Source organism: Providencia sp. PROV188, assembly GCF_027595165.1.
Lineage (GTDB): Bacteria > Pseudomonadota > Gammaproteobacteria > Enterobacterales > Enterobacteriaceae > Providencia > Providencia lanzhouensis.
This window is the reverse complement of the sequence record NZ_CP097291.1, coordinates 1,441,787-1,499,457: the sequence shown is the minus strand read 5'-3', so window position 1 is coordinate 1,499,457 and position 57,671 is coordinate 1,441,787. Positions and strand designations below refer to the sequence as shown.

The 57,671-nt window shown below is 42.9% G+C and carries 50 protein-coding genes and 4 tRNA genes (2 of these 54 running past the window's edge); 17 read left to right on the top strand and 37 right to left on the bottom strand.

Annotated features, from left to right (window positions below; genetic code table 11):
* On the bottom strand, positions 1–195 hold the beginning of the coding sequence (locus M5X66_RS06670) for a bestrophin-like domain (RefSeq protein ID WP_036953694.1). 612 nt of this gene lie to the left of the window's left edge; only the first 195 of its 807 coding nucleotides appear in the window; it begins with the start codon at positions 193–195; the stop codon falls past the left edge of the window.
* A gap of 253 nt (positions 196–448) precedes the next feature.
* Positions 449–1,219 carry a type I methionyl aminopeptidase gene (gene map / locus M5X66_RS06665; RefSeq protein WP_036953699.1) on the bottom strand — a complete coding sequence of 257 codons (771 nt, stop codon included), beginning with the start codon at positions 1,217–1,219 and terminating at the stop codon, positions 449–451.
* Between the two features lie 300 nt (positions 1,220–1,519).
* Between map and M5X66_RS06660 the strand changes: the two genes are divergently transcribed.
* Positions 1,520–1,939 (top strand): hypothetical protein, encoded by a 420-nt coding sequence (locus M5X66_RS06660; protein ID WP_108479039.1) that lies wholly within the window; start codon positions 1,520–1,522, stop codon positions 1,937–1,939.
* Between the two features lie 68 nt (positions 1,940–2,007).
* Here the strand turns inward: M5X66_RS06660 and M5X66_RS06655 are convergent, their stop codons facing one another.
* The 16 genes from M5X66_RS06655 to M5X66_RS06580 all read right to left on the bottom strand — a co-directional run bounded on the left by M5X66_RS06655 (position 2,008) and on the right by M5X66_RS06580 (position 17,472).
* Positions 2,008–3,210, bottom strand: coding sequence for a nicotinamide mononucleotide deamidase-related protein YfaY (locus tag M5X66_RS06655; protein ID WP_154634757.1), 1,203 nt, complete (start codon positions 3,208–3,210; stop codon positions 2,008–2,010).
* Positions 3,211–3,341: 131 nt separating this feature from the next.
* Positions 3,342–4,541, bottom strand: a complete 1,200-nt coding sequence (fabV, locus tag M5X66_RS06650) for an enoyl-ACP reductase FabV (protein ID WP_036953705.1) — start codon at positions 4,539–4,541, stop codon at positions 3,342–3,344.
* Between the two features lie 98 nt (positions 4,542–4,639).
* A complete protein-coding gene (locus M5X66_RS06645; protein ID WP_036953708.1) occupies positions 4,640–4,798 on the bottom strand; it encodes a hypothetical protein in 159 nt (52 codons plus the stop codon).
* Between the two features lie 242 nt (positions 4,799–5,040).
* Positions 5,041–5,127: transfer RNA gene (locus M5X66_RS06640), tRNA-Leu, on the bottom strand.
* Between the two features lie 105 nt (positions 5,128–5,232).
* Positions 5,233–5,319 (bottom strand) — tRNA-Leu (locus M5X66_RS06635).
* A gap of 7 nt (positions 5,320–5,326) precedes the next feature.
* Positions 5,327–5,400 (bottom strand) — tRNA-Cys (locus tag M5X66_RS06630).
* Positions 5,401–5,425: 25 nt separating this feature from the next.
* Positions 5,426–5,501 (bottom strand) — tRNA-Gly (locus M5X66_RS06625).
* A 164-nt stretch (positions 5,502–5,665) separates the two neighbouring features.
* Positions 5,666–6,214 (bottom strand): CDP-diacylglycerol--glycerol-3-phosphate 3-phosphatidyltransferase, encoded by a 549-nt coding sequence (pgsA, locus tag M5X66_RS06620; RefSeq protein ID WP_006657588.1) that lies wholly within the window; start codon positions 6,212–6,214, stop codon positions 5,666–5,668.
* A gap of 56 nt (positions 6,215–6,270) precedes the next feature.
* Positions 6,271–8,103, bottom strand: coding sequence for an excinuclease ABC subunit UvrC (uvrC, locus tag M5X66_RS06615; protein ID WP_036951260.1), 1,833 nt, complete (start codon positions 8,101–8,103; stop codon positions 6,271–6,273).
* A complete protein-coding gene (locus M5X66_RS06610) occupies positions 8,070–8,756 on the bottom strand; it encodes a LuxR C-terminal-related transcriptional regulator (protein WP_270103956.1) in 687 nt (228 codons plus the stop codon). Before M5X66_RS06610 ends, uvrC begins: the two co-directional genes overlap by 34 nt.
* A 229-nt stretch (positions 8,757–8,985) precedes the next feature.
* Complete coding sequence (pepT, locus tag M5X66_RS06605; protein WP_154600274.1) at positions 8,986–10,218, bottom strand: peptidase T; 1,233 nt, start codon at positions 10,216–10,218, stop codon at positions 8,986–8,988.
* Positions 10,219–10,234: 16 nt separating this feature from the next.
* Positions 10,235–11,788, bottom strand: a complete 1,554-nt coding sequence (locus M5X66_RS06600) for an AbgT family transporter (RefSeq protein WP_036951266.1) — start codon at positions 11,786–11,788, stop codon at positions 10,235–10,237.
* Positions 11,789–12,080: 292 nt separating this feature from the next.
* Positions 12,081–12,488: a phosphate-starvation-inducible protein PsiE gene (psiE, locus tag M5X66_RS06595; RefSeq protein ID WP_187129826.1), complete on the bottom strand. Its 408-nt coding sequence runs from the start codon at positions 12,486–12,488 to the stop codon at positions 12,081–12,083.
* A gap of 223 nt (positions 12,489–12,711) precedes the next feature.
* Positions 12,712–13,122, bottom strand: coding sequence for a GFA family protein (locus M5X66_RS06590; RefSeq protein WP_270103955.1), 411 nt, complete (start codon positions 13,120–13,122; stop codon positions 12,712–12,714).
* A 61-nt stretch (positions 13,123–13,183) separates the two neighbouring features.
* Complete coding sequence (locus M5X66_RS06585) at positions 13,184–14,713, bottom strand: DUF3999 family protein (protein ID WP_230082497.1); 1,530 nt, start codon at positions 14,711–14,713, stop codon at positions 13,184–13,186.
* A gap of 2 nt (positions 14,714–14,715) precedes the next feature.
* Positions 14,716–17,472, bottom strand: coding sequence for a DUF2339 domain-containing protein (locus tag M5X66_RS06580; protein WP_036951270.1), 2,757 nt, complete (start codon positions 17,470–17,472; stop codon positions 14,716–14,718).
* A gap of 508 nt (positions 17,473–17,980) precedes the next feature.
* Here M5X66_RS06580 and M5X66_RS06575 point away from each other — a divergent pair.
* Both M5X66_RS06575 and glpX read left to right on the top strand, forming a co-directional pair.
* A complete protein-coding gene (locus M5X66_RS06575; RefSeq protein ID WP_036951272.1) occupies positions 17,981–18,904 on the top strand; it encodes an AEC family transporter in 924 nt (307 codons plus the stop codon).
* 176 nt (positions 18,905–19,080) lie between these two features.
* Complete coding sequence (glpX, locus tag M5X66_RS06570; RefSeq protein WP_181478713.1) at positions 19,081–20,058, top strand: class II fructose-bisphosphatase; 978 nt, start codon at positions 19,081–19,083, stop codon at positions 20,056–20,058.
* A 79-nt stretch (positions 20,059–20,137) separates the two neighbouring features.
* Here the strand turns inward: glpX and dtpA are convergent, their stop codons facing one another.
* Positions 20,138–21,607 carry a dipeptide/tripeptide permease DtpA gene (gene dtpA, locus M5X66_RS06565; RefSeq protein WP_108479045.1) on the bottom strand — a complete coding sequence of 490 codons (1,470 nt, stop codon included), beginning with the start codon at positions 21,605–21,607 and terminating at the stop codon, positions 20,138–20,140.
* 1,021 nt (positions 21,608–22,628) lie between these two features.
* Between dtpA and M5X66_RS06560 the strand changes: the two genes are divergently transcribed.
* Positions 22,629–23,690 carry a tetratricopeptide repeat protein gene (locus M5X66_RS06560; RefSeq protein ID WP_270103954.1) on the top strand — a complete coding sequence of 354 codons (1,062 nt, stop codon included), beginning with the start codon at positions 22,629–22,631 and terminating at the stop codon, positions 23,688–23,690.
* A 42-nt stretch (positions 23,691–23,732) separates the two neighbouring features.
* On the opposite strand, the gene M5X66_RS06555 is transcribed toward M5X66_RS06560, so the two are convergent.
* The 7 genes from M5X66_RS06555 to dpiB form a co-directional block, all read right to left on the bottom strand.
* A complete protein-coding gene (locus M5X66_RS06555) occupies positions 23,733–24,215 on the bottom strand; it encodes a glutathione peroxidase (protein WP_154610140.1) in 483 nt (160 codons plus the stop codon).
* 24 nt (positions 24,216–24,239) lie between these two features.
* A complete protein-coding gene (locus tag M5X66_RS06550) occupies positions 24,240–24,791 on the bottom strand; it encodes a helix-turn-helix transcriptional regulator (RefSeq protein ID WP_036951284.1) in 552 nt (183 codons plus the stop codon).
* A gap of 609 nt (positions 24,792–25,400) precedes the next feature.
* Complete coding sequence (locus M5X66_RS06540; protein ID WP_195848361.1) at positions 25,401–26,405, bottom strand: Rieske 2Fe-2S domain-containing protein; 1,005 nt, start codon at positions 26,403–26,405, stop codon at positions 25,401–25,403.
* Positions 26,402–27,541, bottom strand: a complete 1,140-nt coding sequence (locus M5X66_RS06535) for a GNAT family N-acetyltransferase (protein WP_270103953.1) — start codon at positions 27,539–27,541, stop codon at positions 26,402–26,404. Before M5X66_RS06535 ends, M5X66_RS06540 begins: the two co-directional genes overlap by 4 nt.
* The gene (locus tag M5X66_RS06530; RefSeq protein ID WP_108479050.1) at positions 27,538–28,692 is read right to left on the bottom strand and encodes an ATP-grasp domain-containing protein; all 1,155 of its coding nucleotides are present in this window, start codon (positions 28,690–28,692) and stop codon (positions 27,538–27,540) included. Before M5X66_RS06530 ends, M5X66_RS06535 begins: the two co-directional genes overlap by 4 nt.
* Positions 28,693–28,756: 64 nt before the next feature.
* Positions 28,757–29,437 carry a two-component response regulator DpiA gene (gene dpiA, locus M5X66_RS06525; RefSeq protein ID WP_036951294.1) on the bottom strand — a complete coding sequence of 227 codons (681 nt, stop codon included), beginning with the start codon at positions 29,435–29,437 and terminating at the stop codon, positions 28,757–28,759.
* Positions 29,430–31,067, bottom strand: a complete 1,638-nt coding sequence (gene dpiB, locus M5X66_RS06520; protein WP_108479051.1) for a sensor histidine kinase DpiB — start codon at positions 31,065–31,067, stop codon at positions 29,430–29,432. The genes dpiA and dpiB overlap by 8 nt, the downstream gene beginning before the upstream one ends.
* A 371-nt stretch (positions 31,068–31,438) precedes the next feature.
* On the opposite strand from dpiB, the gene citC reads away from it, so the two are divergent.
* The 8 genes from citC to M5X66_RS06480 all read left to right on the top strand — a co-directional run bounded on the left by citC (position 31,439) and on the right by M5X66_RS06480 (position 39,505).
* Entirely contained in the window at positions 31,439–32,491 is a 1,053-nt protein-coding gene (gene citC, locus M5X66_RS06515) for a [citrate (pro-3S)-lyase] ligase (RefSeq protein ID WP_036951299.1), read from the top strand.
* Positions 32,492–32,509: 18 nt separating this feature from the next.
* The gene (gene citD, locus M5X66_RS18680) at positions 32,510–32,806 is read left to right on the top strand and encodes a citrate lyase acyl carrier protein (protein ID WP_036951301.1); all 297 of its coding nucleotides are present in this window, start codon (positions 32,510–32,512) and stop codon (positions 32,804–32,806) included.
* Positions 32,806–33,702, top strand: a complete 897-nt coding sequence (gene citE, locus M5X66_RS06505; protein WP_006657569.1) for a citrate (pro-3S)-lyase subunit beta — start codon at positions 32,806–32,808, stop codon at positions 33,700–33,702. Before citD ends, citE begins: the two co-directional genes overlap by 1 nt.
* Positions 33,703–33,713: 11 nt before the next feature.
* On the top strand, positions 33,714–35,240 hold the full coding sequence (citF, locus tag M5X66_RS06500; RefSeq protein WP_270103952.1) for a citrate lyase subunit alpha: 1,527 nt from the start codon (positions 33,714–33,716) through the stop codon (positions 35,238–35,240).
* Positions 35,241–35,243: 3 nt separating this feature from the next.
* Positions 35,244–35,789, top strand: coding sequence for a citrate lyase holo-[acyl-carrier protein] synthase (gene citX / locus M5X66_RS06495; protein ID WP_036951306.1), 546 nt, complete (start codon positions 35,244–35,246; stop codon positions 35,787–35,789).
* Entirely contained in the window at positions 35,770–36,663 is an 894-nt protein-coding gene (citG, locus tag M5X66_RS06490; protein ID WP_270103951.1) for a triphosphoribosyl-dephospho-CoA synthase CitG, read from the top strand. Before citX ends, citG begins: the two co-directional genes overlap by 20 nt.
* Positions 36,664–36,932: 269 nt before the next feature.
* Positions 36,933–38,366, top strand: coding sequence for an anion permease (locus M5X66_RS06485; RefSeq protein WP_036951311.1), 1,434 nt, complete (start codon positions 36,933–36,935; stop codon positions 38,364–38,366).
* 83 nt (positions 38,367–38,449) lie between these two features.
* On the top strand, positions 38,450–39,505 hold the full coding sequence (locus M5X66_RS06480) for a 4-oxalomesaconate tautomerase (RefSeq protein ID WP_154600283.1): 1,056 nt from the start codon (positions 38,450–38,452) through the stop codon (positions 39,503–39,505).
* Positions 39,506–39,553: 48 nt separating this feature from the next.
* On the opposite strand, the gene M5X66_RS06475 is transcribed toward M5X66_RS06480, so the two are convergent.
* The 4 genes from M5X66_RS06475 to M5X66_RS06460 form a co-directional block, all read right to left on the bottom strand.
* Positions 39,554–40,687, bottom strand: a complete 1,134-nt coding sequence (locus tag M5X66_RS06475) for an AAA family ATPase (RefSeq protein WP_036951316.1) — start codon at positions 40,685–40,687, stop codon at positions 39,554–39,556.
* Positions 40,684–41,394, bottom strand: coding sequence for an RNA ligase family protein (locus M5X66_RS06470; RefSeq protein ID WP_154610143.1), 711 nt, complete (start codon positions 41,392–41,394; stop codon positions 40,684–40,686). Before M5X66_RS06470 ends, M5X66_RS06475 begins: the two co-directional genes overlap by 4 nt.
* 218 nt (positions 41,395–41,612) lie before the next feature.
* Positions 41,613–42,434, bottom strand: coding sequence for a VanW family protein (locus tag M5X66_RS06465; RefSeq protein WP_270103950.1), 822 nt, complete (start codon positions 42,432–42,434; stop codon positions 41,613–41,615).
* 316 nt (positions 42,435–42,750) lie between these two features.
* Positions 42,751–44,067, bottom strand: a complete 1,317-nt coding sequence (locus M5X66_RS06460) for a CitMHS family transporter (protein WP_230085122.1) — start codon at positions 44,065–44,067, stop codon at positions 42,751–42,753.
* 608 nt (positions 44,068–44,675) lie between these two features.
* On the opposite strand from M5X66_RS06460, the gene M5X66_RS06455 reads away from it, so the two are divergent.
* Positions 44,676–45,767: an NADH:flavin oxidoreductase/NADH oxidase gene (locus M5X66_RS06455; protein ID WP_154634733.1), complete on the top strand. Its 1,092-nt coding sequence runs from the start codon at positions 44,676–44,678 to the stop codon at positions 45,765–45,767.
* 90 nt (positions 45,768–45,857) lie between these two features.
* On the opposite strand, the gene M5X66_RS06450 is transcribed toward M5X66_RS06455, so the two are convergent.
* Together M5X66_RS06450 and M5X66_RS06445 are read right to left on the bottom strand one after the other, a co-directional pair.
* Positions 45,858–46,178 carry a lipoprotein gene (locus tag M5X66_RS06450; protein WP_036951331.1) on the bottom strand — a complete coding sequence of 107 codons (321 nt, stop codon included), beginning with the start codon at positions 46,176–46,178 and terminating at the stop codon, positions 45,858–45,860.
* Between the two features lie 291 nt (positions 46,179–46,469).
* Positions 46,470–47,942 (bottom strand): anion permease, encoded by a 1,473-nt coding sequence (locus tag M5X66_RS06445; RefSeq protein ID WP_036951333.1) that lies wholly within the window; start codon positions 47,940–47,942, stop codon positions 46,470–46,472.
* Positions 47,943–48,639: 697 nt separating this feature from the next.
* Between M5X66_RS06445 and cutA the strand changes: the two genes are divergently transcribed.
* Together cutA and M5X66_RS06435 are read left to right on the top strand one after the other, a co-directional pair.
* The gene (cutA, locus tag M5X66_RS06440; RefSeq protein ID WP_036951336.1) at positions 48,640–48,987 is read left to right on the top strand and encodes a divalent-cation tolerance protein CutA; all 348 of its coding nucleotides are present in this window, start codon (positions 48,640–48,642) and stop codon (positions 48,985–48,987) included.
* Positions 48,988–49,345: 358 nt separating this feature from the next.
* On the top strand, positions 49,346–49,693 hold the full coding sequence (locus M5X66_RS06435) for a carboxymuconolactone decarboxylase family protein (RefSeq protein ID WP_036951341.1): 348 nt from the start codon (positions 49,346–49,348) through the stop codon (positions 49,691–49,693).
* A gap of 45 nt (positions 49,694–49,738) precedes the next feature.
* Here the strand turns inward: M5X66_RS06435 and betA are convergent, their stop codons facing one another.
* From betA to betI, 3 genes are read right to left on the bottom strand one after another with little or no spacing between them, the layout of a single operon-like run.
* On the bottom strand, positions 49,739–51,406 hold the full coding sequence (gene betA, locus M5X66_RS06430; RefSeq protein WP_154600286.1) for a choline dehydrogenase: 1,668 nt from the start codon (positions 51,404–51,406) through the stop codon (positions 49,739–49,741).
* 33 nt (positions 51,407–51,439) lie between these two features.
* Positions 51,440–52,918: a betaine-aldehyde dehydrogenase gene (gene betB, locus M5X66_RS06425; RefSeq protein ID WP_270103949.1), complete on the bottom strand. Its 1,479-nt coding sequence runs from the start codon at positions 52,916–52,918 to the stop codon at positions 51,440–51,442.
* Positions 52,919–52,939: 21 nt separating this feature from the next.
* Positions 52,940–53,542 carry a transcriptional regulator BetI gene (betI, locus tag M5X66_RS06420; RefSeq protein WP_036951954.1) on the bottom strand — a complete coding sequence of 201 codons (603 nt, stop codon included), beginning with the start codon at positions 53,540–53,542 and terminating at the stop codon, positions 52,940–52,942.
* 209 nt (positions 53,543–53,751) lie between these two features.
* On the opposite strand from betI, the gene M5X66_RS06415 reads away from it, so the two are divergent.
* A complete protein-coding gene (locus tag M5X66_RS06415) occupies positions 53,752–55,794 on the top strand; it encodes a choline transporter (RefSeq protein ID WP_270103948.1) in 2,043 nt (680 codons plus the stop codon).
* Positions 55,795–55,868: 74 nt separating this feature from the next.
* On the opposite strand, the gene M5X66_RS18675 is transcribed toward M5X66_RS06415, so the two are convergent.
* Entirely contained in the window at positions 55,869–56,231 is a 363-nt protein-coding gene (locus M5X66_RS18675) for a hypothetical protein (protein ID WP_230083176.1), read from the bottom strand.
* A 304-nt stretch (positions 56,232–56,535) separates the two neighbouring features.
* Between M5X66_RS18675 and M5X66_RS06405 the strand changes: the two genes are divergently transcribed.
* Positions 56,536–56,976: a GNAT family N-acetyltransferase gene (locus tag M5X66_RS06405; RefSeq protein ID WP_036951356.1), complete on the top strand. Its 441-nt coding sequence runs from the start codon at positions 56,536–56,538 to the stop codon at positions 56,974–56,976.
* A gap of 264 nt (positions 56,977–57,240) precedes the next feature.
* Here the strand turns inward: M5X66_RS06405 and M5X66_RS06400 are convergent, their stop codons facing one another.
* Positions 57,241–57,671, bottom strand: the 3' portion of a protein-coding gene (locus M5X66_RS06400) for an RNA polymerase sigma factor FliA (RefSeq protein WP_132494683.1). 286 nt of this gene lie beyond the right edge of the window; the window shows 431 of its 717 coding nt (coding positions 287–717); the start codon falls outside the window, past its right edge; it ends in the stop codon at positions 57,241–57,243.

Below are 57,671 nucleotides of genomic sequence, written 5' to 3'. Positions count from 1 at the left end.
CAACAGACCCAATAACGACAAAATCGCGCCTAAAATAATTTTTGCCTCATCATCCGCTAGCTCTTCATGAGCACTGCGGCGTTTAAAAATATATTTTCCAATATACGCAGAAATAATTAATAAAACGAAGGTGACAATAAATAAAAGAATAGAATCAATGGGCGTATCGTTAATTAACTCAGAGAGGTTAAACATGCGTGGCACCAAAAAAGTTTATTTGCCGATATATAACACGATCAAATGCGGAATATCTATGTAAATTACCTTTTTGGTGGGTATTTTAGTAATAAGCTTCAGATCTGTTACCCAATAACGATAACCCAAGTTGAAATGACATCAATAAATGAATATTTTCAGAATTTAAGTATTAAATTTAATGAAAAAAATCGCCATATTCCATTTATGGTGAATATGGCGATTTGCAAAACTGTATTAGAACTAAATCGAATTAGCGCTCTTCGTCACGCAAAGTCAGTACTTCATAACCATCTTTAGTGACCAAGATGGTGTGTTCCGACTGCGCAGAAAGCTTTTTATCTCGCGTCACGACCGTCCAACCATCTTTTTTTGTTTTTATTTTCATGCCACCTTGGTTGATCATTGGCTCTATGGTGAATGTCATACCTTCTTTTAGAACCAAACCGCGTCCACGGGTTCCATAATGTAATACTTGCGGATCCTCATGCATTTTTCGACCAATACCATGCCCACAATATTCACGAACAACGCTATAACCGTTTGATTCCGCATGATGTTGGATAGCTGATCCAATATCACCTAACGTAGCACCTGGTTTTACCTGCTTGATCCCTTCCCACATTGCATTATAGGTATCTTTCACTAATTTTCGGGCAAGTGGGGAAGCCTCTGGCATCACGTACATTTTACTTGAGTCAGCAATAAAGCCATTTTTCTCAAGGGTAATATCCACATTAATAATATCTTTTGGCTTTAAGATTTCATCGACTTTTGGCACACCATGGCACACGACTTCGTTAATTGATGTATTTAGAACATATTGATAACCATATTGGCCTTTACTAGCAGGACGTGCTTGAAGTTCATTCACAATATAGCTTTCGACTTTGTCGTTAATTTCCATTGTGGATATTCCGGGAACAATAAACTCATCCAACATTTTAAAAACGCTAGCAAGCAATCGACCAGATTCTCGCATTAATTCTATCTCTTCAACATTTTTAATCGTGATATTGTCCATTGAATTTCCTTTAAACTGCCGTTCACGTATTCAGCTTTTCGTTAAATAATGTGCTAAAAATCTGACTTAACATAAATTGGTTATGACTATAAATTGGTATGATCATAACGTATCAATTGCTCCCATTAAAGCACTCCACTATTGAAAGGCACAAAACGGCATAAAATAAATACGTGATGACTTGCTAAGCTTCAAGGATTGTCTTAGTTACAGCTAGAATCATTGCTGCTAAATTACTAAGTAGAAAATTTAAATTTCTTACATTATTCATCAGTTATTGAGACTAATTTGAGGGAGCAAATGAAAAAATATTTACTGAGTATTAGTTTAGCCGCAAATGCTGTTTTACTCGTTGCGCTGATCTCTGTCGCTGTGATGCTATTTAATTTAAAAGCGAAGGTGGATAACGCAATTCAACAAGTAAAAGATGGTGAATATATTGAGTTGGCCAAAGATAATATTTTACCTGATTCTTTAAAAAATCTGTCTAAGATTGATGTCACAGATAAACCTTGCGACTATTTTTATCAGAATGTGGATGTGTTTATCGAATATTTGAAAGATAACCCAGACATTGCAGGCGCAGATATTTATGCCAATCAAATTACCGCATTAAAACGTAAAATTGAAAATGCCCCTTCTGTTTTTCAAGATAAAGCCTGTGAAAAAGGGATCTCTGGGCTTAATTTTATGATTGAAACTATCTCACCCACTGAATAATAGATATTAGCCACCCTCTTTTCATTGAGGGTGGTTTTGCAAATAATCCTAGCGGTACATTAATTACTTTAGTTAACTTCCATCACTTGAATTTGCTCTAACCATTCATAATCCCCAATGATTGGGCGACCATCTAGCCAACGAGATAACATATCCAACATCAACATCACGCTAACCTGCTGTTTTTCCAGTTCTGAGTGATTGCGAGGTAAATAATTTACACACTGAGCATAACTGCCTGTTGGGGTGGATAATGCTAAAGATAAAGTTCCATCATAATATTCGCCAATGACTAAACCAATCTCACGCTGATTTAGCGACCGATTATTCTTTGCAGTTTGGACTAAGGCTGCCAAATCTGAATGCGTTGCTGATTTTTCAATATTTCCTTGAGTGACAGGCACTTTTGCTGCATTCAATGTCCAATAGAGTAAGCCGGCACTGAACTGTTCGTGTGTCACAACTGAAAGCTGTTGTTGTTCAAGTGATTCTCGCACTAACGCGCCAATACCTTCGGTACCTTCAAATACTTTATTGTCACCAACACCCGCTTTCACGACTTGCCAGATTTGCTCCATCGCATCGCGTTGATTTGCAGGTCCGGTCAATTTTAATTCAATGATTGGCATTGAAGAACGGTAACCCAACACACACTCTTTTGGTAGCTCAATTGGGTCAAACTGCCTTGCAAGACTGCTTTCACTGCGACCAAAACTGGTTAGACGTAAACAAATAGGTGGCTCTGGTAACGTAAGTTTTTGACGTAAACGAGGAATGATCTGTTCATTGATCATAACTTTAAACTCAGAAGGGACGCCCGGTGTAAAAAAGAACCAACAATCATTAAGATACAGCGTAAAACCACAAGCAGTTCCCACTGGATTATCAATAAGTTCGGCATTGGCGGGTAACATGGCCTGCTTACGATTAGTTGCCGGCATTTCGCGCCCTCGAGCAGTGAAATAGCTCTCCATTACCGCAATCCATTCAGGATGCTCAACAAGCGGTACACCCGCAGCCGTTGCAGCCGCTAACGCACTGAGATCATCACTCGTAGGGCCTAATCCACCATTAACAATAACCACATCGGCATGATGGCTACGCTCAATAAATGTTTCCACTAAGCTATCAAGAGAGTCACCGACCGTTGTACGGCTATGCAGCGGTAATCCTTGCTGGAACAAACAATCCGCTAGCCACGCCGCATTGGTGTCAATAATTTGCCCATGCAGCACTTCATCACCGGTACTTAACATTTCTACAATCAACATCCCTGCTCTCCCTTTTTGAGGCTCACCATGAAAAGCCAATTTGGTCATTATTATCCTAGAGCGAAAAAAATAAAACCCCGAGAACCGGTTTACCAGTGCTCGGGGTTTTCAGCGAAATAGATAGCTATCTATTAAACTAATTCTTTCACTTCAAAATTAGCTTCGCCGCTTAAGTCTGCTTCGTAATCAACGCCATCTAAGCCAAATCCGAATAAACGTAAGAATTCAGCTTTGTAGCCTTGATAATCAGTCAGTGCATTGATGTTGTCGTCGTTAAGCTGTTTCCAGATTTGACGACAAGTTTCTTGCACATCATCACGCAGTTCCCAGTCATCCAGGCGCAGACGGTTTTTCTCGTCAGTTTCTGGTGTTTCACCGCTGAATAATTTAGTTGCGAACAGACGTTGAATTTGCTCGATACAACCTTCATGAATGCCCTGCTCTTTCATGATTTTGAACACGATTGAGATATAAAGAGGCATTACAGGAATTGCTGAAGATGCTTGAGTGACCACAGATTTCAGTACAGCAACATGTGCGGAACCGCCTTTCTTCGCCATTTTTTCATTGATAGCATGGGCTGCGCGATCTAAATCTTCTTTCGCTTTACCTAATGTACCGTGCCAGTAGATTGGCCACGTTAAATCAGTACCGATATAGGAGTAAGCAACGGATTGAGCATTGTCAGCCAGAACACCAGCATCCGCTAATGCGTTCATCCACAATTCCCAATCTTGACCGCCCATCACTTTCACGGTGTCTTCGATTTCTTGCTCGTTGGCAGGTTCAACAACGGCTTCGATCAGCACATCTTTGTTGGTATCCAGCGCAACAGATTTGTACGGTTCACCAATTGGTTTTAATGCTGAACGTACAACTTCACCCGTTTCAGGCATTTTACGCACTGGAGAAGCCAGTGAATAAACCACTAAATCGATTTGACCTAAATCTTGTTTAATCAAGTCGATTACGGTTTGACGGCATTCATTGGAGAATGCATCACCGTTGATGCTTTTCGCATACAGACCCGCTTCTTTCGCTGCTTTGTCAAAACCAGCGGCGTTGTACCAGCCTGCGGAACCTGTTTTGCTCTCACTGCCCGGCTTTTCAAAGAAAACACCGATGGTCGCTGCACCGCTGCCAAAAGCCGCATTGATGCGTGAAGCCAGACCATAACCAGTGGATGCACCAATTACCAGAACCTTTTTCGGTCCATTTTTCAGTTCACCACGAGATTTCACATAGGCAATTTGCTCACGAACATGGGCTTCGCAGCCTGCTGGGTGAGCTGTAGTGCAGATAAAACCACGAATTTTAGGTTTGATAATCATAGTAATTTTTCTTGGTAGCTTACAATCGAACACTAATATACCTGATATTCATCTTATACTTAAGATGTATAGGCAAGAAACATAGTGAACAGACCAGTTTATTTAGGATTTTGACTCTTTTCGTGCTGTTCCACTTGAGAAAAAGCGAGCGATTTCAACCAATCAGCAAGTAATGGCGTGGTCTTTATCGCATCTAACATCGCACGCTCATGCTTGGTTAAGCGGACAACCACAATTTCAGTTTTCATATTAGACATCACCCTCTCCTTTTTCTAAAACGCAGATATTGGCACAGTTCAGGGTGGGATAGGTCTGACTTACTTATTTTTACTTAGTCTTTCGGGATCTTGATAAAAATGGGAGAAAAATGACAAAAAATTGGATTCGTAAAATCCATTGAAGAGCCAATAATTATTTTTATATTCAAACGCAAAAAAGCCACCCAATGGGTGGCTTTTTCTTTTTCTAACTTACTGATTAAATTCAGTTAAGTTTTGTATGGTGCCCAGGGCGGGACTTGAACCCGCACAGCCTTACAGCCGAGGGATTTTAAATCCCTTGTGTCTACCGATTTCACCACCTGGGCCAAATTTTTAATACTGCTTTACTGCTTATCTAGTAGCTAAGTTTTATTAACTAACTAGTTTAAATCTTTAAAGTAAAATGGACCTATTGGTCCATTCACTAAATATGGTGCCCAGGGCGGGACTTGAACCCGCACAGCCTTACAGCCGAGGGATTTTAAATCCCTTGTGTCTACCGATTTCACCACCTGGGCTAGAATTTGGAGGCGCGTCCCGGAGTCGAACCGAGCTACACGGATTTGCAATCCGGTGCATAACCGCTTTGCTAACGCGCCTTACACCCTAGTCTTTTTCAAGATTTGGAGCGGGAAACGAGACTCGAACTCGCGACCCCGACCTTGGCAAGGTCGTGCTCTACCAACTGAGCTATTCCCGCTTAAGCTTCACTTTTCAGTTTCTGCTCTCAAACTGGCTGATTTACTTATTTATTTTCGTAAACCACGTTGCCGTTCGATGCGTTGCATTCTACTGATTTCACCTATCGAGTCAATACAATTATTGAAATAATTGGATCGTTCGCTGTTTTTTCAATCATTTCGATCACGCTTCGCTCAAATCGCCCCACGCAGCCTTTAAATATTGGAACATTGACCAGAAAGTCAGAATTGCAGCCACATATAAAAGTGCAATAGACAGATGTTCGATCAGCGGATTTGGACGCCATAATAAGCCCACCAGCGACATCATTTGCGCGGTAGTTTTGAACTTACCAATCCAAGAAACAGCCACACTGCTGCGCTTACCAATTTCTGCCATCCACTCTCTGAGTGAAGAGATAATGATTTCACGGGCAATCATGGTTGCTGCGGGTAACGTTACATACCAAACATCGTAACTTTCAGTCACTAAGACTAATGCTGTCGCAACCATAACCTTGTCTGCAACAGGATCGAGGAAAGCACCAAACTTGGTCGTTTGCTTCCATAGACGCGCTAAAAATCCGTCGAACCAATCCGTCACAGCGGCGATCACAAAAATCAGCGCACAAGCAAAAGGTCCCCAACTGACAGGAAGATAAAACGCTAATACAAAAAACGGTATCAGGATGACACGGAATAAGGTCAACCACGTTGGTATATTTAATTTCATCGCGCTCACTAACTCTTTGTCCAAGACGGATACCTTAGTATGTTGCCCTAAGATATCTACTGTTTCAATGCATTATAAATCTTTTCTGCCAGCGCGTATGAGATCGAGGGCACTTTTGCGATCTCTTCTATGCTCGCATTACGCAAAGGTTGTAATCCTCCCATGTACTTCAATAACATTTGGCGACGTTTTGGCCCTACGCCTTCGATAGATTCAAGCGCACTGGTATTTTTCACTTTCGCGCGGCGCTGGCGATGCCCCGTAATCGCATGGTTATGCGACTCATCACGAATATGCTGGATCACATGTAATGCTGGCGAATCAGGCGGAAGCGCAAAACCTTCACCTTCGGGTTTTAAAAACAACGTTTCCAACCCAGCTTTACGATCGCTACCTTTAGCAACCCCAATTAATAAAGGATGGTTTTTATCCCAATCCACTTCAAGTGAATCAAAGACATCCCGCGCTTGACTCAGCTGCCCTTTACCACCATCAATAAAGATAATATCGGGAACTTTGCTCTCATCCAGATGTTTACCATAACGGCGAGTCAGCACTTGGTGCATCGCCGCATAATCATCCCCAGGCGTGATCCCCGTAATATTGTATCGACGATACTCTGATTTCACAGGACCCGTTTTATCAAACACCACGCAGGAAGCCACGGTTTGCTCGCCCATCGTGTGGGAAATATCGAAACACTCCATGCGCGAAATATTTTCTATATTCACGACTTTTGACAGCGCAGCCATGCGTTGTTGAATCGTCGACTGCTGCGCCAGTTTGGTAGATAACGCGATGGATGCATTGGTTCGAGCCAGTTTTAAATAACGAGCACGGGTGCCTCGTGGCTGGCTTTGAATATTAATTTTACGACCGGCAATGCCAGACAACGATTCCGCCAGTAACTCTTTTTCCGTCAATGGGAAATCAATTAATATTTCCCCTGGCAATGTGCGATTTTCACTGCCTTGTAAATAGAACTGCCCTAAGAAGGTTTGCACTACTTCTTCTAATAAAGTCCCCGCCGGAATTTTTGGATAGTAGCTGCGACTGCCCAAAACCTTTCCTTGGCGAATAAATAGAACATGAACACAAGCTAATCCAGAATCGAATGCGACTCCGATAACGTCGAGGTCATCATCACCGCCTGACACATATTGCTCTTCTGTTACCGCACGCACGGCTTGAATTTGGTCACGAAAACGTGCAGCATCCTCAAAACGTAGCTCTTGGCTAGCTTTTTCCATGCGCTCGACTAACCCAGTTAAGACTTGCTTGTCCTTCCCCGTTAAGAACAGACGGACATAGTTGACTTGCTGATCATACTCTTCATCCGTCACTAAACCTTTCACGCAAGGTCCTAAACAACGACCAATTTGATACTGTAAACAAGGTCTTGAACGGTTTCTATAAACGCTATCTTCACACTGGCGAATGGGAAACAGCTTTTGCATAACCGCTAAGGTTTCACGTACCGCATAAGAACTTGGGAATGGGCCGAAATATTCACCTTTCCCATGTTTCGCACCTCGGTGGCTTGAAATTCTAGGATGTGTTTCGCTACTCAGAAAAATATAAGGATAAGATTTATCATCTCGTAGCAAGACGTTATAACGAGGCTGATACAGCTTTATATAGTTATGTTCCAGCAGTAGCGCCTCGGTTTCGGTATGGGTTACCGTCACATCAATAGAGGCGATATGCTTGACGAGTTGCTCTGTTTTACGGCTACCGACATTCTCACGGAAATAGCTCGATAACCTTTTTTTCAGATCTTTCGCTTTCCCAACATAAATCACGGTTCCCCCAGCGTCATACATGCGATAAACGCCGGGTTGGTTTGTGACTGTTTTTAAGAAAACTTTTGGATCAAACTGTTGTTCCACCCTGATGAACCCTGTTTTGCGGTGATTAAACCATAACCGATTGCTATATGTGTTAATTCTACATCACTACTGATATTAAGTTTACCAAACATTCGATATCGATAGGTATTTACCGTTTTAGGGCTTAAAGATAATGACTCCGCAATATGCTTAACCGAAAGCCCTCTGGTGATCATGAGCATAATTTCCAGCTCTCTTGCGGAAAGCAATTCATATATATCTAGCTGTTCACGTTGATTTAATCTTTGTAAAGCCAGTTGTTGAGCAATATCAGGAGAGATAATTCGTTGACGCGCATTCACGATTTGCAAGGCTTCAATTAGCTCTTCTTCTGCAATACTAGCGCTCAGTATGCCAAAAATGCCAATATCCAACGCTTTCACAACAAACATATCATTATGACGCACATTGAAGATAATGAGCCCTACATCAGGTTGAGTACGACGGATTGTCGTGAAGGTTTTCAATGAATCGAAATGGCAATGTTCTCGATTAATCAAAATAATATTTGCTTTATTTTGCCGGTTCCACGTGATCACCGGATCTAAAGAAGGAAACGTTGCGACAACTTTATAGCGAGTATTTCGAGTGAGTATCGCTTCAATACCTCGAATCGAAATATTACTATCATCAATAATTATTATATTAATCAAATACCTCTCCTATTACTTGCAGCCATAATGGGAGGATAATAAATGAAAAAATTAATAAGTCATATCTTCTTTTTAAATCAATATTTAAAACTATTATTCTAGTTATAATTCATTAATTAACATTTAAAACTTGAATGAGTTTCTTTCAAAAAAATAGCCGCTAAATAATTAGCAGCTATCGGTTTTAATACTCTGACTTTTAACGAGCTAAAGCTAAATCCAGTATGAACTACTTTTGCCCAACAAGGCGGCAAATAGTTTCAGACACTAAATAGCTCTTCTCGAATGAAGTTATTGGTAAAAACTCAAAGCGAGAATGGAAGTTATGCGCACCCGTAAAATAGTTTGGTGTCACAATTCCGCGAGCAGACAGCGCTGAACCGTCAGTGCCTCCACGCATTGGAATGATATTTGGCTCGATATTATGAATTTTTAACGCTTCGAGAATAATATCTACCGCTGTACGATCTTCACCGATTGAATCGCTGATATTGCTATACACATCATCAATTTTGAATTCCACTTTCGCTCGTGGATGACGAGTACGAATCAGTTCAATACTTTCAGCAATGAAACGCTTACGAGCTTCAAAACTTGGGCGGTCAAAATCACGGATCGCCATTTTGATTTTTGCTTCATTCGGGTTTGCCGCTAAATCTGTGATATAGAAGTAACCTTCACGGTGCTCAGTGTGTTCCGGCGTATCGAAACGATCGAAACAACCAATAAAATCATGTGCCACACGAATTGGGTTTAACAATACGTTTTTCGCTGACATTGGATGAGCGGTGATCCCTTTAATTTCCACTTCAATAGAAGCCGCATTAAAGGTTTCAAAAACCACCTCTCCGAGCGCACAGCAATCGATGGTGTAAGCAAAATCCACTTTGAAGCGAGAAAGATCCATGATTTTGGAGCCACGAAGACCAATTTCTTCATCTGGCACAAACGCCACATAGATATCGCCGCAATCAAAATCTGCGTTTTGCAGTTTATCCATCAGCTCCATGACAACGGTAATGGCCGCTTTATCATCCGCGCCCAGAACACTGGTGCCGTCACTGAAAATAATTTCATCGCCCACATAAGCGGCGGCTTCCGGGTGTTCCGCGGTTTTAAACCACACATCTTCCTGCACATTCAGGCATAAATCCGCACCTTCATACTTCAAGGTTTGCGGCTTGATCACCGGAGATAAACCGACATCAACAGTATCTAAGTGAGCCACAAAACCAATTTTAGGGGCATTGGGTTTATTACCTGGGCGCATTCCATATAAAATGGCATGTTCATCAACATACACATCTTTCAAGCCGTAGCTCTCTAATTCTTTCGCCAGAAGATTTGCCAGTTCACGCTGGCCTTCTGTGCTTGGTACAACAGAGCTTGCCGCATCACTTTGGCTTTCAATAGCCACATAGCGATAAAAACGTTCTTCTAATTTCTTACCTAATTCTTTCATTTCACATACCTTTTACTTATTGCGCAGGCTGCCATGTATAACCACTGTCAAAACCAATTGGAATATCAAATGCCCAGAACAGATACAGTGTCGCTGTTAAGGTAATTAATAAACCGATAGTGAATGGGATCATCATAGAACATAAAGTTCCGATACCTGCATTTTTATAATATTTCTGGCAATACATTAAAATCAGCGGATAGAACGGAAACATTGGCGTACTCACGTTCATCGCAGAATCACTCACACGGAAGGCGGCTTGGGTTAATTCTGGCGAAATTCCGACTGCCATTAACATTGGTACTAAAACTGGTGCCATAATCGCCCATTTTGAGGTCGCTGACGTGATCATGATATTTAACACGGCAGTTAATAAAATCACCCCGAATACCGTCATCCCAGATGGCATATCTAAAGTTCGCAGTAATTCCGCCCCCGATAAGGCTAATAATGTACCTAAGTTAGAATGTTGGAACGAATACAGGAATTGCGCTGCAAAGAAAGCAAACACAATAAATGGGATCAGTGACTTGGTAATATTTTCCATCGCCTTAACCACATCTTTGGTCGAGGTGAAAGATTTAGTCATATAGCCATACACTATGCCTGGCAATGCAAAGAAGATGAACAATAATGGTACAACAATCTGCATAATTGGTGCTTTCGGGCTTGTTAAGCTGCCATCTGGGCCTCTTAGTGGTGAATTTTCAGGCCATAACAGCGCAAATAACCCCACGCCTAATGCAATCACCATTAATCCCGCAACACGGAATGCGCGGTGCTCTTGCGGTGTGATTTTACCTAAATCTTGCTCAGCATCAGTATCAACGTCAGATTTGGTGATTGGAGCGTTTTTATTTAACCACGGCTCTACGATCTTTTCGGTGATAAACCAGCAAGTAAAAATAACGCCGAAGGTTCCGCCCAAGCTAAAGAAATAGTTACACAGTACATTTACACTGTAGCCTGGCGCTAACATTTGCGCGGCATCTTGCGTAAAGCTCTGCATAATCGGGTCAATAATCGATGGCGTATAACTTGCCGTGAATCCCCCTGCTAAACCAGCGAATGCCGCTGCAATTCCCGCTAAAGGATGGCGACCACTGGCATAGAACATCATTGCTGCGACTGGCATCAAAATAACGTAGGCTGAATCAGAAGCAACGTGAGAGACAATCCCGACGAAAACAACTGTTGGAGTCAACATTTTAGGTGAAATAAAAGAAAGCATTTTTTTCAGCGCGGTATTAATAAAGCCGCTGCTTTCTGCAATCCCAATACCTAAGGTTGCAACAATTGTTATTCCGAGAGGAGGGAAATTAATAAAATTTTTAACCGCTGATGTCACAAATAATATGATTTCTTCATACTGAAACATATTAATAACGGAAATTTTTTCTTTAGAAATAGGATGGTGATAACTGAAATCTACAAATGAGAGTAGATAGGATAAAAACCAACATATTACTAGGGCGTAAACAAATAGCATTGTCACATCTGGCATAACGTTACCGATGCGCTCAACGCGATTTAAAAAACCCTTTTTCTGGGGTAGTGTTTTAGTTGTCATAGTTGCAAGTTACTTATGTTATTAGAATAGAAACTTTATCACAGTAAATAACCCATTTAGAAAAGTAAAACACTTTCTTACTTTATTTTAACAGAATAAAAATCAAGTAATCCTTCTAGTTAATAATGCTTATATTATTAGTTTTATTCCAAACCCAATTGCCTGAAATTTTATTTTATCTTATGTTTAATCTCGTTTTATATTGTTTAAGTCATTTTTTTATTTATTTAAGCTCACGCTAAAAGAAATGATTATTATTCCCTTTAGCGTGATTGATAAATTAATCTAAAGATTATTCTCGTTTAAGTTTTTCTGTATTAGCAATATAAAGTGCAACAACTAAAACTAAGATAGCGCCAGCATGCAGCAACGTAGTCATCGGATCACTATGGTCGACGATAATTAGGCGGATAATTGCCGTGATACCAATATAGATAAAATAGCGTAATGGGAAATGATAACCTGACATAAAGTACTTTATAATCAAAGCAATAAACTCAAAGTATAGAAAGTAAATGACAATTCCTTCTAAAAGTTCATACGCTTTAGCCTCTTGGTTACCTCCAAACATTAATGATGCCATCGTAAATGTTTCTTTTGCTAAAAAGAAAACTAACACCGCAGCAAGCACAATTAAACCTGCGTTAAGAACCCATTGTAATACCCAAGCGATATTACTAGCATGGCGCATTCCTTTCATATTATTCATTAATCATCCCTCAGGTTACTCTCTCTACGTTTAAAATAGATAATTTATCCTTTTCTATTTACCTTAGATTAAGCATAACCTTTCAACATTATGTAAAAAAACAAAATAGAATGGCTTAATTATAATTGAAATTTCTGACGCTGACATTACAAATGAATGTTTAGATTACCTTAAGATAAATAGCAGGCAATAATACCTGCTATAAGATTGGAGTTTAGGATTTGTTGGTAAACAGGTTTAATATATCTTGCTCAGTTAGCATTGGCGTCTTTTCAACAAAATTATAATAATCCGGCTTACAATCAATATAAATCTGTGTTCCCATTTTAGCACTTTTGCTTTCTTCAAATAGTGGGGCTGAGAGGTAATACGTTGACGGTGAATGCAAATGATAAAATAGATGCGTACCACACTGCTTACAGAAAGCCCTTTCGGCCCATTTCGATGAAGCGAAACGAGTAATAAACTCTCTACCTTCAATTTCAGGTTCGCCTTCATAGCCGATGGTCATTCCAGGACCACCATTCCATTTTAGGCACATGCCACAGTGGCAAACATGAACGGTATCGATAGGCTGATTGATAGTCAGTTTGACTGATCCACATAAACACTGTCCTTTAGGCATGATCCTGTCCTCTATTGATGCTGTTAGATTCAAAAAAGGGAACCTTAGGTTCCCTTTTTAATTAAAGATCGTCTGGATTGGATTTATTTGATGACCCAACCTCTTTGAAAAGATACCAACAGAAATAAAGCAGCGCGAAAATACCGACAACAAGTAACATCCATAGTGCGATAGTCATCCAATGTAAACCTTCTTCCACTGGCTTATCTTGGGTTCTTTTTTCCAAACCACCTAATTCCAATATCTTACCTGTCGTTGTGATTTCAGGGAAATCATCCATCACGTTTTCAACGCTTTCATTTTTACCAATAAGTTGAGTGTAGTTAACATTATCTAAGGTGGCTTGTTTATTTCCCCACACAAGCAAATAAGGCGAAGCACCTTGTATATTCACAATTAGATTTACCGCATCACGCAACCCATAAATCGTAGGTGGCAGTTCATCCCAGCTACCTTTTAATGCAGTTATTCTGAGTCCCTTAATTTGCTTATCGTGGATCATTAAATTCGGATTGCTCGCTTTATCACCATCATTGATTTGGTTGAAAACCATCACATTCGCCAACAATTTCCATTCCTCATCACTATTGGCAATATATTCTACTTTCAGCGGTACTACGCGATTTGATTGTTGTAGTTTAATGCTGATTTCATTCAATGGCTGCGGCGTTGGCAAGCGATAAATCACTTGTTCTCGAGTGATTCCATCGTTTGTCACTTCAAAGAGAAAAGATTCCTGACGATGGAAAGAGTTCATCACATACTGCAATCCCGTCACAGATTTAAGAAGTGGAATTTCATGTTCTTGAGCGCTGACCGTCACTAACATTAGGTATGGTGCAATAGGCCCAGTACTTTCCCCTTTTAATAATTCAATCGTATTACTCGCCACAACGCCAGAGTCTAATCTCAGGCTCATCACAGGCTGATTCGATGCAATATTTACCCAATTTTTCTTATCCGTACTGTAATAAACAAAAACTTTGGCTTGCCAGTCCTGATTGTTCTGATCCCAACCTAAATTTAAAGTCGATAAAACACCGTTGTCCTTGAATTGATCACGCGTCAGTAAATAGGCTTGATAGTTGGTTTTATCTTTTCGTTGTAAATTCGGCAATTCAATACGGGTTGTTTTTCCTGGCTCAGCTTCGACCAGAATATATTGGCTATCAAATTGATCATCGTCGTTAGGATTCACATTATCTGCACGAGTGACTAAACGTTGAAAATTAAATTTAACATTGGTCGTTGCAATAGATTTATTAGTATCAAAAAATAACGCTGTTGGAATTTCATTTCCTGTACCATTAAAAACACGAATATCTTGCAGAGTATCTGGATACGCAGATCCCATATAAGCAGCTGCGGGCAGCTCTAACCAATAGAACGGACTGTTCCTATCCGGTGTGGTCAGTTCTTTTCCTTGATAAAAATCGTAAGGACTTGCTTGCTTAGAATCATTAGCTTTAGAGTCATTGGCTTTAGAATCGCTAGCATAGCTTCCAAATGATAATAAGCATATTAAGGAAAAGAGAGCGCCCCATGCACATAATGTTGTTATCTTTTTCACGGCTATTTTCATGCAGTTCATCACTATTTATCCTGTACCTCAATGTCCGTTTTATGCTTTGGTGGTAATGGGGAGAAATACCCCACAACCAAGATCAACACCGCCACGGCAATAAAGGAGACCGCACGGGAAATGCCATCCTGCCCATACACATCAATAAGAAATAGTTTTGCAATCACACAAGCGAAAATCGCTGCACCACCAAACCACCATGTTCGACTTTTCTTCACAGCTGCAATCACCATGCAAAATAGCGCGGCTATTGCCCAGCTAATGGAAAGAACCGTTTGAACGAGACGCGAATCAAATAAGATATTCTCATTCCAAGGAATATTCGCAAAATCAGCCGTCGCACGAAGAATGATGCCGTTATACCAGAAGATAGCTAATCCAATGATCACCATCATCAGACCTTTCACTACCCCAATTTCAATAGGCGTTATTTTTCTTAGCTTCGCGATAAAACCTTTACGCATCAATAACAGTGCTGCAATGCTAAACAGCCCTGCTTCATCTAACGGGTTAACTAATGGAACGTAACTCCAAAACGTGAGTTTGCCATCTTCAAAGTTTGACCAACATGAAAGCACCACCATTACAGCCATAAGTGGTAATAAACTATACCAATACAGCAAGCCTTTACGGCGCATTGGTACAAATTTGTTATGTTGTAACCAGTAAAGGATTAATACCACTAAGGTTATCGACATAATGTAAATGAAGTAACCCAGTTCGTGCATTCCCCACGGAAGGTTAGCCACAAACCAGTTAACTTGCGTCGCACCAAACCCAATAATTAACCATAGATTGGCAACGTGCATTCCACGTCGAATATACAGGTTTTGGGTACGATAAGCGTGCATCACATACAGAACTGAACTGCCCAAGATCACAGGCCAAATCAGCGAACCCTCACCACGCCCCATCGGATTTTCTGCATAAATAAAATCTAATGTTAAATAATAATAAGCCACTGCCCATAATGAGAACTGGCATAAAACTAATGGTATCCAATTGATTTTTTGACCGCCAAGACGCCAGCACCACGCGGAGATCAGCACTACCGCCAAAATAATTAAGCTTTCCGTTTCGCTGTTCCATGACAGCATACCAGTAAATTCAGGCACCCAGGCTAACCAGACTAATAACCCGAGGATCAAAAAAGCATAACTAAGCGCGGTAAAATAGCTCGCCTCTTTCTGGTGCACATGAAATAACCCGCCCGCAAAGAAGCAAGCGGCTATCAAGCTTGGTAGCATGTAAATAACATTATCGTTCCAATAATAATATGGATAATCGCTTAATATTATTAAAGCACTAACAGCAATGAGCAATGACGAGACCAACGCTAATTTTTTATGCCCTTGATTGAGGGCAAACCACAACATAGCAAAGCCTTGCAATGACCAAACAATCGTTGTCCATTCAAATGATAAGGCGAGTGGTACCGCCAATGTGACGAAGCTAGCCCCAATAATGATATTGCCTAGAGCCATATTCTTGCCAGCGGCATTAAAGCGTTTATGAAGCTGTAAGCTGGCAATGAGATACAGTAAGCCAATAAGTAGAGAAATAAATGCTGGCAATAATCCGATGCCATCCGAAATAGCAAATTGCAAGGTAATGCTCATTAATGGTGGGAAAAATAATAGCGTATTATCGACAACGAGCTGTTTATTATGTTCGAAACGTAAGGCGAATAGCTGAGTTAATACGTTGAATACAATCAAGTTAGCAATAATAAATAGCTGGCATGATAGATAATAATCATAATGATAATTGTCCATTCCCCATAATATTGCCACGCCATAGGTCATAAACATGCCAACTAAATTTAACGGACGCCATGCTTGCCAGAAGCTAATAACTAAAATACCTATCGACAACATTAAGTAATAGGAGAATAAAACGATATGGCTACCGCCCCCAGTGGACAGTAATATTGGCGCTAAATAACCACCTAAAGACGCTAAAATTGCTAAGCTAATCGTACGCTGTAATAATGCCAACCCGATACTTGCACAACAGATGATTAGCATCGCCACAAATGCGAACCCATAAGGGATCATGGTGTATAACTTGAAAGCGGCAAAAACGGTAATGTATAAGCAACCGATAGCGCCACCTTGTAATATCAGGCCAAATAATGCCTTTTTCGTGCGTAACCACCAACCTATACCCAATAAAACTAAACAACCTGCTGCACTGAAGACGAGCCTTAGTTCAGGTGAAATAATCTCATTTTGTACGCTGTAATTCAGTAAGTAAGCAACACCTAAAAATAATAATAAAATTCCTATCTTCGCTAGTGGATTACCTGTCACTAACCACGTGAAGAAATGTGCAAAAATGGATTTATCTTCTGCTTTATTCTGAGATGATGCAGGCTGGCTTGGCTTTGGTTTATCAAAACGGTTTGGATTAATTGCTATCGGGTTAACTGCATTAGCTTGTTTGTCGCTGGAAACTGCCATCGGTTGCGGCATAATTTGAGGTGCTTGGGGTAGAGGATCTTGGGCTGCAATTTTAAGTGCATCCACTTGATTCTCATTATGTTGGGTATCAACTTGATGGGATACTGGATTTTCTTCATTAATAGCATGTGTAGACTGATGACCATTATCACGGGTCATTTCAGCTTCTAGCGAGGCAACCTTTTGGTTTAACTGGTTAATTTGATATTGCATTCGACCAGTACGATTAATCGCAATGATAGCCAGTACAGGGGCAATTATCACAAACGCAATTAAAATGAGCCCGAGGAGTATCCATGTATCCACAAATAGGTTTCCTTCTTTAATCCAATGCCAGTAACCCAAGATTAGTTAACAGGATCTTAGAATACACAGTATCAATCGACATTATTCAATAATCATCCTAGTTTAGAGACGAATAACTAAATTGCCAACAGTGGGTAACAAACTGTTACAAAATAACTCTTTTTAAGAGTATTCACGGATTAATCTATTATATCATCTTATTATTTAACTATCATAAAATGATAGTACATTTTTAATATTTTTTAGTCTCTAAGAGCACATTTTCAAATGATTTTTTTCTCGCTACTGAATCCCCTATTACTTTATTAATAACTTATTAATTTCAATAATCCATTTTTGATACTTTCTATTTATTAGAGAAAATATGCAGATAATAGGTGTTTTTTCGTGTGATTATGTTATTAATTTATAGACAAAATCACCAATAAGTTATTTAACAAATAACGATTGTCTTTTATCGATATATTTAAAAAATATGTATTGTCCTAAATAACGCAAAGGAATACCTATGTTATTACATATAATACTTGAAGCCCTAAGCCCCATCGTACTCGGTCTTGCCGTAGGGTGGTTATCGGGTAAATATGGCTTCGTGAAACGGGAATATTCGCAAGCGTTTGCTGACTTTGTTGTCAAAATCGCCTTACCATTCGCATTATTCCTTGCTGCCGTTCAAGCCCCACCTTCAGTTTTACTGAATGTTGATTACTTGATAGCGCTCGCAGTCGGGTTAATTGCATCCTATGTCATTGGTTTTGTAGTCGGTAAAGTATTTTTCCGCCACAATAAAACCGATGCTGCGATGCAAGCATTGTCTGTTTCATTCCCGGATATGGCGTACTGTGGACCACCTGTTTTACTGGCAACTGTCGGTTCATCCGGCTTAATTGCCATGGTTCTCGGTAACTTAATTTATACCGTCATCATAATTCCATTTACCTTATTGATGATCAGTGGATCCGCGAATGGTAACGGTATTCTGAAATCTGTCGGTAAAGCCGTTATTCAACCATTAGTTTTCCTGCCTGTTTTAGGGGCAATTCTGGCAATTTGTGGCGTAAAATTACCTGAAATTCTACAAAACTCAGTCAATGAACTCGGGAAAACGGCAGGTGGTGTGGCTCTCTTCTTCCTCGGTTTATTGCTTTCAGGTATTAAACTCACAATCAATAAAGAAATTATCTTTAACGTTTTTGTGAAAAACTTTGTACAGGCGGCGCTTATTCTTGGAACCGGCCTCGCATTAGGATTACAAAGTGATTTATTAAAAGCGGCATTTATTATCGGTGTGTTACCGACGGCAACAGCTGTACCAGCGTTAGCTATCAGTAATAAAGCCTATACTGAAACCTCTGCGGGAACCGTATTACTCAGTACCATTGCGGCATTGATTTCAATTATTGGCGGGATCACCATCGTCGAAATGCTGTAATGCATCTTTGATATATCACATGGCGGGGTTCGCTCCGCCCTTTCCATCAGCTTAACTCCCCCTCTCCAAACTCAATAAAACGCCGTTTTATTCGCCAAAAAATTACCAAGTTGATCGCAAAAAACGTATCATAAGCGCGATAATTTTTTAGTCCTAGGAATCACACCAAAATGAAAATTAGCGATGAACTCGCGTCTGCTATCGCATCAGTGACGGAAGTTGCCGCCATTGCCGCGTTTGAATGGGTAGGGAAACAAGATAAGAATGCAGCGGATAACGCTGCGGTTGAAGCCATGCGAAATCGACTTAATGAGATTGATTTTCATGGAAAAATCGTAATTGGCGAAGGGGAAATTGACGAAGCCCCAATGCTGTATATTGGTGAACAAGTCGGCAAGCAATCTAGCGAACATCATTTAGATATCGCAGTCGACCCCATTGATGGCACCCGTATGGTGGCATGTAATGAGCACAATGCGATTGCCGTTTTGGCGGCAGCCCCAACAGGAACATTACTGCAAGCCCCCGATATGTATATGGAGAAAATGGTCGTCGGCGCAGCAGCAAAAGATGCCGTTCACCTAAAAAATCCATTAGAGAAGAACCTCGAATTTCTCTCTGCCGCATTGGATAAACCCATTTCCATGCTCAACATTGCCATTCTCGATAAACCTCGCCACCAGCACATTATTAAAACCATCCGTAATTTTGGCGCTAATGTCATCACTATCCCTGATGGCGATGTTCTGGCATCACTACTGACAATCTTACCTGAGCACCCTATTGATATGATGTATGGTATCGGCGGTGCACCAGAAGGCATTATTAGTGCAGCCATTGCCCGCGCATTAGGTGGCGACATGCAAGCACGCCTTGTTCCACGTAACAAAGCCAAAGAAGACACCGAACAAAATAAACTGTTAGCGGCGCAAGAAGCCATTCGTTGCCAACAGATGGGCATCGAAATTGGGGAAATTTTAACGTTGGATATGATGGTGAATACGTCCGATGTAATTTTCTCGGCAACTGCTATCACCCCAACAGTACTGATGAATGGTATCTCGAATGATCTGCATAGCCGCAGCGCGAGCACCATTTTAGTCAACGGCAATAACCGCTCCATGAAGTTAATTAGTAATCGCTATTTTAAATAGCGGATGCTTTGAATAATCATGCATTAAAAAAGGGCGATATTTTTATCGCCCTTTTCAATTTTATCACTGACAGAACAAATTAATGCTGTTCTTGCGTCATACGGTTTAATAACGGCGCGGTAAATACCATCACAATAGCAATTGCACCCGTTACCAGACCAATCTTCATAAAGACATCACTGTAGACAGCCAGTGATTCAACTTTGCTGGTGATCTCACCTTGAGGCGCTGCTGCCATAGAAGCAACATAACCCGCGATAAATGCCGCTGCAGAGTTAGTTAAGAACCATGCGCCCATGATAAAGCCCATCAGACGTTGTGGAACTAACTGTGCCACCATCGCCAGACCCAAACCTGAAATCATCAGCTCACCGATACTTTGGAAACCGTAGCAGATAACCAACCATTGAACAGAAACAATACCCGCTTCGTTCGCAAATTTTGCCCCTAATGGCAGTACTAAGAACGCCGCTGAACACAGTAACATCCCGATAGCGAATTTATGTGGCATCGGTAAGTTATCGCCCATTTTGTTATAGATTGCCGCCAAAATTGGGCTACCAATCATAATCCATAATGGGTTTAAGGCTTGATACTGAGCAGGCTCAATCGCAAAACCGAAAACTTCGTGCTCTACGTTATGCAGTGCGAAGAAGTTCAGTGAGGTTGGCATTTGGCTATACAGTACGAAGAAAACAATTGCTTCGAGCATCAGGATCAATGCGACCACCATACGGCGACGAGCAATACCTTTAAGTGCCATCATCTCTTTGATAAAGATAACTAAAATACCCAGAGAAATCACCGCCAGTGCCGCACGTGCAATACCTAAGTTGTGCAGTAACCAGTTTGAAATCGCAATCAGTGCAACCACACCGACGATAGTCATCAGTAATTTGGAGATAACAACAGGTGCAAAGTCCGGTTTTGAACCGTGGTCTGCGACCCATTTTTTGCACATGTAGAAGTTAATTAAGGTGATGATCAGACCCACTACGCTGAGGGAGAATGCGACATCCCAACCGTAATGTTTGGCTAACCATGGCGTTGCCAGCATTGAGAAGAATGAACCAATGTTAACGGACATATAGTACATGGTGAATGCACCGTCCAAACGTGGGTCATTTTTGTCATAACAGGTAGATAATAATGATGATGGGTTCGCTTTAAACAGACCGTTACCTACCGCGATGGTAGCTAGACCGAGGTAAACCATCGACACATCATGCCCAGAGTAGGCAACGAAGGCATAACCGACAATCAACACTACCGTCCCAAGGACAATCGCGCGCTTAGTCCCTAAAACTTTATCCCCTAACCAACCACCGATGGCAACGAAGCCATAAACCAGTGCAGAGAATGCCGCGAACAGCGTGATAGATTCCGCTTCCGACATGCCAAGCACTTGGCTGAGATAAATTGGGAGGATCCCCTGAAGACCGTAGTAACCAAAACGTTCCCAGAGTTCGATAGAAAAGATGAGATAGAATGAACGAGGTTGCTTAAACGCGTTAAGACTGACTTCCTCTTTGTTATTTGTTGTGGACACAAGTTACCTCTAATACAACCTGTACGTATGCAAAAAAAACCACGGGACGCTGTCTGCACCCTCGCATTGTTATGGTCTCAAGAATTCAAGCTTTAGAAGATTCACTTTTGGTAGGAGGAGTATCAATCCCTGACCTCAAAACAAACAAAACTGTGTGTAAATATTGTTTATGAATCGCGAACATAAAATTCAATGAGTTAAAGCATATTTGATTATTTATTCAGCATTACAGCGAATATATGCCAATCCAAACAGAATAATCAATTAAGCAATATATGCTATTTATGCACCAAAACTAAAGAATTAGCTAGTGTTAATTACTACATCTATGGATCGTTATCGTGATTAACTTCAATTTTTTAAAAAATCATGAAATTATTATCGCCCATTAAATAATCACTTGTTCACTATATGTTAAGCATATTGTTCTATCTTTAATCATTTTACTCGCAGAGTAACACCCTATATACACTACAAACATACCGCGCGGCACCCTGCGGATATTTCGCCTTCGTGATAATAAAAACTGAATAGAAAATGAATTTAGATAGGTGATTATTTATTGATGTCACTATTACGTGTTTATTTATCGAACGAAATAGCGGAGTGAAATAAAAATAAAGCGGTATTTGCAAGAAGAGTCATATTTTATGCAAAAAAAAAGCCCAGCGACTAAAACTGGGCATAATGCATTCTATTAAGGATCGTACTACTAATTCAAACTACACGATATAGATGCATTATTGCATTACTTCATGTAAAGAAATGAATGTTGAGGGTAAATATATGAATGTTTACACAAGCAAACAGTGATATATATGTAATTAAGACCCTTGATAGACTTAAAAGGTTCATCTTTTTTTTAATTATTTTTAATCTTTTTTATAACATCATGATTTATCTTCGTTTAATGCGTAAAAATAATTTTCAGAATAGCAAGAATGGCAATTGCACCGCTAACAGCAACCCGTTAACCTATCCACTAGGAATAAATGGCTAAAATTCATCCCAAGGAAGCTCAGTGAAACAGTTTATCTTCCCCTTCATTATCTTTTGCTCGCTTTTTATTAACATGAGCCATGCTAAAACTGTCGCCCCTGTTGCACCTTCTTCAATTGTGGATGAAAAAACACTCACGCAATTAGCCGATAGCGGGCAAGCTGAAGCTCAGTTTAATTTAGCGATGTTTTATCAATCTCACGGTCAGTTAGATAAAGCCGCCTATTGGTATAAACTTTCTGCCAGTCAAAATTTTACCAAGGCACAAATCAACCTCGCCCTGATGTACCAGCAAGGGGCTGGCATCGGTAAAAATCCCAAAGAGATGTTGCTTTGGATGGAAGCGGCAGCCAACGCAGGCGACCCTATTGGTCAAATGAATATGGCGGAATATACTCTAGAAGGTATTCCAAACCTGTTAGAGAAAAATCCACAACAAGCATTAAGCTGGCTAGAAAAAGCCGCAGCACAACAGTTACCCGCAGCGCAGCTAACTTTAGCTTATTGGTATGAAAAAGGCGTAATCGGAGATAAAGATCCCCAAAAAGCCAATCAAATCTACCTCGCACTGGCTGAGAAAAATCAGCCACAAGCGCTCTATTTATTAGGTTATCAAGCAGCAACGGGGATGTATGACAAAGTCAATTACCCCGCTGCGTTTCAGTATTTTACGCGCTCTGCGGAATTAGGTTTCTCTCCCGCACAAAATAGCTTAGGTATGCTCTACTTAGCAGGGCAAGGCACCAAACGCGATACCGCTTCCGCCATTAAGTGGTTAACCCAAGCCGCTCAGCAAGGGGAAGTGTCCGCCCAATTTAATTTAGCGTTAATTTATGCTCGAGGTGATGGCATCACCGCTGACCAAGCTAAAGCCTGCCAGTGGTTTATCAAGGCCGCCAACCAACGCAGCCGCGATGCACAGTATGCCAGCGGAGCGTGCTATCAATATGGAATGGGCGTATCGCAAGATGATACGAAAGCCTTATATTGGTATCGGCTCGCCGCGAAACAAGGCGACGAGCGCGCCCAAAAGAAAGTGATGATTATGGAAAATGAGTTACAGAATTCGGGGACAGGGAAATAGCCCTAAGATTATCTGCATGAAATAGCTAGAATGTCCGAACGCTCAAATTCCAAGTGCGGCAACTATCGCCGCTTCCATTTTTTCAGGGGTCGTAAACGGAGCGAAACGCTTTAGCGGTTTACCATCGCGTCCAATCAGGAATTTGGTGAAATTCCACATAATCCGGCCACCCAACAGCCCCGGCAACTCACTTTTTAGATAACGAAATACTGGGTGCGCTGCACTTCCATTGACGTCTATTTTCTCGAACATCGGAAAGCTCACACCGTAATTAATGTAACAGGTTTGCTCGATTTCCTCTGCGCCGCCAGGTTCCTGTTTCCCGAATTGGTTGCAAGGAAAGCCAAGCACCACCAAACCCTGATCTGAATATTTTTTGTAGAGTGCTTCAAGACCTTCGTATTGCGGTGTAAAACCACAATGGCTAGCTGTATTTACAACTAAAACCACCTTACCCGCGTAGTCCGCCATAGAAATGCGCTGCCCACCAAGGCTCGTTGCTGTTAGTTGATAAAAGTGGGTCATCGTAACGTCCTCAAAGATCAAATATTATGAAATAAGTGAATATGCGATTGATTCTACTTCTTTAATGTTTCCAAATGACCGCATTCTTAACGCAAGGTTCCACTTACTCAATATATGTGCATTACACACCAACTGTTCTCGAGCCTGAACGCCTTTACTGTCGAGGCGGCCGCTATCATTCAACCATTTAGCAACGTCTGACCAATCCCAAAGTGGTGATTGACCACTAATACGTTGGATAGGACAAGGGAAATCACCTTTACCTCGTGAGCCGTCTTTTAGTAAAGCAATGGCTTGGCGAGTTAAACCGGAAAGTTGGGCAATATCACTCAAACCAACTAGAGCCGAGTCCACCGACTCAACGACAGCCCCAATACCTGCCGTTTCAATGTCATTAATCGCTGATTTGATTGCTAAATCTAAGCTTTTCGCTTCTCTGTCAAATTCTAAATACACTGAACTACCGTAGTAGCAAATTAGCGCATCATCACAGCCGTTGGTATACAGAGCACCCGCAAGTCCCTCTGTCTCCATTTGAACACCTGATAACGTTAGGGTGAAATTGTAGAGTTCCATTCCGCTCTCCTCATCAAAAAGGCGGTTACCCGCCTTGCCTTAAACAACCGGATCAACCCTTAGGTTTCCTCGGGGTACAGCGGTCAACCATTCTACGGATTTGCTTTGCGTGCACTTCCGGATTTTTGGGTGTGCTGTTTACGCTCATCGCGTGAGTTCGTCCATGATCAGCATTTCCACATTTAACAGTACAGAAAGGATGCCCCGTCGCGTCTTCAACGATCCAGCCCTTTTCCTCTGCATAACGGAGAGCCTCACGTACTTCTTTGTTAGGGTGCTTTTTGCTCATCAGCCTCCTGGTGTGCTAATAATATACAAATCGTTGACACACGTCAACGCCATGAATAGTGTTGACGTATGAACATTCCCATACCGCGTATTTACTATCACACTGTACTGGTACGAAAATATAATAATGAGACTTATTCTCATTAAAAACTTCTGCAATTATTTCTTTTGAAACCAATGAGTAGTGCTGAGTAATACAATTGAAGGCTTATACTTGAGAAAAATGATGAGATGGGGTTGATGGCACTGAACCTATGAAAAGAGCCTTTTTATAGGCTCCAAATATGTCTGGAAAGCATATACAATATTCCTCGCTGTGACTTAAAGCCGAAAACAGAACTTCCGCTCCTCAAACATCAGCGGCTCACCATCTTCAAGTAATTGGCGAATACTTGGCCCTAGTAGATCTTGCTCACCATCGAGCGGTGTCGGTAAGGTTCCTTGAAAACGCAATTTATTGGCGCTGACTTTTTCCAATATTTGGCGGTCTTGACGGAGGATCACGCGGAATAACTTGCTCAATACATAACGTTTAATGACTGCCGGAAGCTTGCCCTGCCGAGTCGCTATTCGTGCAAATAGGCGTAACTGCTCATTTCCACAAGGTACTAACCAAGCGCTAACCAGCAGATTGAGCTCGTCACTACGGTCACGGTACTCAATTTCTGCCAGACACGGCAGACGAAAACGCCCCATACTGACACCGCGGTCACGTTCAAACAATCGAGAAATAAATCCTGACTGTTTGCCCTCTTCGCTATACACGGCTTCGACGCCATCAGCCAGAGGGCGAACTCGGACGCTGATTTGTTGCCGTTGCCGGTCGTGACGGATCCAGCCAGAGTGAACAAAATGGGTGTGAAAACCATCGAGAAAATTCTCTGCGGCGTCTTGCAGCGAACACTGCACTTCATCGGTGATCCAAAATGTATCGACTCTCTGCGAGTTATCGGAAGGAGCAACTGGCGGGATCTGCGGACGCTCCATGCTCAGGCTAATCCAAACTAGCCCGTGAGCTTCGCAACAAGGAAAACTCTCAAGCAGCGGCTTACTTCCCGCCGCAAGTTCAGTACCAGGCACTCGCGTACAACGCCCATCGGCAGAAAACTGCCAGCCATGATAAGGACATTCAATCAGCCCATCACAAACTTTTCCCGCGCTCAATGGTGCAAAACGATGCGGACAACGATCGGGTAGCGCAGCAGCATGCCCGTCATTGTCGCGAAACAGCACCAGCGGGGTGTCATGTAGCTGGCAAGCCACCGGTTGGTTTCGCAATTTGTCGCTGATAGCCACAGGCCACCATCGATGTTCAAACGGCTTCACAGTTTTAGCTTCCTCATCATCGGCACACCGATACCATGTAACAGAGCACTCAGCACCTTCCATACAAGGCGTCGTCCCCAAGATAAATGGGCGACGTAGACTAGGCTGTATTCGATCTGTGGCTCACCACCCCGCAAGCGCTTGAACTCAGCCGCGCCAGAGCTAAAGTTCAGCACCTGACGACGCTCAGCCGCTTCTTGCAAGCACAAACGAGTCAATTGTCGATACAGCCCAAGCCGTTGGGGTAACGCGGTGTCATAACCCACTATTGGCGTGCTGATCACAGTGGAAGATGAAAACCAACCCAATGCGCCGTCAATACGCCCTTCTGCGTTACGTAAAGCGCGGATTTCTAGCCAACCCTCACGCTGTCCCTGCTGCATCCATTGCGCACTATAATGGGGATTCAGTGTGCAATATTTATCCAAATAAAGCAGGTTATAAAGATGCTCTATTCTTTTGAAATCGTCATCATTCAATTCGTTACCAGGTACGACGGTATATGGGCTGCGCCGCAATAAAGTGGCATCCAGCCGAGTATTGTGGTGTTTGAGAAACAGCGCTTGCTCCCCTGCTCGACCATCAAATAAGTAAACTTGTCGGCTAGGTATACACAAGTATCCGTGATTTTGTAGGCTTTGGCGCAATGCACGATTACTGAAATCATTAAGCGAACGAAAACCAATTCCATGCTCAGGAAAGTTTTGCCTCAGCAGTGCCGTGATTGCCGGTAATTCAGTAACATCCCAATCATCTGGATAAAGATTGGTCGATAGTAACCAGTTGTTTACCTGCACCAATTTGTTGACCTTACCCGCATTTAGTAAGCGTTCGACAGCTTGAGTCAGCAGCTTCAACGGCCAAGTCAGATAGGGGTGACCAAGGCGTTTGATTTCCTCGCGGGCATAACCACTGTAGGCTGTTTGGGGGGACACCACATAGCAGTTGTCGTCGGGTTCATTGCCGTCCGTGATACTGACCGGAAATTGCTGCGTCCTCGTATCGAGCAACACCATTTTCGTGCTGACATTACCTATCAAGCACTCGCTGGCACAAGCACGCACATAGCACCGAGCCAAGCTATCATTCGAGCTAGCGTTCTCACTAACGATTTGATCTTCGAACAATAATCTCATGGCGTACGCTCATCTAGTGGCTGACCATTCCATTCAATATCTGCCGTAGATGCCGTTAATAATCCACAGCGTCGAGATACCGCCCGAGCAACAATTTCCGTGAGGCTTCCGACTTGTGTTATCAACGGCCACCAGTCACCTTTTTGCACGATAACATCGCGAGCGGCGGCATAATCACGCCAGAGCGTTGGGCTAAGGGCTCGTCGTGGTGCGGCAAATAACAGCATCGCCAATGCGATCATTCGAGGCTCTAATGTCGGTTCAAGGATCTGCTCGGATGGGTGACTCAAGCTATTCACTAGTAACCGTCGCTGGTTGTCGAACAAGTGCACACCACTGGTCGCTCTTGGGTTGCACTCCAGCACATGGAAACAACCATTTTTGTCTTGAATAAAATCGAACCCTACTTGTCCGTTATAGCCGGTCTCTCGTCCAAAATACTCAATAAATTGTCGTACCTGTTCTGGTGCACTCGGTTGGAAATAGATCCCTGAGCCACGGCCCACTCGATAGCGTGGGTGATAACAGCTGTGGGCGCGTAGATCACCATCAACCAAGACACTAAAACTGCAAAACTCCCGTCCTTTGATAAATCGCTGCGCTACCCAAGGCTCAGTCTGAGTGGGCTGTATTTTATTTAGCTGTTGGGCTGATGGACGGATCAAGGTTTGTGAGGCAAAGCGCGAATACGCAGGTTTGAATACCCAGCTTGCAGCATCGCCCGCGAAGGCGAGTAATGCTTGGCTGTCTGTCAGTAAATGGGTTTCAGGAGCGGCTAAAGACCAGCCGTTCGTCATGGCTGCAAAATCCCCTTTATGATGCAAACGATGCAACAGTGGAAAGTCACTGGTTAACACCCGACACAACGGCTGCAAGCGTTCAAGACCGTAGGCCAAATAAAACACTTCTTCGCAAGTGGGTAGCAGTAGGTCGATATGTTGATTTTCGATCGCCGCCGCAAGGGCTTCAACCCAAACTATCGGGTTCTGTCGAGGTTCAGGTAAGCGGATATAATGTTGCACGGAGCAACTAAAACGGCTCAGCGGCTGGCTGAGCGAATCACCGACGCTGACAGTCCATCCTGCCTCATTAAACGCTCGCGCCCATTCTAGACAGGCCGGCGCACGAGCGCCAAGGATCAGTACGTTCATAACAACCTTTTGGGAAATTGACGCAAACACTTTCACGCAGACTTCAATCGTCTACCTACGGCAACTAATGACTACCCCGATATATCCGCTGGGGGCGCCCTACTTTGCCGTATTCAATTTCCGCTTCAATCTTACGTTGGGCTAAACAATACTCTAAATAACGGCGGGCGGTAGTGCGGCTTAATTTTATGGTTTCTGCAATCGACTCTGCCGTATATTCCGCATCGGGTACTGCAAATAACGCGAGCACTTTATCAAGCGTAATAGCATCAATCCCAGTCGGTAGCTCTTCTTTGCTCTCACCACGGGCATAGGTATTAAACATGTCATCAATCTGGCTTTGATTGGTTTTATTGGCGCCCTGCAAAACCGATTTACGCTGAATATAGCGATCTAACGTTTGCCCTAAACGCTCATAAGCTATCGGCTTAACCAAATAATCAAATACTCCTAGACGAATCGCCTCAGAGACTGTCTCCATATCACTAGCGGCGGTGGTGAATACAATATCCGCACTATTGCGCTCCTGAAGTAGTTCATGAACTAAATCAATTCCTTTCCCGTCAGGTAAATAGTTATCCAACAGAATCAAGTCAGGCTTCATGTACTCAATCATTTTTCTTGCTTCCGCAAGATTTCCCGCAAGCCAGACTTTATCACAAGCAGGATAAGCTTTAATGTACTCCGCGTGCATCTCCGCAAGGAGCAGTTCATCTTCGACAATGAGGATTTTTATCTTAGCCATTTTGCGTCTTCACTTTCGGTATAAAAATAGAGAATACAGTACCATACGGTTGATTATCTTCAATGATCACCGCCCCATTACATCGATTGACATAGGAGGCCACCAAAAATAGCCCTATGCCATGTCCATCGACAGCATCCGTTTTTGTTGTTGTTCCGCGTTCAAACCATTTATCTTGCAGCTCAAGGGGAAAACCACATCCTTGATCAGCAACTTCAATCACAATCTCATTATTTTCATCTGAGATATACAGTTCTACCTGCTTATTACCCGCTTCGTTCTTTAAACTTGCCTCAAAGGCATTATCTAATAAATTTCCTAATACAGCACAGAGTTCCGTGCTATTTAATGAGTTAGGTAATTCACGGAGTTGGCAACCCGGCACAAAAATAAGCTGTAATCCTAATTCTCGCGCACGGTGATATTTACCAAATAACAACCCAGCCACTTGTTTATCTGCAAATTGCTCTCGCAGTGAATCTATTAATTGTTGCCGAGATTCCGATTCCCCCTTAATTAACGCCAAGGCTTGGTCGTACTCTTTCATTTGCAGCAAACCACTTAAAGTAGAAATCCAATTTAAATGTTCGTGGCGCAATGTACGCAAATTATCCACATATTGGCGAACTTGAGAAAGCTGCGCATTTAAGGATTCAATATCATTTTGGCTACGGAAGCTGATCACCGCTCCCGCCAGCAACTCACCATCCATAATGGCAACTCGGCTGGCTATCACATTCAACCCATTGAACTCGCAAACTATATCATGATGGTTTTTCGCGATTTCTTTCGTGAAAAAGCCTGCGGGAGAAACATACTCAGAAACCGGTTTACCGATTAACTGTTTAGCTGACTCACTCAGCGCCAACATTTTTCTAGCATTATGGTTGATATTGATAATTTTCCCATAACGGTCGACGGCAATAATGCCTTCAAACACCGCATCAAAAATCCCCTTTTGCACCAACACTAATTGGGTTATTTCTTCAGGTTCCATGCCAAGCATTTGCCGCTGAATTAATCGGGCGAATGCCCAAGATAGAAATAGCAAAATTACCAACACCCCTAAAAATGTTGCTGACGTTTGCACAAACACTTCAGCTAATGAGGTATCTATTTTGGTGGTGAGATAACCAATGGAAACAACGCCAATGACTTTACCGTTTTCATCAAAGATAGGTGTTTTTGCACGTACTGCATTCCCCATGGAGCCTTCGCCTTTAATAAAATAGCTTTCACCATTTTCTAGCGCCCCCGGTTTATTCCATTGCATTGGGTAGCCAATCTTTTCGCTATTTGGATGATATAAACGAACGGAATGTTCATCACCAATAACGACATAGTCATAACTGGAATCTTGATTGAGCTTATCGGCAATAACTTTTAGCTTAGGAATATCTTTATCTTTTACAGTACTGACGATGCCATCCAATGAAGCGATCATTTTGGCTTGGCTCATGGCGAGTACGCGAATGTTCGCCATCATGCGGTTTTCTGTGGTATCCGTAAAATATTTGCCTAATCCAAGCGTCAATAACACTGAAGCTAGTAACAATAGAAGAAAGACTCTTCCTGAGAATGAAAAAATATTCCCTTTTTTAAATGGGATCTGTGAAAACTCTGTTTTCATCTCGTCTCTCTATAACTCGCTAAAAAGTAAAATTATTGTTACACGCAAAAATACCAATAATGAAGATAAAAGATAACGTAGTCCGCTTAGTAATGCACATAATATTAATTAAACACATTAAAACCACTGAGTAAAGTTCATAACTCGTAATTAAAAACATTAAAACCATTAAACAAATACAAACTCATTTTAGAAACATGAAATAGGTCAAATATATTATATGCAGGGTATTTAATATGAATATTGAAAAGGATAATTAAATAAAAATTGAGAACTTAGGTAATTAACGGCAAGCCAAAAATATTTATTTAATTAACTTTAACATTAGCAACATTTTTAATACATCTCTAAATGAGATGCAGGATACCATTATGTTCGACAGCATAACGTTTAACCAAGTAAAACGTCATGAGAACAGAAAACTCAATGATATCACTCAGTTTTTAAAAGAGAATGATTTAGACATTGATGCCAGCGTTGACGTCTTTATTACGATCACACGTAACGAAAGGTTAATTGCCTGTGGTGGTCTCGCTAAGAATGTCATTAAATGCGTTGCTATTAGCGATGAAGTTCGTGGTGAAGGTTTAGCCTTAAAATTAGCGACTGAATTGGTGAATCTCGCTTACGAGAATAATACTACTCACCTATTTATCTATACCAAATACCAAAATGAAGAGCTATTTCATCAATGCGGGTTTCATACCATTGCTACTGTGCCCAATGTAATGGTTTTAATGGAAAATAGCTGTTGTTATTTAAATCGCTATATTAAAAGTTTAAAAGCCCAATATAAAGCAGGAAAAAAAATTGGCGCTATCGTGATGAATGCCAACCCATTCACATTGGGGCATCGTTACTTAATTGAACAAGCCTCAAAGAACTGTGATTGGCTACATTTATTTGTCGTCAAAGAAGATACTTCCCGTTTTCCGTATAAAGTTCGCCTGAAATTAATTGAAGAAGGCACAAAAGGAATTAATAACCTCACCATTCATAAAGGTTCAGAATACATTATTTCACGGGCTACATTCCCTTGTTATTTTATTAAAGACATTACTGTAGCCAACAACTGTTATACAGAAATCGATATTAAGATTTTTCGCCAATATATTGCTCCGGCGCTGGGAATTACCCATCGTTTCGTCGGCTCAGAACCATTTTGCCAAGTCACTAACCAATATAACCAAGATATGCGCTACTGGCTGGAAACCGACGAAATGCCATTCCCACCCATTGAACTGGTCGAATTCCCGCGGACAGTGATCGACGGCACGGCGGTTTCCGCCTCGCAAGTTCGAAAACTGCTCGCTAAAAAAGATCTTGCGGCGATCAAGCCGATTGTGCCCCCTGCCACGTATCACTATTTACAAGAGATGCTCGCAGCGCAGACACCGTCGCCTACCCCCGCACTACAAGCTTGAATTAGTTATAGGTGAAATATGAAAATACTACACGCAGCGGTTGCCGGCACACTCGAATCCAGTGATGTCATGGTACGAATAGAGCCTCTTGAAGACACTCTTGAGGTCTCATTGCAGATCACCAGCAGTGTTGAAAAACAATTTGGTGATGCCATCAATGCCATCGTGCTTGAAATGATTGAAAAATACGATATTCAAGGCGCTGAAATTGTGGTGGATGACAAAGGTGCATTGGAGTGCGTTCTACGCGCTCGCCTCGAAGCCTTACTGGCTCGCGCCTGTGATCTCGATGCTCTGCCATGGGAGGATAAATAATGACACCGGAAAGAAAAAGCCGCACTCGCAGAAGTATGCTGTTCGTCCCAGGTTCCAATGCCGCGATGCTCAGTAACTCCTTTATTTATAAAGCCGATGCCCTGATGTTTGACCTCGAAGACTCCGTCACCATCCGAGAAAAAGACACAGCGCGTCGTTTGGTGTATCACACACTGCAACACCCGTTATATCAAGATATTGAAACCATTGTGCGCGTTAACGCCCTCGACTCCGCTTATGGGGTTGCTGACCTCGAAGCCGTTGTTCGCGGTGGTGCCGATATTGTGCGCTTACCGAAAACCGATACCGCACAAGATATTATTGATATTGAAAACGAAATTTTACGTATTGAAAAAAGCTGTGGGCGTGAAGAAGGTAGCACCGGGTTACTCGCGGCTATCGAATCCCCGATGGGGATCACTCAAGTAGTGAATATTGCTCACGCTTCTCCAAGATTAATAGGCATCGCATTAGGTGCCGAGGACTATGTCCGCAATTTGCGCACCGAGCGGTCTCCAGACGGCATTGAACTCCTCTATGCTCGGTGCGCCATTTTACAAGCTGCGCGTTCGGCCGGTATTCAAGCCTTTGATACCGTTTATTCTGACGCCAACAATGAAGAAGGCTTCCTCAAAGAGGCCGCTCTCATTAAACAGCTTGGTTTTGATGGCAAATCATTAATTAACCCAAGACAAATTGAGTTACTGCATAACTTGTATGCCCCAACCCAAAAAGAAGTCGACCATGCACAGCGTGTGGTAGATGCCGCTGATGCCGCAGAACGAGAAGGCAAAGGCGTCGTATCCCTCAACGGTAAAATGGTAGACAGCCCTGTAATTGAAAGAGCCCGCTTAGTGTTATCGCGCGCGGCATTATCAGGCATTCGGGAAGAGTGAGGCAGAACATTATGACAACCAATACATTGCGTCAGGCTCGCGTATCAGCCTACTTAGTACCTAAAGACGATGAATTACTGCGTGAATTCAAAGATATCGGCAAAGTTCAGCAGCAAGTTCAAAAACCACGCAACCGCAAACTGTGTGATGACCTGCAAGTGGCTATCCGCCGCTCAGGATTAAAAGATGGCATGACCATCTCTTTCCACCACGCTTTCCGTGGCGGTGATTTAACCATCAACATGGTGATGCAAGTGATTGCCGAAATGGGCTTTCGCAACCTAACCTTGGCATCAAGTTCACTCAGCGCGTGCCACTCGCCACTGGTTGAACATATACGCCATGGCGTCGTCACCAAGATTTACACCTCCGGGTTACGTGGCCCATTAGCCGAAGCCATTTCTCGTGGCGAATTAGCGGAGCCTGTGCAAGTTCACTCCCATGGTGGACGTGCCAACCTTGTTCATAGCGGTGAATTAAAAATCGACGTGGCATTTATCGGCGTTCCGTCTTGTGACGAATATGGAAATGCTAACGGATATACGGGCAACGCAAGCTGTGGCTCACTGGGTTATGCCAAAATCGACGCGGAGAATGCCAAAAAAGTGGTCATGCTGACCGAAGAATTTCTGCCTTATCCACATAATCCATCCAGCATTAAGCAAGATGAAGTGGACTACATTGTCAAAGTTAAACGTGTGGGGGATGCCGACAAAATCGGTGCCGATGCCACTCGCATGACCTCCAACCCGCGTGAGTTATTGATAGCGCGTACCGCCGCTGATGTGATTGAAAAATCAGGCTTCTTCAAAGAAGGATTTTCACTGCAAACCGGTACTGGCGGGGCTTCACTGGCGGTTACTCGCTTCCTCGAAGATAAAATGCGCCGTCATCATATCCATGCAGGCTTCGCGTTAGGTGGAATCACCTCCACCATCGTTGATCTCCATGAAAAAGGCTTAATTAAGAAGTTACTCGACGTGCAAAGCTTTGACCGCGCTGCTGCCGAGTCTCTCGCGCGTAACCCAAATCACATTGAAATCAGTGCCAACCAATATGCATGCTTTGATTCTAAAGGCGCCTCAGTGGACATGCTCGATGTGGTAGTACTCAGTGCTTTAGAGATTGATACTCGCTTTAATGTCAATGTGTTAACAGGCTCAGATGGAGTTATTCGCGGTGCATCTGGTGGACACAGCGACACGGCGGTGGCGGCGAAACTGTCTATCATCGTCGCGCCGTTAGTACGCGGTCGTATCCCAACCTTGGTAGACGATGTGCTGACTTGCGTGACGCCGGGTTCTAGCGTCGATATTTTGGTGACTGACCATGGTATTGCCGTTAACCCAGCACGCCCTGAGCTGAAGCAACAGCTAGAAAGCCAAGGCATCAAAACCGTTTCTATTCAATGGTTACGTGAACGCGCCCAATTATTAACGGGCACACCAAACCCTATCGAATTTACCGATAAAGTGGTGGCCGTGGTGCGTTATCGTGACGGTTCTGTGATTGATGTTGTCCATCAAGTGAAGGAGTAGAACATGTTTTACCCACTGCCTGATACCCAAGAGCAATTTGACATTTCCTTACCTGACTTGCTGGCGAGCCGTGATGCCCGTCAGGCTCGTCAGCAAGAGTGGATTGGTCTCCATCAGGTAACCTTGATTTCATTTACTGTCGTTTTTCCGGGACCGGTTAAAGACAATCAACTGGTCAGAGACATTTTTAATCAAGGCTTAAATGCGCTTAAGCAAGTTGCTTCATGCAGGCAGTGGGTACTTTTATCACAACAATCATTCCCTTTCGTTACCGGACCGGAATGTTTAGTCGCCGTCAATGCCGATGCCCTTGAGGTCAAAAAAGCCTTAATGGAAGCGGAAGAATTATCCCCCGTCGGCCGACTTTGGGACTTTGATGTTTTTGATGCAAATGGCATTTTATATTCTCGCAGCCAATTCAATTTACCGACTAGGCGCTGCTTGATTTGTGACAATGAAGCCAAGGTATGTGCGCGCCAACGCAGCCATTCCCTTGAAGAGATTTTGCGTCGTATCGAGGAGTTAGCCCATGCTCCAGCAAAAAATTAACCGAGAACGTACGTTAAATGATGACGTAGTGAATCACTACAGCCAACTGGCTTGGCAAGCAATGCTTGCTGAAGTCAATTTAACCCCTAAACCGGGTTTAGTAGATAAATGCAACACTGGCGCCCATAAAGATATGGTACTGACCGATTTTCATTTAAGTGCCAATGCAATTGCAAAATTCTTTCCGCAGTTTTTGCGTGCAGGTTATGAACATTGTCAATTACCGATTAATCAGCTACTTCGCCAAATTCGCGGTATCGGTATCAATTGTGAAAAAGCGATGTTTTGTGCCACTCAAGGCGTGAACACCCACAAAGGCTCAATTTTTTCATTAGGTTTAGTGCTCACTGCAGTGGGACGTTTATTCGGGTTACAGAAACGAGTTACACCTAACGCAATCAGCCAAGTTGTTTCTGACATGTGCCAAGGATTAACCGCTGAGCTGCAACAGCCCGCAGAGCACCCAACAGCAGGGCAACGTTTATTCCAAGAGTATGGATTCACTGGCGCTAGAGGGGAAGCAGAGCAAGGTTATCAACTGGTGATAGCCCACGCACTGCCCCATTATCTGAAACAACTGGCAGATGGTAAACAGGCTGATATCGCCCTACTCGATACACTGATTTTACTGATGAGTCTCAATGACGATACCAACATCGCCAATCGCGGTGGAATGGCAGGGCTTCTGTGGATAAAACAGCAAGCAACCAGCTTGTTACATCAAGGAATTCAAGACGAACAGGATTTAAGCAAAGTCCAACAATTTGACTTGCAGTGTATTGAAAAAAATCTAAGTCCCGGAGGCAGCGCAGATTTATTAATTCTAACGTGGTTTTTTGCGCGATTGCCTACGAATACTTATTTAGCTTCATAAATAAAAACAACTTAAATATTCATTAACAAAGGAACAAACATCACAAAATTGATTAATTAAAACCAGAGAAAATAATTTTTAAATAAAAACTGATTTTGCTTTTCAATCATTAATAACATTTCTGTCAATAAGCGTTAACCAATAGTTTTATTAAGAAATAACACTATTCAAGATACCGCTATATCCAGAAATAGGTTTCCACACATTTTAGATATTCGTTTTATGTGATTTAAGAAATTTAAAGTTTTATATTCTTGAAGGATTAGCCTATGCAAAAAGATAAAATATGGAAGCTATTAGTTTTAATAGCCATTCCAATAATCATTGCCTTAATACCGACGCCCGCAGGGCTACCGAGTATTGCATGGCTGTTATTTGGTTTGTACCTTGCCGCCATTGTGGGACTGGTATTAAAACCTTATTCCGAGCCTGTGATCTTGTTAGCCACGATTGCTGCCAGTGCGGTGATCATCGGTGTAACCGGCACTAAAGACGTCAAAGTTGGCGAAGTATTGAGTGGTTACTCATCTGGTACAACGTGGTTAGTTTTCGCCGCGTTCACCTTGAGTGCCGCGTTCGTCATAACAGGCTTAGGTAAGCGCCTCTCCTATATTCTTATTGGAAAATTAGGTGGCACCACTCTTGGACTGGGATATGTCACTGCTATTCTTGACTTGATTATCGCCCCAGCAACGCCGTCTAACACCGCGCGTGCCGGTGGGATTGTCTTCCCTATCATCAACAGTGTGGCGGTTGCATTAGGGTCTGATCCTGAAAAAAGCCCCCGTAAAGCAGGTCACTATTTGCTGGTAAACGTATATATGGTGACCAAAACCACCAGCTATATGTTCTTAACGGCTATGGCACCAAACGCACTGGCATTAGCGATGATGACCGACATTATGGGTATCCATTTAAGTTGGGGGGGCTGGGCATTAGCCGCTGCCGTGCCGGGCTTAATCATGTTGATCCTCACTCCGTTAATTATCTACAAACTGTATCCACCTGAATTGAAAAAGGTGAATAACAAAGAAATCGCAGCGAAAGGCTTAGCGGATTTAGGTCCAATGACCGTGCGTGAAAAACTGCTAAGCATTATCTTTGTGCTGGCGTTATCCGGCTGGATATTTGCAGATAAAATCGGTGTGAGCGCCTCAAGTGTCGCCATTGCCGTGATGGCATTAACGCTGATCCTCGGTGTCGTGACTTGGGATGATGTGTTGAAGAACAAAGGCGGCTGGAACACCCTGATTTGGTACGGTGGTATTATCGGGATGTCCGGCGTGCTCACCAAAGCAGGCTTCTTCAAATGGTTAGCTGATGTGATGAGCGAACACCTCTCCTTCGGTGACCAAGCGATGTTAGCGTTCTTTGTCATCATGTTTATCAGCGTCGCGATTCGTTACCTGTTCGCCTCTGGTGGTGCCTATGTGGCGGCGATGGTCCCTGTTTTCGCCACCGTTGGTATGGTTGCAGGCGCACCGCCGATGCTGTTAGCGCTGGGTCTGCTGTTCTCTAACGCTTACGGCGGCAGCTTAACCCATTACGGAGGCGCGGCAGCTCCAATCGTCTTCGGTGCAGGCTATAACGATATTCGTTCTTGGTGGATCATTGGTGGGATTATCGCGTTCCTCAGCCTATTAGTTCACATGACTATTGGTTTAGGTTGGTGGGAAATTCTTATCAACATGGGCTTAATCTAATCGCCCTTACCCCATAAAAAAGATGGAGTGCAATATAACGCACTCCATTTTTCTTACGGTAAGGCGTTCAAAAAGGACGCGTGATGAAACAAATTCCTTGTACATTAATGCGCGGAGGCACATCAAAAGGTGTCTTTCTCCTCGCTGACTCTCTCCCGACCGACATTCAACAACGTGATGAACTCATTTTAGCCATTATGGGATCCGGTCATCCTTTACAAATCGATGGTATTGGTGGCGGTAGCCCGCAAACCAGTAAAGTCGCCATCATTAGCCCATCAACGCACCCAGATGCAGATGTTGACTACCTTTTTGCGCAAGTCGCCATTACTGAGCGTATTGTCGATACCGCCCCTAACTGTGGCAATATTCTGTGTGCGGTCGGGTCATTCTCGTTAGAAAAAGGGTTAGTACCTATCACTGGAGATGTGACCACCGTCAGGGTGCGTAACGTCAACACCAATACCTTTATCAACGCCACCATTCAAACCCCCAATGGGCAAGTGGAATATAACGGTAAGGCAACTATTGCCGGTGTTCCCGGTCAGGCTGCCCCTGTTGGTTTAACCTTTCTTAATGCCAGTGGCACCAAAACAGGGAAACTGTTCCCTACCGGAAATGTGGTCGATATCATTGATGGTGTTGAAGTTTCTTGCCTCGATATGGCAACGCCCGTGGTACTTATCGATGCCCCACAACTTAATAAAACGGGATATGAAACGGCGGATCAACTTGAAGGCGATAACGAGTTTATGCAAAAACTGGAGCATCTTCGTCTGCAAGCTGGCGCCATGATGGGGTTAGGGGATGTGAGCAAAAAAGTGATCCCCAAACCGATTTTGGTCTCCCCTGCGATTCACGGCGGCACCATTAATGTGCGCTACTTTATGCCCCATAAATGCCATGGCGCATTAGCGGTAACGGGCGCAATTGCTATTGCCACCGGCTGCGTGATTTCAGGTACCGTTATCGAGCGTTATCTGCAAGGTGATGTGGATATGCAGAAGATTGCCATTGAACATCTCAGTGGCAAATTTGAGGTAGCACTAAGTAACCCGACGGATAAACCGGAAGGCATTCAAGCTTCTATTATTCGTACTGCTAGAAAATTATTTGAAGGAAAGGTTTTTGTGCCATGATGGCGAACTGATTGTCCTGCCTCTTTGACAGAGGCAGGATGATAAAACTTACTTCACCGGCTCACTCAAAAATTCACCATTGATAAAATAGGAAACTTGATGAGCTTCATCAGGGGTCGGTATTTCCAGTTTCCCCGCCATTCTTTCCATCACATTTTCCGGAACCGCATATTTGCGCTGACGATTTTGCTGCTGCCACTGCTTATACGGCACTTCCAGATAAATCAGATGCACTTTGGCTTGGTAGCGAGCAAATAGGCTAATCATGCTTTCGCGCAGTGAGGCACTTAGCGATGTCGCATTCCAGATAAAATCTTGTTTACTACGCAAATAAACTTTCGCCTGTTCTTTCGCTTGCTGCGCGACCCAACCTTGGGCATTTTTATCCGCTGGGCTGATTTTATGAATTCGGCGAATTTCATCCAAGCATACCATCGGCGTTTGTGGGTAATGTTGTTGAATAAAATGGTCTTTCCCCATTCCCGGCAAGCCACACAGCATAATCACTTCGCTACCGTCTTCATCAAATGGTTGATAATCCGGCGTCCCACGCTGAGTGTGGAAATAGTGAAAACGCCCCGCCAATGACGCGAAAGCTTTCGGCTGATCCCAGCAATCATGCTCACGGCAAAACAGTTCAAATAGCTCGATGCGAGCTAATAAGTCCGCTTTGTCTTCACATTCACGACCAATCGCATCCGCTTTCGCTAACATACACAGCAAAGACATTTCGACCCGTAATGAGGCGGCGTATAACGCTCGCTCTGGGTCAGGCTTATCCATCAACCATAATGGCAAACCGTGAAAGCGTACTAATGTGGCAATCTGCTCGCGGACAGCAAATGGCGTTTCCACTTCACGAAACAGGATATGGCGAGCGGATAACTCGCCTTTTTTTGCGTGTCCTGGTGAGCGAATTCGCCCCTCTTCTTCTCGAGTGGTGCTGCGCTTTTCCACATCGTGCAAGAGCGCAGCTGTCCAGACAATCTGCTGTTGCGCTTCAGGTAATTGCTGATATTCCGGTAAGCCTTCCAGCGCAGCTAATACCATTTGAGTATGGATAGCCACATCCCCTTCCGCATGGTGTATCGCATCTTGAGGGACGCCATGCATATCACGCACAAATTCAAACTGTTCAGCAAGTTGTGACCATTCTCGTTGTTTTGTTAGTTGCCAACTCATTGGTCATCTCCTTGCATTTCAAACGCTAATCTTGCGCGCTGCCAATTTCGTTTCCAGTGGATATCGGTTTTTACATGGTTTTTGCGCACATACTTAAAAACGTGCTGGATAAAATCACCCACGGCAAAACCTTGGCGATTGCGTGTCACTATACCTTCCATACTGCACGGTTTTCCGGTATGGGTATCTCGTGCAATAAATTGGCTATCTTCCCCTGCCGCGGCGATTAATCCGCTGCTGTACTGCTGAGCAGTGAGGGTTTTATCGATAGCCAAATGAAGCTCAGGTACGGTTGGGAAATCAAACAGTGATGCGTAAAACTTCACTTCATCCCAACTTAGCCAATAATCCCCTTGGCGCACCGCAAACACGTAAAAATAATCTTCGATATGTTGATATTCGATGGAGTGCACGGCATACAGATTTTCACCAAACAATTCGATATCACCCAGATCGTCTTTAATTAATTGCCAACGCTGACGGATTTGCTGCGACCATGCCGACTGGGTCGGAGCGCCGTGAGAACGGGCAAATACGCCGTGACGATTCAGGCAATTATTTTCACCATCGAGTTTTTCAGTATGAACCAGTTGTTCAATATTTTGGATGTGCGCCCACCAATCGCTATTAATACGATCGTCGCTGGTGGTGCCCGGTGAGAACGGATAGTGATACGTTCTACCATACTTCCTTGATTGCATATTCATTATGCTTTCTCTACAGAAATAACAAAAAATAACAAATCTTTTGCAAGATTTGCCTCTGCGATAATTGAGAAATCAAGTGTTGGTATTACATATCTAGTCCGCGAGACGGCCTCATTTTGGATGTTTTATCAGAAAAACAGCAAGAAATAATTTAGTTGGGGGATTCTAAACGAATTAATTAGGTAAAAGCCAGTAACATATTCCTAATTATGCTCGTATTAACCCGCATCACTCAATTGAGATTCATCCAGTGGGTATTTCACCACCACTTTATTGCGGTACAAACAGCGGTCGCTGAGTGTGAGCGGCTCCTGCCCTTTGGTGGTGATTTGCTGCCAAATTTCATTATGGCGATAAATCACGCCGTGTTCCCGAACAAACTTATGATTTTGTTGGTAAATATGGTATTTATTTTCGCGGGGTTCTGAACACAGTAGCTCCCCTTCAATTTGGTGCTCACCAATTTTAAACACTAACTGAAATATCGCTTGAGTGGGGTTATACAACACAAGGTCGATATAGTTATAGAAGATAGCGGCACCTGATCCAAATGGCAAAACTCGCCCTTCATCGGGAAATGGGTCAAAACTGTGATTGGCGCGTTCCACCACTTGCAATGGTGAATGCATCGCCATCCAGTGGATTAAATTGCTGAGTTGGCAAATTCCTCCGCCAATCCCGCTGCGGGCTTCTCCGTAAGAAAGTTCCATTCCTTCCACAAATCCGCGTTTAGCCGTGGGTTTTCCCACAAGGCGACAAAATGAGAAGTATTCCCCCGGCGAGATGGTAACGCCGTTCATTGTTTCAATCGCAATTCCGAGGTTTATCACTTTGTTATGTTGTAGTCGAAGGTCTGATTGCCCCAATTTGCGGATAAGGCGCGATGTGTGTTTATGGTAACGGTATTCCAGCGGTTGCTCCGCTAAATTGCGGGTATATTTGCGCCCTGAAAATGCCCAGTGCCAGCGCCTAAGTAGCCGCTTTTGATTCACGCGCAGCCAATACAAGATAGGATGATAGGAAGAAAGTGGTTTGCGCATGTCGAGCCTTATAGGTTTCAGATAATGAAGGCATCTTCACATAATTCCATCATCATCAATATAGTCACTGTCTGATAATCGATGTTCCACTTAGCAACTATTTTATCTCACTGTTTTTTATCTTTTCAGACTTCAGACTTCAAATTTCAGATTCTAGCTTTTAGCATTTTCCTTAGCTTCCCCAAACATTGGCTCTATGGATTTTGTGCTGTAGCAAGGCGGCAAGTGCAGCTAATCCCTAGGAGCATACATAAGTATGTGACTAGGGTTAGTAAGCGAAGCCAACACCGCTACAGCGCAAAAGACGACGAGCAGATCAATAGAGACCTAAAACCCCCCCGACGGCTAGCGTAAAGAAACTGAACACCCAAATCCACCCGAACGAATACCGCAAATGACGCCCCATATCAATTCCCGCCAGCCCCATCGCCAGCCATGCTGCCGGTGAGAACGGGCTCACAAACGTACCCGCGTTATTCCCTATCGCCATAGCGTACACCACCGCTGAAGGATCAACCCCTGCCGTCGCAGCAATTTGCTGAATAATTGGCAGCAATGCAAAATAGTAAGCGTCAGTACTAGTGAAAATATCCATTGGTACGCCGAGGATACCCACAAAAATATGAATTTTTGATACCCATTCCGTTGGCAGAATTGATGTCAGATCCATTGCGATGGATTTCAACATTCCACCATCGGATAAGATGCCGAGAAACGCGCCCGCTGCAAGAATAATGGCCACCATACCTAACGCCTGTGGGGCGTGCAGGGAGAGCACCTTCATCTGCTCTTTGGGATTTGGGTAGTTAATTAATAACGCCAAAGAAAGCGCAATCATAAATACGTATGGAGCTGAAAGTAGCCCGAATGCTAAACAGATAATCGCCCCTACAATTAATCCACCATTAATTAATGGCTTTTTAGGTTTATGGGCAATATCAACCACATCTGCGATTTGCTCACTTTCGCCTAACAGTGAATCCATTTGATACGGCGTAGTGCCATTTAACGCGGCCGCAGCAATGCGACGCTTTTCACGCATTCCCATAATAATGGCAAATACCACCGCGCCACCCATACCAATCAATTGCACGGGAATTAAACCTTGCCATAGTGTAGAGGCATCGATACCTGTTACCGCTGACGCACGACCTAATGGTCCACCCCACGGCACCATATTCATGATCCCCATACTTGCGCACATCAGCAGCAACATTAGGTATGGACTCATACCTAATTGTCGGTATAGCGGTAATAATGCAGGAATAATAATTAAAAATGTTGCGGCGCCAGAGCCATCTAAGTGCACTACCCCCGCGATTAGCGTGGTCATGATACAGACGATAATCACATTACCACGGGTCATTTTGACCATCATGCGGATCAGTGGGTCAAAAATATGTAAGTCCTTCATCATGCTGAAGAACAAAATGGCAAACAAAAACATCGCTGCCACTTTTGCCACTTTATTAATGCCGCTTTCGAAAAAGACCGAGATTTCACCAATAGAATATCCCGCTAACAGTGCACCAATAAAAGGAATACAAGACATTGCAATAATTGGGCTAGCTTTACCCATCATCAGTAAAGTGACGATTGTCACGATGATTAAAATACCAATAATTGTTAACACATTGACCTTCCTTTTTAGAATTATATTTTCACAGGCTAATACACGTTGTTGAAAATAAAACTGCTACACTTTTACAGTTGTAATTTTATTTTCATCTCCATTACTCTTTTTACATAAAACTAATATTACGTAGGGCTATCGTTGCTTATATAAATCCCTTATTTAGGTTGCAAGATGAAAATTGTTTTTTTGCGGCAACAATATTCATTTAAAGGTAAAGAAAATCATTGAATAAAATAAAAACCCAGTGTGAAAATCTATTAGCACCATAAAAACCATAAAACCAAATTAAGTTTATCATGCTTGATTTATCATAGGGTTAACAAAGAAATGGGGAACTAAGCGAGTATTTATCATGATTTGAAATGACACATTGCAATATATCTACATTCTATCCCTGGTTCTTTTATTTATAATAAAAAATAGCAAGCAGAGATTTATACTTTTTATTCTTTTCCTCAAAATTATCTTCACGTTATTGCTTTTTCAGCTTACTTATAACGAAAAATTTTTTTGAATCCCTAAATTTGCCGTTTTATCACAAGAATGCTCTTACTTTTTTTGTATACTGTCAGAATTATCTTAAGTTTCGTTATAAGGAAAAAGGAATGAGTTACCTATTTTCACCTGCTAACTTAGGTCAAGTTCAGCTAACTAACCGTATTATTGTGCCACCTATGTGCCAATACTCCGCACATGAAGGTCTCATCAGCCCTTGGCATCAGGCTCATTATATGAACCTTGCCTTATCCGGCGCTTCCCTTGTGATTGTCGAAGCTAGTGCTGTAAACCCCGATGGACGAATTACTTACCAAGATTTAGGATTATGGAATGACGCTCAGATGCAGGCGTTCAAAACCCTATTAACGAATATCAAGAGTTTTGCCAATGCAAAATTAGGTATTCAAATTGCCCATGCAGGCAGAAAAGCATCCTGCGCACTACCGTGGGAAGGCGGGCAAAACTTAGCGCCAGACGATCTACATGGTTGGCAAACCGTCGCACCATCCGCTCTGCCTTTTGGCGACAGCTATTCACCAAAGGCTCTCACCATCAATGAGATCCACGAAATAACGCAACAGTTTGTTGATTCAGCAAAACGTGCTGAACAAGCAGGTTTTGATTTAATTGAGATCCATGCGGCTCATGGCTATTTACTGCATGAATTCCTATCTCCTATCTCCAACCAACGACAAGATGAATATGGTGGCAGTTTTGTTAACCGTACTCGATTTTTAGTGGATGTGTTCCGTGAAGTACGTGCGGCGGTCAATCCAAATATTGCTGTCGGTATCCGTATTTCTGCAACAGATTGGGTTGCAGGGGGCTGGGATCTGGCTCAATCCATCGAACTCACTGAAGTGCTAGAAGAATTAGGGTGCGATTATATCCACGTTTCTTCCGGTGGATTATCAGACAAGCAACAGATCCCGGTCAGCCCAAATTACCAAGTACCACTGGCGCAAGCTATTCATGAACATACCGATATGCCAGTTATTGCTGTGGGGCTGATCACCGAGCCTCACCAAGCGGAAGCGATTATTGCGACTGGGCAAGCTGACTTTATTGCGATTGGTCGTGGCATTTTATATGAACCACGCTGGCCATGGCGTGCCGCCAGTGTGCTCAATGAACAAATTAATGTGGCACCACAATATTTACGCTGTGCTCCACATCAATTTAAACAGCTATTTAAATAAGCGTTGATTTAAAAACCTATCCTAAAAACAACAAAGCCACGGGATTTTTCATCACCGTGGCTTTATTTAACAATGACTAAAGTTATTCAATTAACGCGCGTTAGTTGCACACTCTTGAACAAATGAAATCATAGTTTGTTGGAATTCAGGCGCAGCAGCAGGTGATTTTTGCAGTTCACTGTCTAAACGCTTAAATTCTTTTAAACCATATTTTTCAACAGTTTTATCATAAGCACAGCCACAGATTGCGCTAATAGCTTGTGCTGTTTCTGTATCAGATTCGCCCGCTGCTTTTACACAGTTGTTTACGAACTCAGAACGATACTCTGCAATCTCTTTTTTCTCGTCTGAACACGCTGACAACAATGCCATCATACCCGCCATACCCAATACTAATGCTGTCTTTTTCATTTTTAACCTATTTATCTTTGTTTACATCGGATTACAGTTTATATCGGATTACATTAAAACCCTACAACATGCCTTAGTATTAATCATAGCTGCTTTAAATTAAAAAATCTTGTTTCTATTGAATATTTAATTGCCCTATTTATTTCAATAAATTCACTAATTTAAGGTTTAAATTTTATGTTTCCTCTCTCAGTAAAATATAATTTCACTCACAGTCAATAGAGGACAAAAAAGCCGGAAGATAATTCCGGCTTTTAGTGAATACCTATTTTCAATTAATATTCAATGGCATTACCAGTAACCAAGGAATTTCCACCAAATACTTCCTAAACTGATCCAAATAATTAAGTTAACAACGCTCATCACAAAGCCCGCTTTCCACCATTCGCCCAGTGTGGCATAGCCCGAACCGAAGATAATTGGTGCCGTACCCGTGCCGTAGTGAGTTAATGACATCATTAAGGATGAGGAGAATGCTAAGGTTAAACCTAACAGCATTGGCGGTGCGCCTAATGCAAGACCCGCCGCAAAGAAAGCCCCGAACATTGCGGTAATGTGCGCAGTTGTACTGGCGAAGAAATAGTGAGAGTAAACATAGATTAGTACCAAAATTAAGGTACCCCAAACCCAACTAATTCCCATGCTATCGATAGAGCTTCCTACCGTGACAGACATCCACTTAATAAGACCTAATTTACCTAAGAAGCTAGCCATCATCACCAGTGCGGCGAACCAGACAACGGTATCCCATGCCCCTTTATTTTTCAGGACATCATCCCAGTTAATAACCCCAGTGCCCAATAATACGCTCAGACCAATAAAGGCTGCCGTGGTTGCATTCACGCTGAATGATGGACCAAACAACATTTCAGGAACCCCTGCCCACATCATTAATAACAGGATAAAAACCCCTAATGTGATCATTTCAGGCAATGAAATTGGTCCTAATTGCTGTAAACGTTCTTTGGCAAAATTAGGAGCATCCGGTGTAGAGGTAATTTCTGGCTTATACATAAAGTAGATAACCAGTGGCATTAAAATCAGAGAAACAATCGCCGGTACAAATGCCGCAATCGCCCACATTCCCCAAGTTAGCTCATTACCTTTACCCGCTTCGCTGACAATTAAGCTGACAATCAGCGGGTTCGGTGCCGTTGCTGTAATAAACATCGCGGAGGTAATTGGGTTGATATTATAGTTCACTAAAGAGAGGTAGCGCCCTATTTTCCCGGAAGTACCGTCTTCTGCCTTAGAACCAAAACTGTCTGAAATCGAACGCATAATCGGGTGAATAATTCCCCCGCCTCGCGCAGTGTTACTTGGCGTCACAGGCGCAAGAATGGTTTCTGCAATGGCCAGCGAATAAGCAATCCCAATGGTTTTTTTACCAAACAGTGAAATAACGTAATAACCTATACGCGCTCCCAGCCCCGTTTTATTCAAGCTCATGGAGACCATGATGGAAATACCAATCAGCCAAATCAGGTCATTAGAAAAGCCACTTAATGCATCTGCAATCGCGCCTTTTGTAGATTCAGGATTGGTGACCCCAGTCGCGGCCACCAAGGAAATCGCAACGATAGAAACACCACCAATCGGTAACGCTTTACCGATAATCGCAGCGATAGTTCCGACAAACAGGGCTAATAAATGCCATGCATTCGGATTAACACCTTCAGGAACAGGAATAGCAAACCAGATAATTAACGTAATCGCGACCGCGATTAAGGTAGGTATCGGTTTTAACGGAGTCAGTTTATTCATAAGGGTATCCATACAGTTTTTGAGATGGAATGACAGAGAAAGTGCAATATATATTTTTTTATTCTCAGTCGATGTTAGCAAATAATCACCTGAAAATATTGATCGTTATCATTTGGTTACTGAGTTTCATATGAATTTCAAGCCATTATGTAACAAAATGTAATTGAAATTCACAAACAGTCACACACCCTTAAAATGAGTTAAATGTGGCGGTGAAATAAAAACGAGTAACAGTTATGTATAAAAACGTCACTAACTCTTCCATCGGATTAAAGCGATTAAATATTAAAATATTTCCCAAAACTCAATTAATATACAAAAATTCAATAATTATTGATATTTACCTATCTAAAACTTAATGCTGAATCGAATTACTCATAATTAATCAAGAATAGCAATAAAGCCCCTTGTAAATAGATTTACTTTCGTTTAGTAGAGCGAATGAAAATCAACCAGGCTAATTGATTAATGAAATTATTTAGCTCAAGCCTTAAGCTATTAGGGTACATATATTGCTATCTCATGGGCAGCCAATTCATTACCCAATAAGATAATCGTTATCAGTAATAATCATCTCCACATTAATCACGTACTTCTCTATTTGTATCATTATGTGACTACGTTTTCTTACGGGCAGCTGAACTAGAATGAATCAGGCTACTCATTTAAATAAGCCCTTTAAATAAAGGAGATTAAAATGACATTTGACGATACTCATTATAAGAGCCAGCAACAACCTTGCATCGTTTTAAGTACGACTAATAGCCAAGAAAGTGCCATAAAAATTGCACAGCACCTGTTGAATAACCATCTTGCTGCCTGTGTTTCATTATTACCCGAAATGAAATCAGTCTATTTGTGGAAAGGAAATGTGACAGAAGATAAAGAAATTCTATTACTGATAAAAAGCACGATTGGTAATCAGCAAGCGCTATTTGATGCAATCAAGGAAATTCATCCCTATGAAATTCCTGAGTTAATTCGTTTAGACCCTAACCAAGTTGAGGATAACTATTTACAATGGCTAGTTAATTCTGTTCGTTAATATTAACACTTCCATATTATTTTTAGTTTATATTCCTTTTTCATATAGCAAATTTTGATCATTTTTATTAGCTGGTCAGCTTTGGTAAATACAAAATTAGTGTTATATAAGTAGTCTCGCTTAATATTTATTTTCCTCCTTCGTTTGGAGGATTTTTTTGTCAAATTGACACTAATAGCGTTAAATTTCAGATCAAACATCTAAATATGAATCTTTCAATTTAATACACCATCCTTTATTAAATAAAAAGTATAAATCTGTTTTATATCTTATTTCGAATATTTTCCTTGCTCAATGTTATCCTTAAATTATATTAAAATATATATTATTTAATCGCATAATGTAAGGCGGAGAAACAATGTCAAAGTTTACTGAAATCAATCAAAACCTACTGCAAACCATGCCGGAGCTGGCTCAATTTATTCCTGAAGTCATGATGCATTTTTCTAACTTAATTGCAGCTGCCTCGACAGAGGGAGTTCTGGATAAAAAAACCAAAGAGCTGATTGCGATTGGTATTGCGGTTGCCAATCGCTGCGATGGCTGCGTTGCTTTTCATACAAAAGCTTTGGTCGATTTAGGAGTAACCCAACAAGAACTTGCTGAAACTTTAGCTGTTGCCATTTTTATGGGGGGAGGCCCTTCAGTTATGTATGCAACTCAGACATGGAATGCGTATAAAGAATTTACCAACCATTGCGAATAAGCATGTACAAAGGGTGAGGATGCCCCCTCACCCATAAACCACGTTTTAGCCCGCTCTAACCACCTGGCTACCAGCGTTAAAATAGGGAGCCTGGCTGGGTGCTAATGGCTCTCGACCGCGAATTTTGTCCGCTATTTTTTCCGCAATCATAATGGTTGTGGCATTTAAATTGCCTGTAATAATCAGCGGCATAATGGATGCATCAATCACTCGTAGGTTATCAATCCCATGGACACGCCCTTCACCATCGACGACCGCCATAGCATCCGAGCCCATTTTGCACGTTCCACAAGGATGAAACGCAGTTTCCGCGCGTTCTCGTACAAACTGATCAAGTTGCTCATCGGTGACAATATGCTTGCCGGGGCTAATTTCCTCACCTCGATACGGGTCTAACGCGGGTTGAGCCATAATTTCCCGCGTGATACGAATCGCTGCGCGAAACTCTTCCCAATCCTGCTCACAAGACATGTAATTAAACAAGATGCTAGGGTGTTGATGCGGGTCACGAGATTTTATCTGCACTCGACCTCGGCTAGGTGAACGCATAGAACCCACATGTGCCTGAAAACCGTGTTGATTCACCGCATTACTACCATTGTAGTTAATCGCCACCGGCAGAAAGTGAAATTGAATATTTGGCCATGCAAATTTTTCACTGCTACGAATAAACCCACCCGCTTCAAACTGATTACTGGCACCAATACCGGTACCTTTAAATAACCACTGCGCACCAATCATCGGCTGATTAAACCATTTCAATGCGGGATACAGGGAAACGGGTTGCTTACATTCATATTGCAAGTACATTTCCAAATGGTCTTGCAAATTTTCACCCACACCTTCCAGATAATGAACGGGAGGGATCTCAAACTGCGCTAATACCGCTTTAGGGCCGACACCGGAGCGCTGCAATATTTGCGGGGAGGCGATAGCCCCAGCGCATAATAAGACTTCTTTGCGCGCCTTCGCCACCTGCACTTGCTGATGCTTTCCTAAATAATACTTCACAGACACCGCTTTTTTCCCTTCAAACTCAATGGTATCCGTAGTGGCATGGGTAACTATCGTCAAGTTTTTACGGGTGCGAGCTTGGTCTAGATACCCTCTGGCGGTACTCGCACGACGACCTTTTGGCGTCACCGTACGATCCATCGGACCGAACCCTTCTTGCTGGTAACCGTTTAAATCCTCTGTTTTCGGATAACCCGCTTGAACGCCAGCTTCAACCATCGCGTGGAATAGCACATTATTGTGGGATTTTGGCGTCGTCACACTCACGGGGCCTTGATCGCCGTGGTAATCATTTCCACCAATATCGCGGGTTTCTGCTTTACGAAAATATGGCAAACAGTTGGCATAAGCCCAATCTTCAAGCCCCGGTGCTTGCGCCCAGCCATCAAAGTCCATGGCATTTCCACGGATATAGCACATGCCGTTAATCAATGAAGAGCCGCCAAGCCCTTTACCGCGCCCACATTCCATACGGCGGTTATTCATATGGGGCTCAGGCTCTGTTTCATACGCCCAGTTATAACGGCGCCCCTGAAGTGGGTATGCTAATGCCGCTGGCATTTGTGTGCGAAAATCGAACCGGTGATCCGGTCCTCCTGCTTCAAGGAGCAGCACAGTAACATCAGTATCTTCTGTCAGGCGGGTAGCAAGAACGTTACCGGCTGAACCAGCACCGATAATAATGTAGTCATAGACCATTGTTATCTCCTCTGTTTCAGTCAAATTAAGTGATTAAAAAATGGATGAAAACTCTCCGAGTTCAACTTGAATGGATTTGATTTGAGTGTAATTTTGTAGCGTCATCAGACCATTTTCGCGCCCTACACCAGAGTGTTTATAACCCCCCACTGGCATTTGCGCAGGGGATTCTCCCCAGGTGTTGATCCAACAAATTCCCGCTTCTAATTGGTGAATAACGCGATGAGCACGGGCGAGATCTTGCGTGACAATTCCTGCGGCTAAACCATAAATCGAGTGATTTGCTCGCTCAATGACCTCGTCTTCTGTGAGGTAGCTTAGAATGCTCATTACAGGACCAAAAATCTCTTCTTGGGTGATTTGCATTTCATCTGTGCAATCAGTAAACACCGTCGGTGCCACATACGCGCCGTTTGCCAGCGACTCAGTCATCAGACGCTCACCACCACATAACACGGTCGCCCCTTGCGCCTTACCAATCTCGATATAGCGCAGCACATTGTCCAGATGCTTGAAGCTGACTAAAGGCCCAAAATTGGTATTTTCATCGGTTGGTGAACCAATACGAATGCGAGCAACGCGCTGTGCGATTTTGGCTTCAAAGGTGGCTTTCAGGTTTTCTGGGATAAACACCCGCGTCCCATTGGTACACACTTGCCCAGAGCTGTAAAAATTTGCCATCATGGCGATATCCGCGGCTTTGTCTAAATCGGCATCATCGAAAATAATCAGCGGTGATTTTCCGCCCAGCTCCATGGTGACCTCTTTAAGGCTTGAGCTAGAGGCATTCGACATTACTTTTTTCCCCGTCGGGACGCCGCCGGTAAATGAGATTTTGGCAATATCAGGATGCTCTGTTAGCCATTGACCCACTTCACCGCCCATTCCCGTTACCACGTTAAACACCCCCGCAGGTAAGCCCGCTTCAGTGTAGATTTCCGCCAGCTTTAATGCGGTTAATGAGGTAACTTCGCTGGGCTTAAATACCATGGCGTTACCCGCTGCCAGTGCCGGTGCGGATTTCCATAACGCAATTTGAATGGGATAGTTCCATGCGCCAATCCCCGCAACAACCCCCAATGGTTCACGACGAGTATAGACAAACGAGGTTTCACGTAGCGGAATTTGCTGCCCTTCTAGAGCGGGGATCAAGCCTGCATAGTATTCAAGAACATCCGCGCCCGTCACAATATCCACAAAGCGCGTTTCAGAAAGTGGCTTCCCCGTATTGAGGGTTTCTAAATAGGCGAGTTCATCATTACGTTCACGTAAAATATCCACGGCACGGCGCAAAATACGTGAGCGCTCCATCGCGGTCATTGCCGCCCAAATTTTTTGCCCCTGTTTTGCACTCTCCACCGCCCAGTGAATATCGTCGATGCTAGCTGATTGCAAATGTGCAATCACGTCGCCATTGGCTGGGTTGATTGCCTCAAACTGCCCGCATTCAGGTTGTGAACTGTCGACATATCCGCCATGAATGTAAAGCTTATGAATCGGTGGATGTTGCATAACGTCTCCTTTGAAAAATAGTTAGGTCGAATGGTCTCCTGCACGTGCCAATTGCATATCGATATATTCGTTAGTGATGCTGAGCGCTTCCGTCACAGGAAAAGACTCATTGCTCAGCGCACTGCGTAACCATAATCCATCAATCAAGGCAGCCAGACCTTTAGCAGCACGGCGTGCGGCAGGTTTACTTAGCGCTCGTCCAAACTCATAGCTCAGGTTTGAATATAAGCGACGGTCATTCACCCGCTGTAAGCGGTTCAGATTTGGCTGATGCATACTGCTCGCCCAAAATGCTAGCCACGTTTTCATTGCGGCTTCACTGATTTGAGTGGAATCAAAGTTCCCTTCCACAATTGCCTGAATTCGCGCTTTAGGATTTTCACCACTCAATAATCTGAGTCGCATCGCAATACCAAACCCGAGTTGATACTGGATATGGCGCATGGTGGCCTCCAATAAACCACTCTTATCACGGAAATAGTGGCTAATAATCCCAGTAGAGACTCCCGCTTTACGGGCGATCAGCACAAAGCTGGCTTCTTGCATTCCCACTTCGTTGATGACAGCTAAAGTGGCCTGAATTAACTGCTGTTTACGTATCGATTGAACGCCTATTTTCGGCATGGCATGAAGACCTAATAAGACCATTGAACCCATTCATTAAACGATTTTTTAATTGAATGTTCAATCAATATTAACTATTGTTTACAACAATTCATTTACAAATAACTCGAGGAGATACCCGTGAAATTTTAAATATTTACTAATAATTCAATGCGTTAGTAAATAATCTAATTTTAAATTTTCATCCAGATAAAACTGTGGAACTGCCAATGACAAATTCAAAAAGTCCAAAAAATGGGCAGAAAGACCAACTTAATCACGTTGTTTTTTTTACCTCCGCCGCCTTAATACTGGCGTTTTCTTTTTTCACCATCCTGATGACTGACACCGCAAATCAATGGATTGTTGCAACACTGGGTTGGGTGTCAAAAACCTTCGGCTGGTATTACTTACTTGCCGCCACCTTGTATATCGTTTTTGTGATTTTTATCGCCACCTCGCGCTTTGGGAACATCAAACTGGGACCAGAACAATCCAAACCGGAATTTAGTTTGCTCAGCTGGTCAGCGATGCTGTTTGCCGCGGGGATCGGCATTGATTTGATGTTTTTCTCGGTGGCTGAACCGGTCACTCAATATATGTTACCGCCAACAGGTGAAGGCGAAACCCTTGAAGCGGCTCGTCAGTCGATGGTGTGGACACTGTTTCACTATGGACTCACGGGCTGGTCAATGTACGCCTTGATGGGCATTGCGCTCGGTTACTTTAGTTATCGATATAATTTGCCATTAACCATCCGTTCTGCCCTATATCCGATTTTTGGTAATCGGATTAACGGACCGATTGGTCATACCGTCGATATTGCCGCCGTGCTCGGGACGATTTTCGGTATCGCCACCACCCTCGGTATTGGCGTGGTTCAGCTCAATTACGGGCTAAAAGTGCTGTTTGACCTTCCTCAAGGGCTAACGGTGCAAGGCGGGCTGATTTTCCTTTCGGTAATCATGGCGGTCATTTCCGCCACATCGGGGGTCAATAAAGGGATCCGTATTCTCTCGGAACTCAACGTACTGCTGGCATTAGGACTGATCCTGTTTATCCTCTTTGTGGGGGATACGGAATTTCTGCTCAATGCGCTAGTACTCAACGTCGGGGATTATGTGAACCGTTTTATGGGGATGACCTTGAACAGTTTTGCGTTTGATAGACCGACTAACTGGATGAATAGCTGGACGCTATTTTTCTGGGCATGGTGGGTAGCATGGTCGCCTTTTGTTGGGCTGTTTTTGGCACGAATTTCCCGTGGTCGCACCATTCGCCAGTTTGTGATTGGCACACTAATCATCCCTTTTGTCTTCACACTACTTTGGCTCTCTATCTTTGGTAATAGCGCTCTGTATGAAATTATTCATGGCAACAAAGCGTTGGCTGAAACGGTATTAGAGGCCCCCGAAAAAGGGTTTTATTCCCTACTCGAGTTATATCCGGGGTTTGGATTAACCGCCTCCGTTGCCACCATTACAGGGTTGCTGTTTTACGTGACATCCGCGGATTCTGGCTCATTAGTGCTGGGGAATTTCACCTCAAAACTGAGCGATATTAATCACGATTCTCCTAATTGGCTGCGAATTTTTTGGTCAGTAGCCATTGGTTTACTCACTCTCGGGATGTTAATGACCGATGGAGTGCCCGCCCTGCAAAACACCACCGTGATTATGGGGTTGCCGTTTAGTTTTGTGATCTTCTTTATTATGGCAGGGCTGTATAAGTCATTGCGGTTTGAAGATTATCGCCGCGTCAGTGCCATTAATACCAATGCCCCTGCGCCGCTGTATGGTAACGAGCCGATTAAATGGAAACAGCGTTTGGGACGTGTGATGAATTTCCCGGGCACCACCTACACCCAACGGATGTTAGATTTAGTCTGTATTCCCGCGATGCAAGATGTAGCTAAAGAATTGGAATTGCGTGGCGCGAAGGTGGAATTTGCGATCTATCCTCTTGCCGAAGAAGAGCGACTTAACCATTTAGAGTTAGTGGTCGATTTAGAAGAAGAGCAAAGTTTTATCTATCAAATTTGGCCACGCCGCTACACGGTGCCAAGCTTTACCTACCGCGCTCGTTCCGGTAAATCCCACTATTACCGCCTTGAAACTTACTTGTGGGAAGGCACCCAAGCTAACGATTTAATGGACTACACCAAAGAGCAGGTGATCAGCGATATTCTTGACCAGTATGAGAAGCATTTGAATTTTATTCATTTAAGCCGCGAAGCACCGGGATCAACATTGACCTTTCCCGAAGGAAATTGATACGGAGCTGATTATTTAAACAATATAAAAGGCGCTCAAAAAGCGCCTTTTGTTTGCAACACGGGGAATACTAATTATTCATTCTGATATTTTTGCTCTAGCATGGATTGAAGCTCGCGCGGGTTGTTCATCCACGATAAATGCCCCGGACAGCCTGCTGCCGTTGGGTTGATATCACAAGGGCGGATGTGATTGAGCAAGGACTTTTCATCTTCATCCCGTTGTTCGAGTAGCGATTGGTAGCTACGATCTTGCTGAGCAATTTTTAATTTAGGGTCAAATTTGAACTTCTGCTCTTCCCGCAGTGAGTCCACTCCTTGGTAGTTTTCATGATATAGGCGATCAACGGGTGATTTTTCTTTAAATGACAAGTCGGTGGCAAAGCCAAAAGGAGCACAGAAAACAAGAAAAAAGACAACAATAACCTTTTTGAACATATGGATACCTACTGTAAATGCATAATTTGGCATTATATTCACTTACAACCCATTGGTGTATAAAATCCATTATTGATTTTTAAATATTGTTATTTATTAAATAGTTGGAATTAATTAATCATAAAATCAATTGTTTGAATACTCATTAATACCCATAGTGATTATTTCTGCATTTTTATCTATTGCTTTCATTACTCTTCATCAAATAGCGCAATGTCATCACGCAAAAATACAAAGAAAAACAGGCAATTTTCATGATTTCGAGCTAAAACTATATTAGCGTTTTTATTTATGAGGGAATGACATGGAGCCAGTGAATAGCCACATTACATATAAAGTGAACCATTCGATTTCGGTGGATGATTTTTTGAATTTATTGAAGCAATCCCCACTGGATACGTTTGTGCCCACTGACGATGTCGCATTGCTGGATTCGATGTTAAATAATGCGGATTTGTTGATCAGTGCTTGGGTGGATGAGCAGGTGGTGGGTTTCGCTCGCGCGATCACGGATTTTAGTTTTTGCTGCTATATCTCTGAAATTGCGGTAGATACTCAGTATCTTCACCAAGGTGTCGGTAAGCATTTGCTGCGCCTCACCGCCGAGGAGCTTCCCCCCGAGTGTCATTTAATTTTTCGCTCCACCCCCGACTCCCAAAACACCTACCCCAAACTCGGCTTCAATCCCTGCCCCAACACCTGGCATATCTCCGCCAAAAGCTTTCTAGACAAAATGAAAAGCTAGTTTTTATTTTTTCTTAATTTCGTCCTTGTTTTTGATTTGGTTTTGTCCTTTATTACGACTCCCCCAATGCTCTAAAGAATTTGGTTTTAGCTTTAGTTTTGGTTTTGGTTTTGGTTTTTCCCTTGACCTTCCCCAAACATAGCTCTAAATAATTCGCGTTGTGATAAGGCGGCGAATACGCTAAGCCCTGGGAGCATACACAAGTATGTGACTAGGGTTAGCTTATGAAGCCAACACAGTCACAGCGTGAAGTATGACGAGCATTTAAGTCCTCAGCTTAGAGCGCAACCGTTTGATGGCCTGACTGTGAAGCTGACTCACTCTCGACTCCCCCACCTCCAGCACCGCACCAATCTCTTTCAAATTCAGTTCTTCTTGGTAATACAGCGTCAGCACCATTTTTTCGCGCTCAGGCAATTGCTCTATCGCCGCCACGATTTGATCTTTTAGGCTGGATTCCATCAGTAAACTCAGTGGGTTGCCGCCATCGTCTTCATCCATTGAAGGTTCGCAGCTTTCCCCGTGCACTTCGTGCCATTCATCGTAAGAGAACAGCTGGCTATTGTTGGTATCTAGCAGCACTTGGCGATATTCCGATAGATCGATATCCAGCGCTTTGGCAATTTCTGGCTCTGTCGCACTGCGCCCAAGGCTTTGCTCAAGTTCACCAATGGCTTTGGTCATTTCTCGCGCTT

Bases quoted from the DNA above. Each gene is read 5' to 3' on its own strand.
- M5X66_RS06655 (WP_154634757.1), bottom strand. From the start codon at position 3,210: ATGTTGATTGTAGAAATGTTAAGTACCGGTGATGAAGTGCTGCATGGG.
- M5X66_RS06475 (WP_036951316.1), bottom strand. From the start codon at position 40,687: ATGAGTTGGCAACTAACAAAACAACGAGAATGGTCACAACTTGCTGAA.
- M5X66_RS06530 (WP_108479050.1), bottom strand. From the start codon at position 28,692: ATGAACGTACTGATCCTTGGCGCTCGTGCGCCGGCCTGTCTAGAATGG.
- M5X66_RS06455 (WP_154634733.1), top strand. From the start codon at position 44,676: ATGAGTTACCTATTTTCACCTGCTAACTTAGGTCAAGTTCAGCTAACT.
- cutA (WP_036951336.1), top strand. From the start codon at position 48,640: ATGACATTTGACGATACTCATTATAAGAGCCAGCAACAACCTTGCATC.
- M5X66_RS06535 (WP_270103953.1), bottom strand. From the start codon at position 27,541: ATGAGATTATTGTTCGAAGATCAAATCGTTAGTGAGAACGCTAGCTCG.
- M5X66_RS06645 (WP_036953708.1), bottom strand. From the start codon at position 4,798: ATGTCTAATATGAAAACTGAAATTGTGGTTGTCCGCTTAACCAAGCAT.
- M5X66_RS06465 (WP_270103950.1), bottom strand. From the start codon at position 42,434: ATGCGCAAACCACTTTCTTCCTATCATCCTATCTTGTATTGGCTGCGC.
- betA (WP_154600286.1), bottom strand. From the start codon at position 51,406: ATGGTCTATGACTACATTATTATCGGTGCTGGTTCAGCCGGTAACGTT.
- M5X66_RS06575 (WP_036951272.1), top strand. From the start codon at position 17,981: ATGTTATTACATATAATACTTGAAGCCCTAAGCCCCATCGTACTCGGT.
- M5X66_RS06590 (WP_270103955.1), bottom strand. From the start codon at position 13,122: ATGCCTAAAGGACAGTGTTTATGTGGATCAGTCAAACTGACTATCAAT.
- pepT (WP_154600274.1), bottom strand. From the start codon at position 10,218: ATGAAAGAATTAGGTAAGAAATTAGAAGAACGTTTTTATCGCTATGTG.
- psiE (WP_187129826.1), bottom strand. From the start codon at position 12,488: ATGAAAGGAATGCGCCATGCTAGTAATATCGCTTGGGTATTACAATGG.
- citX (WP_036951306.1), top strand. From the start codon at position 35,244: ATGTTTTACCCACTGCCTGATACCCAAGAGCAATTTGACATTTCCTTA.
- M5X66_RS06660 (WP_108479039.1), top strand. From the start codon at position 1,520: ATGAAAAAATATTTACTGAGTATTAGTTTAGCCGCAAATGCTGTTTTA.
- citD (WP_036951301.1), top strand. From the start codon at position 32,510: ATGAAAATACTACACGCAGCGGTTGCCGGCACACTCGAATCCAGTGAT.
- map (WP_036953699.1), bottom strand. From the start codon at position 1,219: ATGGACAATATCACGATTAAAAATGTTGAAGAGATAGAATTAATGCGA.
- M5X66_RS06405 (WP_036951356.1), top strand. From the start codon at position 56,536: ATGGAGCCAGTGAATAGCCACATTACATATAAAGTGAACCATTCGATT.
- pgsA (WP_006657588.1), bottom strand. From the start codon at position 6,214: ATGAAATTAAATATACCAACGTGGTTGACCTTATTCCGTGTCATCCTG.
- M5X66_RS06555 (WP_154610140.1), bottom strand. From the start codon at position 24,215: ATGACCCACTTTTATCAACTAACAGCAACGAGCCTTGGTGGGCAGCGC.
- M5X66_RS06550 (WP_036951284.1), bottom strand. From the start codon at position 24,791: ATGGAACTCTACAATTTCACCCTAACGTTATCAGGTGTTCAAATGGAG.
- M5X66_RS06600 (WP_036951266.1), bottom strand. From the start codon at position 11,788: ATGACAACTAAAACACTACCCCAGAAAAAGGGTTTTTTAAATCGCGTT.
- dpiA (WP_036951294.1), bottom strand. From the start codon at position 29,437: ATGGCTAAGATAAAAATCCTCATTGTCGAAGATGAACTGCTCCTTGCG.
- betI (WP_036951954.1), bottom strand. From the start codon at position 53,542: ATGCCGAAAATAGGCGTTCAATCGATACGTAAACAGCAGTTAATTCAG.
- M5X66_RS06485 (WP_036951311.1), top strand. From the start codon at position 36,933: ATGCAAAAAGATAAAATATGGAAGCTATTAGTTTTAATAGCCATTCCA.
- M5X66_RS06585 (WP_230082497.1), bottom strand. From the start codon at position 14,713: ATGAACTGCATGAAAATAGCCGTGAAAAAGATAACAACATTATGTGCA.
- citF (WP_270103952.1), top strand. From the start codon at position 33,714: ATGACAACCAATACATTGCGTCAGGCTCGCGTATCAGCCTACTTAGTA.
- M5X66_RS06435 (WP_036951341.1), top strand. From the start codon at position 49,346: ATGTCAAAGTTTACTGAAATCAATCAAAACCTACTGCAAACCATGCCG.
- dpiB (WP_108479051.1), bottom strand. From the start codon at position 31,067: ATGAAAACAGAGTTTTCACAGATCCCATTTAAAAAAGGGAATATTTTT.
- M5X66_RS18675 (WP_230083176.1), bottom strand. From the start codon at position 56,231: ATGTTCAAAAAGGTTATTGTTGTCTTTTTTCTTGTTTTCTGTGCTCCT.
- M5X66_RS06470 (WP_154610143.1), bottom strand. From the start codon at position 41,394: ATGAATATGCAATCAAGGAAGTATGGTAGAACGTATCACTATCCGTTC.
- betB (WP_270103949.1), bottom strand. From the start codon at position 52,918: ATGCAACATCCACCGATTCATAAGCTTTACATTCATGGCGGATATGTC.
- M5X66_RS06415 (WP_270103948.1), top strand. From the start codon at position 53,752: ATGACAAATTCAAAAAGTCCAAAAAATGGGCAGAAAGACCAACTTAAT.
- citE (WP_006657569.1), top strand. From the start codon at position 32,806: ATGACACCGGAAAGAAAAAGCCGCACTCGCAGAAGTATGCTGTTCGTC.
- M5X66_RS06480 (WP_154600283.1), top strand. From the start codon at position 38,450: ATGAAACAAATTCCTTGTACATTAATGCGCGGAGGCACATCAAAAGGT.
- fabV (WP_036953705.1), bottom strand. From the start codon at position 4,541: ATGATTATCAAACCTAAAATTCGTGGTTTTATCTGCACTACAGCTCAC.
- M5X66_RS06445 (WP_036951333.1), bottom strand. From the start codon at position 47,942: ATGAATAAACTGACTCCGTTAAAACCGATACCTACCTTAATCGCGGTC.
- citG (WP_270103951.1), top strand. From the start codon at position 35,770: ATGCTCCAGCAAAAAATTAACCGAGAACGTACGTTAAATGATGACGTA.
- citC (WP_036951299.1), top strand. From the start codon at position 31,439: ATGTTCGACAGCATAACGTTTAACCAAGTAAAACGTCATGAGAACAGA.
- M5X66_RS06450 (WP_036951331.1), bottom strand. From the start codon at position 46,178: ATGAAAAAGACAGCATTAGTATTGGGTATGGCGGGTATGATGGCATTG.